The sequence below is a fragment of the Nostoc sp. DedQUE12b genome (assembly GCF_034530835.1).
GTDB lineage: Bacteria > Cyanobacteriota > Cyanobacteriia > Cyanobacteriales > Nostocaceae > Nostoc.
This window is the reverse complement of the sequence record NZ_JAVRCI010000048.1, coordinates 1-54,976: the sequence shown is the minus strand read 5'-3', so window position 1 is coordinate 54,976 and position 54,976 is coordinate 1. Positions and strand designations below refer to the sequence as shown.

At 41.0% G+C, this 54,976-nt stretch carries 46 protein-coding genes, 2 tRNA genes, 4 pseudogenes and 1 riboswitch; of the genes and pseudogenes, 21 read left to right on the top strand and 31 right to left on the bottom strand.

Annotated features, from left to right (window positions below):
* The 8 genes and pseudogenes from RMY16_RS21855 to dndC form a co-directional block, all read right to left on the bottom strand.
* The coding region (locus tag RMY16_RS21855) for an AmpG family muropeptide MFS transporter (RefSeq protein ID WP_322738137.1) at positions 1 to 1,034 on the bottom strand (1,034 nt) is incomplete at its 3' end.
* A gap of 245 nt (positions 1,035 to 1,279) precedes the next feature.
* Positions 1,280 to 2,737 carry a DNA phosphorothioation-associated putative methyltransferase gene (locus tag RMY16_RS21850; RefSeq protein WP_322738136.1) on the bottom strand — a complete coding sequence of 486 codons (1,458 nt, stop codon included), beginning with the start codon at positions 2,735 to 2,737 and terminating at the stop codon, positions 1,280 to 1,282.
* A gap of 51 nt (positions 2,738 to 2,788) precedes the next feature.
* Positions 2,789 to 3,175, bottom strand: coding sequence for a DNA sulfur modification protein DndE (gene dndE / locus RMY16_RS21845; RefSeq protein WP_322738135.1), 387 nt, complete (start codon positions 3,173 to 3,175; stop codon positions 2,789 to 2,791).
* A 30-nt stretch (positions 3,176 to 3,205) separates the two neighbouring features.
* Positions 3,206 to 3,484 (bottom strand): annotated as a pseudogene (locus RMY16_RS21840) (type II toxin-antitoxin system PemK/MazF family toxin); the annotation flags it as partial.
* Between the two features lie 65 nt (positions 3,485 to 3,549).
* Positions 3,550 to 3,816, bottom strand: coding sequence for a hypothetical protein (locus tag RMY16_RS21835; RefSeq protein WP_322738134.1), 267 nt, complete (start codon positions 3,814 to 3,816; stop codon positions 3,550 to 3,552).
* An 88-nt stretch (positions 3,817 to 3,904) separates the two neighbouring features.
* The gene (gene dndD, locus RMY16_RS21830) at positions 3,905 to 5,890 is read right to left on the bottom strand and encodes a DNA sulfur modification protein DndD (RefSeq protein ID WP_322738133.1); all 1,986 of its coding nucleotides are present in this window, start codon (positions 5,888 to 5,890) and stop codon (positions 3,905 to 3,907) included.
* A gap of 193 nt (positions 5,891 to 6,083) precedes the next feature.
* Positions 6,084 to 6,704: a Uma2 family endonuclease gene (locus tag RMY16_RS21825; protein ID WP_322738132.1), complete on the bottom strand. Its 621-nt coding sequence runs from the start codon at positions 6,702 to 6,704 to the stop codon at positions 6,084 to 6,086.
* Positions 6,705 to 6,749: 45 nt separating this feature from the next.
* The gene (gene dndC, locus RMY16_RS21820; RefSeq protein ID WP_322738131.1) at positions 6,750 to 8,402 is read right to left on the bottom strand and encodes a DNA phosphorothioation system sulfurtransferase DndC; all 1,653 of its coding nucleotides are present in this window, start codon (positions 8,400 to 8,402) and stop codon (positions 6,750 to 6,752) included.
* 172 nt (positions 8,403 to 8,574) lie between these two features.
* Between dndC and RMY16_RS21815 the strand changes: the two genes are divergently transcribed.
* From RMY16_RS21815 to RMY16_RS21805, 3 genes and pseudogenes are all read left to right on the top strand, one after another.
* On the top strand, positions 8,575 to 10,176 hold the full coding sequence (locus RMY16_RS21815) for a DGQHR domain-containing protein (RefSeq protein ID WP_322738130.1): 1,602 nt from the start codon (positions 8,575 to 8,577) through the stop codon (positions 10,174 to 10,176).
* 66 nt (positions 10,177 to 10,242) lie between these two features.
* The gene (locus RMY16_RS21810) at positions 10,243 to 10,413 is read left to right on the top strand and encodes a hypothetical protein (protein WP_322738129.1); all 171 of its coding nucleotides are present in this window, start codon (positions 10,243 to 10,245) and stop codon (positions 10,411 to 10,413) included.
* Positions 10,414 to 10,425: 12 nt separating this feature from the next.
* Positions 10,426 to 11,470, top strand: a pseudogene (locus tag RMY16_RS21805) (DNA sulfur modification protein DndB).
* Between the two features lie 29 nt (positions 11,471 to 11,499).
* Here the strand turns inward: RMY16_RS21805 and RMY16_RS21795 are convergent.
* The 7 genes and pseudogenes from RMY16_RS21795 to argF all read right to left on the bottom strand — a co-directional run bounded on the left by RMY16_RS21795 (position 11,500) and on the right by argF (position 20,198).
* Positions 11,500 to 11,961: a DNA phosphorothioation-associated protein 4 gene (locus tag RMY16_RS21795; protein ID WP_322710162.1), complete on the bottom strand. Its 462-nt coding sequence runs from the start codon at positions 11,959 to 11,961 to the stop codon at positions 11,500 to 11,502.
* A 174-nt stretch (positions 11,962 to 12,135) separates the two neighbouring features.
* Positions 12,136 to 14,031: pseudogene (locus tag RMY16_RS21790) on the bottom strand (DUF3370 family protein).
* 325 nt (positions 14,032 to 14,356) lie between these two features.
* On the bottom strand, positions 14,357 to 16,429 hold the full coding sequence (locus RMY16_RS21785; protein ID WP_322738127.1) for an AAA family ATPase: 2,073 nt from the start codon (positions 16,427 to 16,429) through the stop codon (positions 14,357 to 14,359).
* Complete coding sequence (locus tag RMY16_RS21780; RefSeq protein ID WP_322738126.1) at positions 16,426 to 16,599, bottom strand: hypothetical protein; 174 nt, start codon at positions 16,597 to 16,599, stop codon at positions 16,426 to 16,428. The genes RMY16_RS21785 and RMY16_RS21780 overlap by 4 nt, the downstream gene beginning before the upstream one ends.
* Before the next feature lie 327 nt (positions 16,600 to 16,926).
* Complete coding sequence (locus RMY16_RS21775; RefSeq protein WP_322738125.1) at positions 16,927 to 18,405, bottom strand: DNA phosphorothioation system restriction enzyme; 1,479 nt, start codon at positions 18,403 to 18,405, stop codon at positions 16,927 to 16,929.
* A gap of 57 nt (positions 18,406 to 18,462) precedes the next feature.
* A complete protein-coding gene (gene lexA, locus RMY16_RS21770; RefSeq protein WP_322665315.1) occupies positions 18,463 to 19,068 on the bottom strand; it encodes a transcriptional repressor LexA in 606 nt (201 codons plus the stop codon).
* 209 nt (positions 19,069 to 19,277) lie between these two features.
* Complete coding sequence (argF, locus tag RMY16_RS21765; RefSeq protein ID WP_322738124.1) at positions 19,278 to 20,198, bottom strand: ornithine carbamoyltransferase; 921 nt, start codon at positions 20,196 to 20,198, stop codon at positions 19,278 to 19,280.
* 366 nt (positions 20,199 to 20,564) lie between these two features.
* Here argF and RMY16_RS21760 point away from each other — a divergent pair.
* Positions 20,565 to 20,636 (top strand) — tRNA-Thr (locus RMY16_RS21760).
* A gap of 361 nt (positions 20,637 to 20,997) precedes the next feature.
* Here the strand turns inward: RMY16_RS21760 and RMY16_RS21755 are convergent.
* On the bottom strand, positions 20,998 to 23,196 hold the full coding sequence (locus RMY16_RS21755; RefSeq protein WP_322738123.1) for an Ig-like domain-containing protein: 2,199 nt from the start codon (positions 23,194 to 23,196) through the stop codon (positions 20,998 to 21,000).
* Positions 23,197 to 24,765: 1,569 nt separating this feature from the next.
* Positions 24,766 to 24,838, bottom strand: a tRNA-His gene (locus RMY16_RS21750).
* Between the two features lie 123 nt (positions 24,839 to 24,961).
* Between RMY16_RS21750 and RMY16_RS21745 the strand changes: the two genes are divergently transcribed.
* The 10 genes from RMY16_RS21745 to RMY16_RS21700 all read left to right on the top strand — a co-directional run bounded on the left by RMY16_RS21745 (position 24,962) and on the right by RMY16_RS21700 (position 34,738).
* Positions 24,962 to 25,345 carry a DUF4359 domain-containing protein gene (locus tag RMY16_RS21745; protein ID WP_322665322.1) on the top strand — a complete coding sequence of 128 codons (384 nt, stop codon included), beginning with the start codon at positions 24,962 to 24,964 and terminating at the stop codon, positions 25,343 to 25,345.
* A gap of 327 nt (positions 25,346 to 25,672) precedes the next feature.
* Positions 25,673 to 26,398, top strand: coding sequence for a sirohydrochlorin chelatase (locus RMY16_RS21740; protein ID WP_322738122.1), 726 nt, complete (start codon positions 25,673 to 25,675; stop codon positions 26,396 to 26,398).
* Positions 26,395 to 27,174: a uroporphyrinogen-III C-methyltransferase gene (gene cobA / locus RMY16_RS21735; protein WP_322738121.1), complete on the top strand. Its 780-nt coding sequence runs from the start codon at positions 26,395 to 26,397 to the stop codon at positions 27,172 to 27,174. The genes RMY16_RS21740 and cobA overlap by 4 nt, the downstream gene beginning before the upstream one ends.
* A 49-nt stretch (positions 27,175 to 27,223) precedes the next feature.
* Positions 27,224 to 27,397: riboswitch (cobalamin riboswitch) on the top strand.
* 21 nt (positions 27,398 to 27,418) lie between these two features.
* Positions 27,419 to 27,838, top strand: a complete 420-nt coding sequence (locus RMY16_RS21730; RefSeq protein WP_322665327.1) for a DUF1636 family protein — start codon at positions 27,419 to 27,421, stop codon at positions 27,836 to 27,838.
* A gap of 3 nt (positions 27,839 to 27,841) precedes the next feature.
* A complete protein-coding gene (locus RMY16_RS21725) occupies positions 27,842 to 28,600 on the top strand; it encodes a cobalt-precorrin-6A reductase (protein WP_322738138.1) in 759 nt (252 codons plus the stop codon).
* A gap of 77 nt (positions 28,601 to 28,677) precedes the next feature.
* Positions 28,678 to 29,283 carry a PEP-CTERM sorting domain-containing protein gene (locus RMY16_RS21720; protein WP_322738120.1) on the top strand — a complete coding sequence of 202 codons (606 nt, stop codon included), beginning with the start codon at positions 28,678 to 28,680 and terminating at the stop codon, positions 29,281 to 29,283.
* Positions 29,284 to 29,897: 614 nt separating this feature from the next.
* Positions 29,898 to 30,773: an inositol monophosphatase family protein gene (locus tag RMY16_RS21715; protein ID WP_322738119.1), complete on the top strand. Its 876-nt coding sequence runs from the start codon at positions 29,898 to 29,900 to the stop codon at positions 30,771 to 30,773.
* Between the two features lie 133 nt (positions 30,774 to 30,906).
* Positions 30,907 to 31,887, top strand: coding sequence for a 2-dehydropantoate 2-reductase (locus tag RMY16_RS21710; protein WP_322738118.1), 981 nt, complete (start codon positions 30,907 to 30,909; stop codon positions 31,885 to 31,887).
* Positions 31,888 to 32,520: 633 nt separating this feature from the next.
* Positions 32,521 to 34,011, top strand: a complete 1,491-nt coding sequence (locus RMY16_RS21705; protein ID WP_322738117.1) for an ABC transporter permease subunit — start codon at positions 32,521 to 32,523, stop codon at positions 34,009 to 34,011.
* Positions 34,004 to 34,738 (top strand): amino acid ABC transporter ATP-binding protein, encoded by a 735-nt coding sequence (locus RMY16_RS21700; RefSeq protein WP_322738116.1) that lies wholly within the window; start codon positions 34,004 to 34,006, stop codon positions 34,736 to 34,738. Before RMY16_RS21705 ends, RMY16_RS21700 begins: the two co-directional genes overlap by 8 nt.
* 90 nt (positions 34,739 to 34,828) lie before the next feature.
* Here the strand turns inward: RMY16_RS21700 and RMY16_RS21695 are convergent, their stop codons facing one another.
* Positions 34,829 to 35,311 (bottom strand): NUDIX domain-containing protein, encoded by a 483-nt coding sequence (locus RMY16_RS21695; protein ID WP_322738115.1) that lies wholly within the window; start codon positions 35,309 to 35,311, stop codon positions 34,829 to 34,831.
* Between the two features lie 13 nt (positions 35,312 to 35,324).
* Here RMY16_RS21695 and RMY16_RS21690 point away from each other — a divergent pair, with 13 nt between their 5' ends.
* Positions 35,325 to 35,903, top strand: a complete 579-nt coding sequence (locus tag RMY16_RS21690) for an NAD(P)H-dependent oxidoreductase (protein ID WP_322738114.1) — start codon at positions 35,325 to 35,327, stop codon at positions 35,901 to 35,903.
* Positions 35,904 to 36,409: 506 nt separating this feature from the next.
* Here RMY16_RS21690 and cas2 read toward each other — a convergent pair.
* The 8 genes and pseudogenes from cas2 to RMY16_RS21650 all read right to left on the bottom strand — a co-directional run bounded on the left by cas2 (position 36,410) and on the right by RMY16_RS21650 (position 41,142).
* The gene (cas2, locus tag RMY16_RS21685) at positions 36,410 to 36,697 is read right to left on the bottom strand and encodes a CRISPR-associated endonuclease Cas2 (protein WP_322738113.1); all 288 of its coding nucleotides are present in this window, start codon (positions 36,695 to 36,697) and stop codon (positions 36,410 to 36,412) included.
* A 7-nt stretch (positions 36,698 to 36,704) separates the two neighbouring features.
* A pseudogene (locus tag RMY16_RS21680) lies at positions 36,705 to 36,944 on the bottom strand (type I-D CRISPR-associated endonuclease Cas1); the annotation flags it as partial.
* Complete coding sequence (locus RMY16_RS21675; protein WP_322738112.1) at positions 36,922 to 37,680, bottom strand: GAF domain-containing protein; 759 nt, start codon at positions 37,678 to 37,680, stop codon at positions 36,922 to 36,924. The pseudogene RMY16_RS21680 and the gene RMY16_RS21675, both read right to left, overlap by 23 nt.
* Positions 37,681 to 37,955: 275 nt before the next feature.
* Entirely contained in the window at positions 37,956 to 38,183 is a 228-nt protein-coding gene (gene xseB, locus RMY16_RS21670) for an exodeoxyribonuclease VII small subunit (RefSeq protein ID WP_099102361.1), read from the bottom strand.
* The gene (gene xseA / locus RMY16_RS21665; RefSeq protein WP_322738111.1) at positions 38,176 to 39,444 is read right to left on the bottom strand and encodes an exodeoxyribonuclease VII large subunit; all 1,269 of its coding nucleotides are present in this window, start codon (positions 39,442 to 39,444) and stop codon (positions 38,176 to 38,178) included. The genes xseB and xseA overlap by 8 nt, the downstream gene beginning before the upstream one ends.
* A 250-nt stretch (positions 39,445 to 39,694) precedes the next feature.
* On the bottom strand, positions 39,695 to 40,147 hold the full coding sequence (locus RMY16_RS21660; RefSeq protein ID WP_322738110.1) for an HNH endonuclease signature motif containing protein: 453 nt from the start codon (positions 40,145 to 40,147) through the stop codon (positions 39,695 to 39,697).
* Between the two features lie 8 nt (positions 40,148 to 40,155).
* On the bottom strand, positions 40,156 to 40,596 hold the full coding sequence (locus RMY16_RS21655) for a hypothetical protein (RefSeq protein ID WP_322738108.1): 441 nt from the start codon (positions 40,594 to 40,596) through the stop codon (positions 40,156 to 40,158).
* Positions 40,597 to 40,608: 12 nt separating this feature from the next.
* On the bottom strand, positions 40,609 to 41,142 hold the full coding sequence (locus RMY16_RS21650; protein WP_322738107.1) for a hypothetical protein: 534 nt from the start codon (positions 41,140 to 41,142) through the stop codon (positions 40,609 to 40,611).
* A gap of 504 nt (positions 41,143 to 41,646) precedes the next feature.
* Between RMY16_RS21650 and recA the strand changes: the two genes are divergently transcribed.
* Complete coding sequence (gene recA, locus RMY16_RS21645) at positions 41,647 to 42,726, top strand: recombinase RecA (protein WP_322666551.1); 1,080 nt, start codon at positions 41,647 to 41,649, stop codon at positions 42,724 to 42,726.
* A gap of 387 nt (positions 42,727 to 43,113) precedes the next feature.
* Positions 43,114 to 43,437, top strand: coding sequence for a thioredoxin family protein (locus RMY16_RS21640; protein ID WP_094327275.1), 324 nt, complete (start codon positions 43,114 to 43,116; stop codon positions 43,435 to 43,437).
* Here RMY16_RS21640 and RMY16_RS21635 read toward each other — a convergent pair.
* Both RMY16_RS21635 and RMY16_RS21630 read right to left on the bottom strand, forming a co-directional pair.
* A complete protein-coding gene (locus tag RMY16_RS21635) occupies positions 43,424 to 43,657 on the bottom strand; it encodes a hypothetical protein (RefSeq protein WP_289796246.1) in 234 nt (77 codons plus the stop codon). The genes RMY16_RS21640 and RMY16_RS21635 overlap by 14 nt on opposite strands.
* A gap of 136 nt (positions 43,658 to 43,793) precedes the next feature.
* The gene (locus tag RMY16_RS21630) at positions 43,794 to 45,644 is read right to left on the bottom strand and encodes a S8 family peptidase (RefSeq protein WP_322666547.1); all 1,851 of its coding nucleotides are present in this window, start codon (positions 45,642 to 45,644) and stop codon (positions 43,794 to 43,796) included.
* Between the two features lie 119 nt (positions 45,645 to 45,763).
* Between RMY16_RS21630 and RMY16_RS21625 the strand changes: the two genes are divergently transcribed.
* A complete protein-coding gene (locus tag RMY16_RS21625) occupies positions 45,764 to 46,198 on the top strand; it encodes a hypothetical protein (RefSeq protein WP_322738106.1) in 435 nt (144 codons plus the stop codon).
* A gap of 307 nt (positions 46,199 to 46,505) precedes the next feature.
* Here RMY16_RS21625 and RMY16_RS21620 read toward each other — a convergent pair whose 3' ends face one another.
* Positions 46,506 to 49,391 (bottom strand): choice-of-anchor D domain-containing protein, encoded by a 2,886-nt coding sequence (locus RMY16_RS21620; RefSeq protein ID WP_322738105.1) that lies wholly within the window; start codon positions 49,389 to 49,391, stop codon positions 46,506 to 46,508.
* 905 nt (positions 49,392 to 50,296) lie between these two features.
* Between RMY16_RS21620 and thiD the strand changes: the two genes are divergently transcribed.
* From thiD to RMY16_RS21605, 3 genes are all read left to right on the top strand, one after another.
* A complete protein-coding gene (gene thiD / locus RMY16_RS21615) occupies positions 50,297 to 51,130 on the top strand; it encodes a bifunctional hydroxymethylpyrimidine kinase/phosphomethylpyrimidine kinase (protein WP_322673716.1) in 834 nt (277 codons plus the stop codon).
* 199 nt (positions 51,131 to 51,329) lie between these two features.
* Positions 51,330 to 51,938 (top strand): hypothetical protein, encoded by a 609-nt coding sequence (locus tag RMY16_RS21610; RefSeq protein WP_322738104.1) that lies wholly within the window; start codon positions 51,330 to 51,332, stop codon positions 51,936 to 51,938.
* A 359-nt stretch (positions 51,939 to 52,297) separates the two neighbouring features.
* The gene (locus RMY16_RS21605) at positions 52,298 to 52,636 is read left to right on the top strand and encodes a P-II family nitrogen regulator (RefSeq protein WP_012410794.1); all 339 of its coding nucleotides are present in this window, start codon (positions 52,298 to 52,300) and stop codon (positions 52,634 to 52,636) included.
* A gap of 109 nt (positions 52,637 to 52,745) precedes the next feature.
* On the opposite strand, the gene rdgB is transcribed toward RMY16_RS21605, so the two are convergent.
* Together rdgB and RMY16_RS21595 are read right to left on the bottom strand one after the other, a co-directional pair.
* Positions 52,746 to 53,324, bottom strand: coding sequence for an RdgB/HAM1 family non-canonical purine NTP pyrophosphatase (rdgB, locus tag RMY16_RS21600; protein ID WP_322738103.1), 579 nt, complete (start codon positions 53,322 to 53,324; stop codon positions 52,746 to 52,748).
* A gap of 93 nt (positions 53,325 to 53,417) precedes the next feature.
* Complete coding sequence (locus tag RMY16_RS21595; RefSeq protein ID WP_322738102.1) at positions 53,418 to 54,854, bottom strand: phosphoglucomutase/phosphomannomutase family protein; 1,437 nt, start codon at positions 54,852 to 54,854, stop codon at positions 53,418 to 53,420.
* Positions 54,855 to 54,976 lie beyond the last annotated feature (122 nt).

Sequence of the window (54,976 nt, the reverse complement as noted above, 5' to 3'; positions counted from 1 at the left end):
CTCATCAAAAAGGCAACAAAGGCTGCTGTCCCCAATCCACCACAAAATTGTTCTACGTTGATGGCAAGTACCATAGCTTGGTAGTTTTGACCGATGTATGCTAGAAAAAAGTAAGCTAAATTACTTACTGCTTGTAGAATACCAAAAACCCACAACGATCTATTGATGCCAATAGTACTCAAAATTGAACCACCGGCTAAAGCGCCGACAATCGTCGCAATTAACCCCATCCCCACTTGAATTGCCCCAATGTCGGTTTTGGTAAAACCAGTTTGCAGCAAAAAAGGCGTGGTCATATTGCTCAACAAAGCATCACCTAGCTTGTATAGGGTAATGAATGCAAGCGTGAGAATAGCTTTAATAATACCTTGACGCTGAAAAAATTCCTGAAAGGGCAAGATGACAGCATCAGCAAGAGAACCTGGAGGGCTAATTTCCTTCGGTTCTAGTGCGAATAAGGTGGCAAGAATACCAATTACCATCGTCCCTGCCATAAACAAGTAAACCGATGACCAAGGCAGTTTGTCAGCAAGCATCAAGGCTAAAGCACCTGCTACTAACATGCCAATTCGATAACCTAAGATAGAAACGGCTGCACCAGCGCCCATTTCTAATTTTTCTAAAACGTCGGTACGGTAGGCATCAGCAGCGATATCTTGAGTTGCACTGATAAAAGCAATGACTATGGCGTTGATGGCTAGTAGCTGTAATGCTTGTTTGGGTTGTTGAAAACCCATAACTGCGATCGCTACAATCAAAGCAATCTGCGTCAAAATTAACCAACCCCGTCGCCGTCCCAAAACTGGTAGGGTGAACCTGTCCAAAAATGGTGCCCACAAAAATTTCAAGGAATAAGGCAAACTAGCGAGGCTAAACCAACCAATAGCGGCTAAATCTACCTTCTCATCGGTCATCCAAGCCTTTAAGGTACTACCGATTAAAAATAACGGTAAACCTGATGAAAAACCTAAAAATAATAAAGCCGCCATCTTGCGACTACCGAAAACTCCCAGTAGCGATTTAATTTTCCTCATAGTTTCAAATTTTTGCCTCTTTTGAGGAAATATCAATAAAATACAACGAGGAAATTGAAAAGTATATCATTTAACTAGTACCTATAAGGGTTTGAATGATCGCAGCACCAGCAGTCTCTATTAATCCCGATCAGGAATTGAAACTTACCATAGCTGCTGTGTGATTTTCCGCAAACATGACAAACTACCAAGATTTACTTGGCTTAAATACAAATTCAGGATAACCTTATAGCGTCAGCGTTTTCTTAACTTTCCTGAATTGGATAAACCTGATGCCCCCTGATTTCTACTCTGTGTGCAGCAAGGCATTTTTCCCATCCTTCACGTGTACCGATGTCACTTTTACTATTGAGTAATCCTAATTGCTGTTCTTGTTGGGTGAGTTTAGCAAATTCTTCGTAGCCTGGGTAGTCGCTGGTGACAAATGTTTCCTTACGGTGCAAAATCGGCGGATTTGCCCTAGTTTCGTAGTCTCGGTGAGTGACGAATAGAGTTTTTAAATCAATACCTATGCTGGCTTTTAACGTCGGGTGGGGATTAGTGTCGAATTCAGGATAAGACAGATAGGATATTTGCGGCTTGTCAGTGTGATATTTGATTAATGTAGCTTCATCGACACGCCCAATGGTACGACTAGCGCAACCTTCACAAATTCGCAGCAATGGAGCAAGGGCTGCTAATGCCGAAACATGGACGTAAAGCGCACCGCGCGTGTGCTTACCAATTTTGCTTTTTTCACAAGCAGTTTGAATCACCCCAGGTTTACCCAAGCTGAAAAGCTTTTGATCGGCTACTTGACAAGCTTCCTCATAGCTGCTGAAAAAGGCTTTGATATCGTGGCGCATTTCTGGGGCTAACTTTTGCCATGCAGGGCGTTGATCAAAGTGGGTGAGAGCAAGATAAACTTGGATATCTAGAGAACGGCGGTAAGCGATCGCATCCCATTCTGCTTCATCAGTAGCTTGCAAAACTACACCGAAGGCGCGGCGAAAGTTACCAAATTCGCTCAGTAATTCCTGTTCATTTTCCAATTCGCCTTTTACAGGTAGTCTACCGCGCTTGGTAAAAAAAGCCATGAGTGGTTGCAGCTGTTCTTGATAGTCTTCAAACCGCTTAGTGGGGATACGGACTCGCGGTGTAGAAGTCGCAGAAAAAAAGCGGATAGCTTTGTAGCTTTCTTTTTCAGCTTCGTCTCGAAAAACGAAGTAAACGCCTAGTGCGATCGGTACTGCATCGACATTTAAGACTTCATCAATATAAGTTTTGAGTTCTTGTTGTTCGTAATATTTCTGAAAAGTATTGCGGCGCGTCACAATGCCATCATTGTAAGCAAGTTGGGTTTTGCTGGGTGCGTTAATTAGTATTTGAGCCGCGACAATTAAAACTTTCCCGGTGAGTTCCCAAGCTTGGCGAAGGCTTTGACGACGTTCTTCTGAGTCTTCAATAACATTAAGGACATAGCCCAAGTTGACCACATCGGCGGGAGTGCGTGGGACATCGGGATAGTAGTAAGGATCCCAGCCTGCGCTGGTGTAACCTAAGTTTTTGACTCGTTGGACATCACCACCATAGCCGCAACCGTAGTCAAAAAAAGTAGTGTCTGGATTCAGGATTGCCCATTCTATAGCCAATCGCACAGGGCGAGATAAATCAGTGCGAGCGATCGCAGCTCTATGACGCTCAATTTCTAGCGCTTCAGGCATAATATTAGTTGTCAGTTAACAGTGAAGAGTTAACAGTCAACTAATATCCTTTCAATTTTTAACCGCCAGTTCAATTAAATCTTCAATTTTCTTGATATTTGGATCGCCTGCTAAGTAACCAATACCGCGATGCAAATGTAAGCGGAATTGGGTGGCAAGGGTTTCTTTGTCGGTGGGATAACCGTCGTTGTAACAGCGTTGCTTGAGGGCGAGGAGGAGTATATCAGACATTTCGCCGCCAAAGACGCGCCAACTCATTTCGACGTTGCTATCCTGGGGAATTGAGACGGGGGAGGGTGCGGTTGCTTCTGCGAGGGAACGACAAAACGCCCAACGGCATAGGATATTCCATTGGTCAATTTTAGTGCTGCGCTTAAGTTTGGTAAGTTGGTCTTTGGCTGTTTGGGAAAGTTTTATTCTTTCGATTGGTGATTCCATAATCTTCCTAAAAATTAAAGTAGTTTTCGGTCATAAACCCAAACAGTAACGAACCGCAGTTTCAACTTCAAGCATCTTGGAGTCAGAAATTTTGCCAACTGGATCAGCAGGAAAGCGATTTGGATCTAAAGAGCGAATTTGAAAACATAAAAATACTGTTTCTAGTCGCAATCCACTGTCACTAGGAGATACTCGTATATTGTTTGGATAATCGTGCCTAATATTTGTTCCTTTCGTACCTACAACTACAGTTACAACCAAAGGTAATTGGTTGATAGCGTCTATAGATAACACTAAAACTGGTCGTGTTCCTGCTTGTTCTCGTCACCGCACTGGATTAAGATTTATAAAATAAATTTGTCCTCTCTCAATGCTCACCACTTTGTTAAACCCTTTTTTAACCCATCCATTTCTGTAACACTAAATTCATTATTGATAGAGGCAATTTCTGCCTGTATATCTAAATCACTAGCCATTGCTGCTAGTTGTTCATTCATATATTTAACATCAGTAAAGCTATCTGATATTTGCTTCTTTTCTTGCACTTGTCTTGTGATAAGTTCTAAAACCCATTCTAGTTCTTCTAATGACAAAGCACGTAGGTCACGCTCAATTTTTAGTAAATGTGGTGAGTTCGTCATTGCTTATCTACTTTCCAAAGGTCGTTATATATATTGTAAATATCTAGAGTTGGAAAAATCGCACTCTGCCAATTTTTAACAATATCTACTACCAAAAATATCCTGGTTTTATGGTTGTTTGGCGGGTAGTGGAGTCGTATTTGAGCAGGTATTCACGAGCGATCGCTTCATTTTCTCGCAGTGTTTCTACTTCTTTTTTGCCAATCTCAGTATCCGTAGAAAGCAAAATTACTTGATGGCTAGCAGATGGAAAGTAACGTTCAACTAAGTTATTGCGATGAGAGGAGTCGAGTCTACCTAGCGGCGTATCGATTGCTACTGGTAAGCGGTGTCCAGAGACTTTGGCTAAACCCCAGAGAAATGCGATCGCAAGTAGTTGTTTTTCACCTGCTGATAAACGATGTTTAGGCACAGGTTTACCATTTAAATCATAAAGCAAAAGGCTGAAAGTCTTAGTATCAATGGTGATGCGATGCACTAAGTCTGATTTGTGGAGGAGATAAAGGAAGCAATTTTTAACTTCTTCTTCTAACTTATTGAGCTTTCTCAATGTTAATTTTTCACGAAAAATCTTGAGTGTGTTTTGAACTTTAGCCGCAGAAGTAATAATATGTTCGCTATTTTTATGTTTAATATTTTCTACAGTATAATCATTTAGTTCTTTTTTAGACTTAGCAATAACAGTTTCTAATTCAGCTAAACGGCGGCGGATTGTTTCGTAATTTGCTTTAGCTTCAATAACTTGATTTTGTGCCGTTTCTAGTGCTTGACGCAGCTTTGTATAATCTTCTGGTGCTGCTGCTGTTTGCACTTGTCTTTCTAGAGTATGAATTTCTTCTTCTTTATTTTTGAGAATAGCTAATTTCTCTTTTGCAGAAAGTTTAGAATTTTGTAAATGATATATAAAATTATCTAGCTGACTTAAACTTTCATCATCAGCTAATAACCAAGGTGCTTCTATTTGGATAGTCTTAGCATATAAATTATCGACATCTTGGACTAGAAATGATTGAATTTTTTCAACTTGAATCGGAGAAATCTCCACTTGATTGAGCCAAGCAAGTAAGCGCTGATCTCGCTCAATTAACAAATCTTTAGAAATTTGTACCTGTTGATGGCGAAATTCCTTTTCTCCCTGTGCTTGCACCTGATTAAGCAAATTGGGAATTAATGCCAGAGGTAAAATATCAGCCGCGAATTCACACATCGACTGACGTACTTGTTCAATTTCCGCAGTTTTTGTATCCTGTTGTAATTCTAGTTGAGTGCGTTCTGCTGCAATCTTCCCACCTTCAGAAATAAATTTATCAAAAGCTTCTTGCTGCTTTTGTTCTAACTCTTCTACCTGATTTTTGAGAGTTTCTAACTTTTCTCCTGTTGTTTGATAATCTTCTTGTTGTTGGGTTAACCTAGTTTCAATTTCCTCTAGATTTGCTAAATCTTTACTATTACCAACTTCTTTAAGTTTACGGTTAACTAAGATATCTAAATCAACTGCTAAACGATCTGCTAACTCTAAACCTAAAAGTCCACGAATTGCATCTACTACAACAGGTGGTGGTGTTTCTTGTTCTGCGAGTTCTTTAACCTGTTCACCATCAAAGAGAAATAAGTTAGAAATCCCTAATGGCAGGAGATTTTCAATATATTCATCCCAGATATTAACTAAAGCATCGGGCCATGTATCACTGTCACCTAAAATACCTAATGTATCTTTACCGTCTTTAGGATTTTTTGTCCAACTACGCACAACACGGTATTTTATTGGTTTATCGTTTTCAATATGTTCAAAAAGTAATTCAATCCGCGTGTCTCCAATTGGATCTATTTTGTTGTTGACACATTGATTGAGAAAATCACTATAACTTAAATTACCACGGGTAGAACATTGGGCACGGGGGCCATAAAGGGCGAGACGAATAGCATCCATAAGCGTGGTTTTTCCGCCGCCATTCATCCCACCTAAAAGAATAATTGGGTGTGAGCTTTTCTCATCAATTTTTGGGTTAAGATTGATTACCTGTTTTCCACTGTAGGGGCCAAAGTTTTGTAGAACGAGTTCAAGAAATATCATTAATTTTTAAGATTAGCATGAGTTCGACAGCGATCGCAGAAGCAAAAACTTTGTGATGAAAGGAATCAGATACAATTAATTAGATGATTTTGTCTGACACATTGAGAAAAAATATTGTCTATGAAATATAGATAATACCATCATTAACTGTTAAGAAATGCGATCGCATCTGTCTGGGTGTTGGTAAGCGTGGCTAGATTTGCACACCTCCAGCTTGAAAAATCTGTTCGGCGGTTAAATTCAATTCTGGGAAAGTAGGCGAGACAATATGGGTATCGCCTTTAAATTGAGTAACTTGGTACTCACCATCAACTAGCTCATAAATGGATATAGTAGGCAGTTTAGGATTACCAATAAACTTTCTAGCGCCATAAGCCGCGTAATCTATAATCCAATATTCGGGAATACCTATAGCTTCATAATCAGCTAATTTTTTGTAGTAATCATCTCGCCAATTGGTACTGACAACTTCAATAACCAATGGAATAGATATAGCTTGAGATACAGTTGATTCTTTTTTCCATAAAGGCTCATTCACTAAATTTGTCCGATTGATTATTAAGATGTCTGGTGAATAAGCTGATTCACCTTCAAATGGCTTGACTAATACAGTTTTTGGAATGAAGTAAGGAAGTTTTTGTCGCCCAATTTCGATAGATATATTTAGCGCCAAAAAACCAACAACATCCTCATGATCTCCTACTGGTTGAGCCATTTCAACAATCACGCCATCATGTAATTCGTATCTCCCACCCTCAGGCCGCCAAGCTGCAAAATTTTCAAAAGTTACTAATTTGTGTATGGCTTGAATCATAGAACCTCGCTTGTTTTAAGATAATCAAACTTTGTCAAGCGTTCTTTAAGTAGTTTGTTGACTCCTATCTTCTATTATTCTATTTTTTTCCTTTTTAAATTTCATACTTGCCCAAGTTACCTGTTCATCACTTTCCCTTTCACTTTGATCGACTTCATTGATTGCTGCAACATCGCCCAAAGTCATCTGCTTGACTTTTGCAACATCACCTTGACTAACTGCTTCGCTTAATTCTCGTTTCAAACGAGCATTTTTAATCGCATCTTCTGGAGAACGGGAACTTGTATTAAAACATTTTTCTAAGGTTTCGTATATTCCCACGCGACGAGTCTTTTTGCGATACTGGCGTTCTGTATCTAACAATTTCGCCATGAGTTCCAAGTGCATCGCGTCACCTTCACAGATTTCTTCTAATACTATCCATTCATCACGACCTAGTAAGCTATAGTCAGCGCCAGGACGGGGGTCTTGAAATTCTTCACCAGTCACTTCTTGATAAATCCGGGGTAAGCTATCATCAAATTCGTGTTTTTCTTCTAGCCAAATGCGGCGAATTTCACTCATTTCTTCTAGAGTAATTAGGGTGATGTCGCGCATATTTTCTGGCGCTGTCCGACGGGTTTTTGTTTGCGCTTCTAATAATCGTCTGAGCCAATGTTCCCGCCAATATTTAGTATAGGGGCCAGGGATTGGTTCAATGGAGGTTTCCCCGTTTTTATTGCGTTCAAATAGTTGGACATCTCCCCAAATTCTTCTAAAATCTCTTTTTTCTCGGTCATCTTTGATATCTAGTTCATTACGGATATCTAATAATGGCTGCATCCATTCTTTTTCTTCATCATTTTGGATCATTGCCTCCATTGATTTATCCTTATTCACTAGTGTGCAAACCCAGCAGCCAAATCGGGAATCACCACAACTAGGAGTAGAAGTATCAACAACTAGTGGACATTCATTATCGGCTGTTGCACCTCGATACATAGCAAATAATTCTTTATTACTTTGTCCCCAAGGATTATCCCACTGATTCAGGTATATCCAGACATCGTTATTACTCCAATCTTCAATAGGGGTATAAATTAAGGAGTTGGGTAGGCTGGCATTAGGACTCAGGCGATCGCGTACTCTATCAACTTGATGCTTTTTCATTGTGGCAGCACGTTTGGCGCTTTCTGCTTTGCGAGTACCCAATACAAGAATTGTTTCACCGTTAGCTCTAACTATTTCACGGATGAATTGATTAGCAGGATTAATTTTTAAGCGTGGTGTACACCACCGAAACTGGTTACGAGGGGCTGGATATCCTTTACCAATAAGATTTACCCAAAATGTGTCTTCAATTACTGGTTGTAGTAAATGTGGATCAATTGGCATCCCTTGTTTTTTAGCAGCTACTTTTAGATTCTGCAAGGATTTGCGAACCCAAGCAGATACTACAGGATTTTCTACCTGAGTATCGGTTGTAATGACATATATAGTTTTAGTTCTTTTTTCTGGAGGAAGAGCTGCGATCGCATTCCATACAAGCTGCAATACTGTGCTAGAATCTTTTCCCCAAGACACACCCAAAACCCAAGGTATCTCATCTAAACAATACAATTCTTGAATTTCAGTGTTGAGAGCTTGGATATAGTCCACTAACTCTGCTACAGTACGTGTTTGCTGAACTGTCTTTTCTGGTTGTTGTGCTGTAGTCATTTCTCCTTCTCTCTGGAAACACTGGCGTAATATCCGGGCGAATAGAATTCGCGGCAATACAGACAAAACCCACCTCGGTGGGTTGAAGAAAAGTTTTTAAAAACTTTACTACTAATATCCAAATTTTTGGATAATTAAACCACATAATCCTATTCTGTTTTTAAAATCTAACATGAAAGATAGTGCATCTGACCCAACTGCTGACATCGCTAGAGAATACCTGGAACGGGAAAACAAGGAAAAACAGGTACTAGCTTTACTCCTAGAGAAGTTTTTAGGGAGAAAAGATCAGATTCTCGTTCAAAAAACCGAGATGGGTGGTACTGAGGCTTATGTTAGCTCTGTTACACTGGAATGGTTTGCAGGTCGGGTTCACTTCGCCTCTGGCTTACCTCTGTTTCAGAAAAAGTACAATCCTGAAACTGATAATGTCGAGATTGACGCAGATAGTATTGATGAAATTCAGCAACGTCCCCTTGATTGGTCACGTCAAGCACCGCTAGTCCAGTATTTAGCGGCTAGAGACAATCATAAGTTTCCGCCGGTGCTGGTGGTGATAAATCAACCGTGGGTGGATAATCCCAAAGCTGCTGAGTGGGATAGCGAAGGACGCGCCACAAAGTCTACGACTGATTTTATACCCCTAGATAAAGACGGTAAGGTAGGTTTGCTAAATATTTCTGAGGATGATGTAACCATTTATGCACTAGATGGACAACATCGACTAATGGGGGTTCAAGGATTGATGGAGTTAATCAAAACTCGTAAACTCCAACGCTATAAAAAAGATAAAGGTGCTGATGACAGTTTTATTACAGTTAATGATTTGATAGAAAAGTACCAAGTAGACCTTGCTTACTTGCAAAATTTACCCAAGGAAAAAATTGGTATTGAGTTCATCTGTGCGGTAGCGGCTGGGGAAACTCGCACCCAGGCGAGGCGCAGGGTAAGATCGATTTTTGTTCATGTCAACCTGATGGCTGCACCGTTGACTAAAGGGCAACTAACACAGTTGAATGAGGATGATGGTTTTGCGATCGTTGCTAGAAAAATTGCAGTTACACATCCACTATTAGAACAACGACAAGAACGCAATCCCCGGGTCAATTGGAATAGTGCAACGGTAGCTTCCAATTCTACAGTTTTGACGACATTGCAAGCTCTACAAGATATGTCTGAGCGATATTTGGCTCAAAAGTTCCCCCACTGGAAACCCTTGGAGAAAGGTCTAATTCCCATGCGTCCAGAGGATGAAGAACTTGAGCAGGGGATTGAGGAATTTAGCAAGCTATTTGATAATTTAGCTAGTCTTTCCAGTTATAAAATTTTAGAACACGAGGATACACCAGCTTTGCGGCGCTTCAGCTTTGAGAAGGATGGAGGTGAAGGAAATATGCTTTTCCGTCCGGTTGCTCAAGTTGCATTAGCGCAAGCTTTGGGAATTATGGTTTTTAAAAAAGGTTTTTCTCTAGCAGATATTTTTAAGAAACTGCGGAAGTTTGACCAGCAAGGCGGCTTTAGTGGTATGGAATATCCCCAATCTCTTTGGTATGGGGTTTTATATGACCCAAATAAAAAGCGGGTGCAGGTTGCTGGACGAGATTTGGCAGCGAAGTTATTGATTTACATCCTGGGTGGAATTCAGGAACAGATGGAACGTGCTGAACTTCGTAAGGCTTTGGCGGATGCTAGGACTGTTGAAAATAAAACTATAGGTTTTGATGGGGAGTTTGTTGAACCGAAAGCTGTAGGACTTCCACATATTCTCAACTAGCAAAATTAAGTAGGGATTTTGTAGTGTGGTTTTTACCGATGCTACAGTCCATAAGGGTTGCATATCATGTTTGCTAACATCTACTATTTTATATTAGGTATTTATATGGGTCAACCGATTGAGGACGACAATAATAGCATTTCTCCTCAGATAAAAGCTCAGTTTAGCTCCTTTATTGAGCCATTCTTCTCACAATATCATCGCGATCGCTGCTATCCAGGGCTGATTTTTCAGTAGGGAAAGCGGACAATGCTGCAAATTAATGTACCTGCGAGTGACTTTTCTGGTCTTCTCCAAGCTAAACCATCCACTGGGAATGATCCTGATTCTGGTAAAAATCGCCCAGAGGTTAAAGGTCATGCTGATGAAATTAAAAAATATATTGTTGACCGTTCCCGAAAAGAAAAACCCTGGATTGTAGGAACTTTGACTGCTAATGTCGCTCCAAAGGACATAACAATTCTTGAACTTGGTAGGGGTATTTGTTTGGTTGTTATTCGTCGTGGAGTCAAATTAGATATAACTGATGGGCAACATCGTAAACGTGCCATTCACGAATTGATAGAAAGTACTGAAAGCCACTTAATTAGTGATGATGATTTTGCAATTACTCTAGTTTTAGAGGGTGACTTTCACCAGTGTCAGGCAGATTTCAGAGACATGGCTCAAACCAAACAACTAGATAAATCATTGTTATTATCATTTGGTGAGTTCTCTGGTCGAGTTGGCATTACTAAAGAATTAATAAAACGAGTACCAATGTTTCAGGGTAAGACAGAGAAGATTAAATCAAGTCCTGCAACTAAACAAAAACTGATTTACACAACTAATTTTATAGCTAGGTTTGTAAGTTGCGTTTTTACTAACGATCCAAGTAATCAGCTTCGAGATTATGATGTTTATCAAGCATCTGATGCTTTGGTTATTTGTCTTAATAAGTTTTTCTCAGAATGCAGTAACACTGAGTATATCGCTGATACAACTGTTGAAGAAATAACAGAAGATGAAGTCGCTGCATTTAAAGAAGACTGTATTCTAGGTATAAGCGTTGGGCTGGAAGTTTTAGGGCGTTTATTGCACTATATATGATCCAGAAAACAATTATTTTAATGAAGAAAAAGTTTCACAACTAGCACAGCTAGATTGGTCAAGAGAAAATCAACTTTGGAAGGATAATGTAGTTAGAATAAATGCCCAACCTAAAAATCCAGACAAGCCTTATAAAATATCTGCTACTGTTAGTGCAGTAACAAATGCAGTCAAAACAATAAAAATTACACTGGGGTGGATGTAACGCTTTTGATTTTAAGCATTACTTTAAGACTAAGATAGGAATTTGGTTAGATCAAATTCCTCATCTTTTTGTTCTGTATTAGTTCTCTCATAACTGAGAAATAAGAAAAGTCGCTCTGAATAGTCTACTGCGCCATGCAGTTCATTTTGTATAATTTCTAAACCACCATTAGCATACTCTTCAAAAATGTGAATACGTTGCTCATCAGCAACATTATCATCGTCTAGAATCTTAATATTTTCTGTTTCGGTAATAGCTAACAAATTAATCAACAGAGTGAAGCTGCTAGTAAAATAATCTTGTCGCAGTGGGGATAAATCTTTAGAAATTACGTCTAAAGGAACGCGCTTTTTATATTTAACGCCTAAAGCTGCTGCAAACACCATTACTTCTACATAAGTCTGAAAAGGCCCAGTTGTGTCTTTTGATGCTACTAGAGATTTCACTAACTCAGCCTTATCTTTAGCAACCCTGATTCTATTTGCAGCCATGATATTAATAGTTACATTGTTGCCATCTTAACCGACAGCGAAAAGCGATCGCTAGGTTTACGCAATTGCCAAGGTATGATTTTATGATAGTATGTGGGCGATCGCTAAACAAACAAATTATCCACTAACATAGTCCATCTTGGTACTGCGGGTTCAACTTCACCTACCTCATCATCACCCGTCCGTTCTCACCGTCAAAACCTGCGGCGGCGTAGAATCTGGAGGATACAAAAAGTCTACTTGTACTTCTCGCTTCCCACCCGCTAACATTTTCAGCGTCACCAACGGTTCACCCCTTTGTCCCCGACGCTGTACCAAATGGACATAGCGCGTCTTTTCCACACCACTATCATCGATGTAACGCACCCGCACTGTTCCCCGAAAGAATACCTGTTCTACACCTGGCTTTAAAAACAGCAGTCTATCTGTTCCCCCTTCATCCTTTACAGGAGTCTGGATTGATACAGTTACCGTCTGAGTTTGATTAGTAATATTCCTGAGAGGTAAAGTCAGATTGTATTCAACACCATAGTTACTGTGAGCAAAGTACGCCGTATCAGGATAGCGTTTTAACATGGCTGCGCTTTGAATTTGTCCAGTGCTGAGAGTAATTAAATGTACAGTTCCCAAAGGATAAGAAAACGCTTTTCCTGGTTAGGGTATCGTTAACTCAGACACATTGGGATTATCCGTCAGCTGTGTTTGCCATTGCGTTCCTTGGGAGACACCAGCGACGCGACTAAATACTGTTGGTTCTCTGGGAGGGTCAAGAGGTGTGGGAATGGGGTCACGTTTTCCTGCTAAACTGCCAGTATCCAGAAGCTTTTGCCATTCGGCTAAGGTGGGGGGAAGATTGCTATTCTTTGCTAAATTCGCCAGATAAACTGGGCTACTACTTGCCAAGCGCATCATTGTAGTGCGACCGTTAGAAGCAGGAGCCTGTACGGGAATGGCTAAATTCGCTAAGATTTGAGTTCCTTTTGGTTCTATCACCAGCTTTTCAGGGAAAATCCCTTGCCGAACTCCCCGCAACACATCATTCATTGTGCGATCGCCTGGCCCAGAGTAAACTGTACCTTGAGGATTTTCTACCATATCAGGTAAAGCGATAAATGGTGCTTCTCTGGTAAGGTAACTAGCTGCTTGTAAAACTTGCAGTGTGACAGGTTCATTCCCTGGATTATGTACAATTATCCCTTGGTAAACAGTGCGACTTTGGGCTGATGTTTCCGCCCTGACAATATGATGAGCAAATATATCAAATCTGCCTTGAAAGGGATAATTTAAATGTGCTTCTTGTACTTGTTTCCCATCTGGGGGGAAAGTTGATAGTAAAATTCCATCAGTTGTTACCAGTTCAGGACTATTGCTGTTAAAGGTGGGAATAATATCGAGTTTTCCTGGTAAAGGGCGGACTTCTTGCGGATGTACTTCGATTCCGGCAATATATTGTGGGGGAACCGTATAGATATTTAACGCCCGACATATCAAAGCTGCAACTTCGCCTCTAGTAGCGCTTTGCAGTGGTTTTAGCTGTTTGACATTGGGATAATTGACAACAATACTATTAATAGTCGCAGATGCAATGGAACTCTGGGCATAGTTAGGAATTTGTCCCGCGTCGTTAAAATATTGTTGTAATATCTGCGTTGGGTTGGATAAAGGGCTGTAATTTTTTCCACCAGCTACAACACCAATGATTTGGGCACGAGGAATTGGCTGGTTGGGTTGGAAAATTCCACCGGGATAACCAGAAAAAAATCCTTTTTGGTAAGCGGTAGAAATTGCTTTATTCGCCCAATAATTACTGGGTACATCTTTAAATGACGTAGCAGTGCGTTTCACTGGTGAATCAGGAAAAGCATTTAGCATCAACACTGCTGCTTCCGCGCGTGTCACTGTTGCTTCTGGGCGGAAACTACCATCAGGGTAGCCTGTAATAAGTTTACGCTCTCCTAGTTGCTGGACACAATTTTTTGCCCAATAGCTTTGGGTGTCAGAAAAGGCTAAGGCGTTGGGAGTTGATAGAGTTAAGAGGGAGACGACTACTGAAGTTTTTCTGAGTAGCATTAATAGGCTTTAGTATAAACTAAAACTATTAAAGCATTTTGTGAATGCTTGAGAAGAATCAACTTAAGCTTAAAAAGGTACTTAGAAACCTCCTCTGCACAAGACTTTACCCGCCTGCGTGGATTAAAATAATTTGCTTGAGCCTGTTGTTATTTTCTCTTACTCTTAACCCACCTCCGTAGGCTACCCTGCGGGTGACGCTCCTTCTCTGCGAGACGCTACGCGAACGTCGCTAACGCTGAAAGCGTTCTTGTACGTTCTTGTAAGAGTAGCTGCTTTAGGTTTACGTTTTGTATAGCCGCAAACTCCATTCGCTGGGGCGTAATTATCTATCCCGTTCAACTTCCATAATTTCCGTATACTCAAACTCGTTCGGACTTTGTTTAACCAAAGGATATTTTTCTCCACCCAACTTAATATCATCTTGTTCGCAATCTGGCTTAGAAGAATAATACGTAAGCACATATTCTCTACCAATTCTGTCTGTCATTTCCGTTTCAACTTCACCCCGCCACTGAGTCTTAGTAACTAAAACTATCAACTGATTGGCTAATTGGGGAATTGTCTTCGCAATGTGTCGCCGTGAATTCTCATCTAAACTACCAAAGGGTGAATCCATCACTATTGGGAAAGTACTACTATCGGGAATCATCATCATTTTCCGCTTCTCACTCCATTCCCGTACTTTGTCAATGATGCTTGCAATAAAGGATAAACTGAGAATTTGATTCTCTCCCGTAGATGCTGCAACGGGTGCTTCTATGCCTGTAGTATTTTCTACTAATGTCAGTTCATATTTTTCGCTAATTTTAGGAATATATGGAGTCACAGAAATCTCCATAAATATCTCTTGCACTCGCTTTTCTAGTTGCAGGCGGAATTGTTGTTCTTGACGATTCCTAACTTCTGTTAATCGTTCGATTGCATCTTGAGTGGCGTTAATTCGTCGCTGTGCTAGAGTTTGCTTGTCTTCATTCAGCTTTTGTTTGGCAATTTGTTTATTTAAACCTTCAATCTCAGTTGTGAGTTGAGCAATTTGCTGCTGATTTGCACCCTGTTCTCGATTTAACTCATCAATTTTACTTTCAATTTCATCTAAGCGTTTTTGCAAACTGCTAATTTCTTCATTAGCATCTTTTCGCAACCGTTCTTGAATATTATCTAAATCGCCTTCAATTTGAGATATGCTTTGCCTTAATTGATTAATTCTGGCTTGTTCTCTATCAACTTCTTCCCAAAAACCTATAGCTTGCTTATCAATTTCATCTACTTGAGCTATCATCCGAATTGCAGTTTCTTCTACCGCCGAGGAACCAGCTTTATTTAACCAAGTACTCACATGAGTATGAGAATGATTACCCTCGTGTAATTCTGCGCCACATATACAGCGTTGAGAGTTGAGTAAATCATTGACAAATTCCCGCGAAATTCCTGATGTTAATTCGCCTCTCTGCTTCAAATCATGGATAATTCCTCGAAACTGGGATGTAGTTTCTGAGAGTAAAACTGTGTAACCCCGTGCAGAGATAACTTTTTTCAGGGCTTCCTTAGTTTTTTTATATTCTTCTTGATTTGTTGCTTTTTGCAATTCTAAATCCTGCCATCTTTCCTGCAATTCCTTAGCAGCACTCAATTCTCGCAAACGGTTACTTGTCTCTTTTTTAAAAGTTTGTTGATATTCTAACTCTTCTTTAATTTCAGTTTGCCGTTTGGTAATGCGTTCACGCTCTCGTTCTATTTTTTCTTGCTGTCGTAACAGTTGTTTAATTTCAGAATCACCAATAGCTTTCAACTCATTTTCTAGAGTTTTTTTAGCATCTCCCAAATGTCTGATGGAACGGTTAATTACTTCCACACCCAAGAAAATTTTTGTAGCTTCAGCAATTTCAGCTTTTTTGTCAGAACGGACTATTTCTTCAATTCGTTCGCCGTCAAAGAAAAAATATTGATGTAAAGTAGCGGGTAAAATTTGATTAATTATATCGTCTGGTTGCTGAGTTGGGATATTCCATTTGCCATCATCCGCACCAACCCACATGGTTAATTGAGTTTTACCCGCGTCAAAATCATCTTCGTTTTTGTAACCCCGACAGGCGCGTTTAACTCGATATCGTTTACCTTCATGTTCCCAGCCAATCTCTACCCAACATTCTACAGCTTGACCTTTTTGAGCTTCTGCGATCGCACGCTTATTAACTAACTGTTCTATTGATGCAAACGCCGCACTAAATTTATCATATAATACCCACGTAAAGGCATTCAATAAACTGGTTTTACCAGAGCCATTATTGCCATGAATAATCGTCGTATTCTGAATATCTCCACCAGCCAGAAGCATCTCTGGTGTCGTACCATAAAAGGAGCGAAAGTTGCATAGCTTGATTGAAGTCAGCTTCATCGCACCTCTTCCTTAATAATTTTCAAAATATCTTCATTAATAGGGCCATTACTTTTCTTGTCTAGCCTGCCTTTTTCTAGCTTCCATACCCGCTCAATAATTTGCCGTATTTCCGGCGGAGCGCTGGTTATTGGCTCTTGTACATCATCGATATTCGCACCTTGTGACATCTTCGGTTTGGAAATATAGTTTTTCTATATTTTAACTTTCTCTAGTACTGCATTTACCTCCGTAAAGCCACTGTTAGCGTTATCTTTAATTTTGTAAAAACTATTTTTTTAAATTTATACTTTTTTTTGAAAAAAGACTTTATTATTGAATTGTCTTCTGTTATTATTAATATTAACAATTTATATTATAATGGGATGTAAGTATAATTTTTAAAGCTACTTACATCCCATTATGATCTAATTCATAATTTTATTATTTCATACTTAATACTTGTTTTTTAAAAACTCGAAAAATTTTACAAAAAAATACAACTATATAGTTCACCATCAAATATCTAATAAACCATATCGTTTTTGTAAATCAAGTAACTTCATTCTTGCTTCACCAGCGTTATCAGCTAAATCAGCAAATTCCACAAAGCGACGCAATTCCTTTTTCAATAGATTACGTTCAACTTCTATAGTTTCTCTATCTAAATCTGGTGGTAAAACAATCATGTCAAATATAGTGGCGCGTTCTTTAGCTGGATGAGGGCGCAAAACTCGCCCCCGTCGCTGGATAAACTGGCGAGGATTACCAGAACTTGATAAAATCACCGCAGTTTGAATTGCCGGAATATCAACACCTTCATCTAAACAACGAATTGCAACTAAACCCTGCAACTCACCACTTTTAAATTGATGTCGTAAAATTTCTCGTTCTTGTAAAGTTGTTTGAGCCGTATAAGTGCTTACCTTGTAACCTAAATCCACTCCGAGAATTTTAGCAACAGCTTTAAGTTGGCGTAGTGATGAACGTTGTCCCGCATCTTGAGAACCATCACTACAATAAAAAAGAGTGTGAGTAGTTTCGCGGCGAGTTGCCATTAAATTCCGTAAAGCATTTAATTTATTTTCCGCCGCACCAATTAATCTTGCTCTTTGCATCAATAACGGCTTTAAATCTTCATTGTCTTCAAATCCCGCTTGTCCATTTTCTTTATCTCGATAAAGTAGCGATCGCCCAATTCTTTTAGTTAACTTTAAATAGGCAATGCTTTCGGCTTCAGTTAACTCTACCAACACTGGATAATAGAGATAATGTACTAAAGCACCTTGAGCGATCGCATCTCTCAAAGTAAATTCTGGCTGGAGAACTGGGCCAAAATAATCAAATAAAGATTGTGTACCAAAATCATCAAAGTATCTTTCCGGTGTGGCAGATAAAGCCAGTCTCAACCCAACACTGCGCGGTAAACTTTCTTCTAACTTGGGTGCGCCTAAATTATGCGCCTCATCCCCAATAATTAAAGTTTTGGCGGGAAAATATTTGAGTTGAGACTGAAAACCATCTCCAATTAATGTCGAGTTCGTAGTAATCACAGTAACAAACCGTTGAGAACCAGAACGCAGATTATAAATTTGGGTAGAAAGTTGACTTTGCCAAGTGCGTAAATTCTCAAAAGCTAAAATAGGTTGCAAATTAAATTTTTCACATTCTCGCGCCCATTGGGTAACAAGATGGCGGTAGGGACATACCACCACCAGAACTTGTAAATTAATCTGCTGATATAATTCACAAGCGATCGCTAATGCGGTAATAGTTTTACCACTACCAGTAGCCATTTTCAGCGTCCCTCTGCCATTGTTGGTAAACCAGCTAGCGATCGCTTGACGCTGATATTGCCGCAATTGCAGAGACACAGGCATTCTTGGGCATCCTGGTAATGGTTGCGGAGTATAATAACTGCCCTTACTTTCCCTTGCAAACGGTAATTTTAACCGGAAAGTGGGCAGTTGCTGCACCGAATTTTTCGTCAGGTACATATTTATTTAGTTATTGGTCATTGGTCATTGGTACTTATCTTTCCCATTCCCCATTCCTCAGTTGTAACCACGCCAAACACCAATGAGAGAACCTTGCACCTGCACTTGTTGAGCCATGACTTCAATGGGATTGTACTTAGAATTTGCTGGTTTGAGAGTAACGCGATCGCCTTGGCGATAAAAACGTTTTAATGTGGTACCGAATCCATCTACTCTGGCGGCGACGATAGTACCATTTTTTAAATGATTTGGTTCTGCTACTGGACGCAGAAATACCACATCGCCATCAGTAATTAAATCTTCAATCATGCTATCGCCAGCTACCCGCAAAGCGTAGGTTTGGGGAGGTAAATCGAAATTAGAAAAGTCTAAATGATCTACAGCATCAGTAAACGGTTCTATTAAACCACCAGCAGCGATCGTGCCCAAAATCGGTACACCTTGCTTTACAGGATGCAAAATCCGAATCGTTCGCGCTTGTCCTTCAGTCCATTCAATATATCCTTTAGTGCGTAAATGCTCTAAACGGCTTTGAATTGGTGCTGGTGACTTCAAGTTCATCGCTTGCATCATTTGCCTAATTGAAGGCGAATGCTGGTGCGTTTTGATGTATTCTGCTAACCATTCGTAAAGTTCTTGTTGAGCTTCTGTTAGACGTTCCATAAATTTGCGGGAAGTAATGATAAATGTCTCTAGAACATTAGTACTACAAAAAACTCCCCATAACAAGAGAAAAGTAAAAATATGAAAGGCAAAAGCAAAATTATTTTCTTCTCTTTTGCCTTTTGACAAATAAGAATATTACAGGTTACAGGTTAGAGGGTACAGGTTACAACCAAGAAAACTATACCCTATACCCTGTGCCCTATTCCCTACTCTGCTCCTAAAATACTAGCAAGTAAGGCTTTTTGGGCGTGCAGGCGATTTTCTGCCTGTTCCCAAACTCGTGATTGAGAACCTTCAATAACAGCTTCGGTAATTTCTTCACCACGATGGGCTGGTAAGCAGTGTAAAACAATTGCCTCTGGGTCAGCAAGGCTTAATAGCTGCTCGGAAATTTGGTATGGTTGAAAAATTGGCATCCGATTGTCTGCTTCGGCTTCTTGCCCCATACTCGCCCAAACATCAGTGTAAAGTACATTAGAACCCTTGGCTGCTAATTCTGGATCGTGAGTGACGAGGACTTCCGTTTTGTTATTAGCGATCGCTCTTGCTTGTTCTACAATCTGAGAATCTGGCTCGTATCCGCTAGGAGTAGCAATTCTAACATTCATCCCTACCAAAGCACAGCCCAACATCAGAGAATTAGCCATATTATTCCCATCACCTACGTAGGTTAAAGTTAACCCAGCCAGGGTGTTAAAGGTTTCCTGAATCGTCAATAAATCCGCTAATACCTGACAAGGATGTTCTGTATCAGTAAGTGCGTTAATCACTGGAATTTTGGCATATTCAGCAAAAGTTTCTAAATCTTGCTGGGCAAAAGTACGAATTGCCAAAATATCCAGATATCGATCTAACACCCGCGCCGTATCCTGCAAAGGTTCCCCGCGACTAACTTGAGTGACATTAGGATTGAGATCGATTACCTGCCCACCAAGTTGATACATCGCCACAGTAAAACTTACCCGTGTGCGAGTTGAAGCTTTGGAGAACAACAACCCCAAAACTTTATTACACTGCAACTTCAACTGCTGTGATTTAAGTTGAGTTGCCAATTGCAAGAGTTCTTGAAGTTCAGTAGAAGTGATGTCCGCTAGACTTAATAAATCTCGTCCGAGCAATGCTGCCATGCTTGTAATCTGTAAAAAATAATTATATATTTCTGTTCCTTTATTCAACCGTGTCAAGAAAATACAGTTTTAGAACTGGCCAGGTATTTTTGGGTTCAGCCCAGGATTTGAGTTAGCTTTTGCTATAAATATTAATTTATCAACTTTATCAGTGATTCAGAATGCCTGATTGTTTCTGGTTCACCACAATAGCAACGCCAGAACAATCATTTAAGCCGACAAAAGCATCAATATTGCTAAAATTTCTGGTCTTTTAGCCTAATTTATGATCGAGCAGATATTTTTTAGAATTTATAGCTAGACAAATAAATGGATTATGGTACAATAATAAATCGTGGTTGCTAATTAAGAGTAATCGTCAGACTTGCCAGCATAGCACAGTGGTAGTGCATCCGACTTGTAATCGGAAGGTCGCGAGTTCAAATCCCGCTGCTGGCTTTTGTACATTCGCAAACTAATATTTTGGGGCTGTTTTTTGCACTCAATTGAATTATGCGAAGTTTTCCTAGAAAATTAGTGTAGCCGAATTGTTTTGAATATTAAGTATTAACATAATAAACCAAGTTGCGGGTTATAAAATTTTGGATGCTGCGTAACCGATGATTTGGATAAATGTACATAAAAAGTTTACGGTTGCATTAGAATGCAACCGTAATTGGGAGTGAACTATAAAAGTAGAAAAATTAACTGATGAGATAAATTCTTGTTGGAGACTAAGTGCAAAAATGAATACTTGCGTTTCAGTAAAAACCCTTCCCAAGTACAAGCATGAATTGATTGCGATCGCTCGATACTGATATTAATTAAGTGGACGCAGAAGTGTAATTTTGCCCATGCCTGTCTCTTGACTGAGTTGCGCCACGTAGAGATTTCCATTCGTGGGATTCTCAACCAAATCCAATGGACTTGGGTTAAAACCAGTGAAACCAGTAATACCCATTTGGGAATTTATAATATTCAACTTTGCGCCACCTGGTGTTAGCACAATGATGTCTTTCCCTGAACTGAAGCGTATCACAAGCAGCTTGCCTTGCAGCTGACCATCTAAAACATGACTACGATATTCAATAATGCCATTAGGTGAAAAATGCTCTCCAAAATCGAAGGCAATACCCTTCCAATTTCGGTCAGGTAGAGTACCAACGGGATATTCACTTATCTGAACTGGATCTGTACCGACTGTAGGATTTCCTCCACTCAACACCCACTCACAACGTTTCGGATTGGGATGGCCATAATAACCATTTCTAACAACGCGAAACAGAAAGTCTCGCTGCGTGCCTAGACTTCTAAGAGCAGGCACAGATGGACTAGTATATGCTCCATTAGTAGCTTTATCAATCCGGTTTTGACAGGCAAGAGGTAGGGGAATAGGTGTATTTGGCGTATTGCCACCAGCCGCTGAACCATTCGTTGGCACATACAACTGACCATTGGTATGCCAAACCAGATCGTAGGCATTACGTATACCACTAGCAAAGATAGTTATAGGTGCGCCCGCTTTAAAGGGGTTATAAGTACCTCCATCCTCCGTCCTAACGCTTAAAGGAGGTGAGGTGATTTTGGACAGGTCTACTCGTAATACAGCAGCAGTTAACAACCGCTCAGGACGATTACTCCAGGCAGTGTTTGGTGCGCCGGTACTACTATTACTACCCTGCAACACATAGAGCACATTTGGCTCATTGGGCTTAAACTCAATGCTATTGGTTAGATGATCCCGACTCGATCGCGGTAAATCAACCACATAGTCTTTTACCGTCTCTAGATTAGTACCGCGTAAACGAGTAATTTTACCACTCCACTCTGGCGCATCAACAGTTCCATTCCAGTAGTAGTTATTTGTTACCCAGAGAATTAGGTTGCTGGCATTTGTTGATGAGGGATCGAAGTGCATACCAATGATCGTTCGATTACCACCATTTGCAGTCTGCAATGAGGAAATCGTTTGTGGCATACCCAGAGTACCATCAGCATTGATCGGGAAACGCAAAATCTCACCTAATAAGGTAGCAGCATAGAGTTTATTGTCAGGCCCAATCAATACTGTGGTGTAAGGTTTGATAGGTACATTAGCTAGTGAGATTTGCTCGAAAGTAATATTGCTTACTGGTTTCACAAAGGAGCCTGTTGTGAAACTGATCCTATAGGGTAAGAATGCAGCACCATTGCTATCTTTAACCCCATCGGTGATTTGTAACAAATATTTGGTATTGTTCTTGAGACGATTTATCGGAGACACTACAATCACATCTCCACCACCGGAAGTGTTGTAATTGGCATTGACTTGTATATTAGTAGTGCTATCGATCAGCTTGATGGTTGAGGCAGAAATAGTATTAACCGCAATACCACTATTGGGGAGATTTAGGTCTGCTGTAATCGAGATATCTGGCGATACATTTGTCTGACCATCATTGGGATTGGTCGTTCTGATCGAGGGACGATTACCTGGTGCGATCGCAATATAGTTGAGCTTGGTATTCTTACCACCTTTAGCATCAATTGTGAGCTTGCCGTCGGCAACATTAACAATTCGAGTAACTGCGGCAAACTTTTTAGTTGCAGTTGGTAAAAAGCCAGAAATAGCAACCGTCCCTTCTATATTAATCTGGTGCTTACTATTTACAGTATTAGTAGCATCACCGACACTAACAGTCACATTGTAGGAACCATTAGATAGGGCATATTCCCAAGCAGCAGGTATCGTGACTCCTGTTCCCGAACTGCTAAGAGGATATTGCAGATGAATCAGTCTATTTAGTCGCCGATCGATGTTACTTTGGTTGCGATCGCGTGTATTGAGTTGGATATCAAGGGGAGTGTGTGTAGCATTGCCTAAGCTATCTTCGCGCACCCAACCAAAACCTCTACTATCATTGTAGGCTTGCCCGATATCTTTAATATACCCAGATGGTACAGGCGCGTCATTTGGTTGAAAAGCAATCCCTTGAACAATTGCTAATACCAGTATTTTGGGTCTGATCTTGTAAATCATAGTATGCCTTGCCGTTGTGTTCGTAGTTGATACGTGAGTAGTCCATTAACATTGGCGAAGTATCTGCAATGATTATTCCTGGCAATCCTTCACTGGCTAGAAACGAACGTAATGACTGCAAGTCTCAGGGAACCCATTTCTCTAAACTGTATAAAAATTATTTAGTAAATACTTGAAATTACTTAAGTACTGAACTTCTTTTTAAGAGAATTACAAGAGAACTTTCTAATGCCTCAACTTGCCACAGTATGATTACGTAAAAAGCAATAAATCAGTAATAAATCTTCAAAATTGCTACCATAAACCAACCTTGAATAGGTGCTGGCAGAGTTCATTTTTATCTGCGCTGTTAATATACAACTAATATCAGGTTAATTGAATGTTTATAATATCTGTACTTTGGGGAGCTAGCAAGGGCGATAGTGCAGGGTAAAACCTTCTCTTCTCCCAAAGGGAGACGCTACACGTAGCTTGCTTCCCTGTAAGGGTACACCAATGGCACAGCAACTCTTAAGGAATGCTACCGCGAACATCTGGGGGTTTCCCGACAAGCAAGCAACTTTTGAAAAACAAAACCCAATATTTTATCCATATTTATGTTGTGTTTAACAATAGTGAAACCCAACATGAACATAGAGATATTTTATTCTTAAGTAATCAGTCGAACATGATATAAGTTTGACAGCAAATCATGAAAAATTTTTCAATATTTATGCCTTATCTTTGTAATAAAATGATATTCTAATTCACTCATCTATCTGAGGGTGGATTATGCAGAGATTAACTCAATTACCAAGTAAATCAACTTTATTTATAAGTGCGCAACTGGATGGGGTAAGTAAGTAGGTGCTAAAAAACACAACTAAATTAAGAAGGGTAAAAGGGAAAAACCTTTACCCTTTACCCATACAAAACTTTGTATAGTTCGGTTTAATTGTGCCAACCTACTTAGCACGGCAAACGCATCTAAATATTGACGAGCCAGGATTTGAGCCGAATTCAGCGATAACCTGATCAGAGATACCTTTGAGTAAAGTAAATATTGCTTTTCTTCAGTAATGATAATCATTATGATGAGGGAGTTAGACGCAGGCGATGGCTGCGGTCAAAGAAAGTCAGTGGACGTAAAAATGTTCTCTGTTCCTTACCATAGGTTCATTTGAGCCAGAGAATACAATTCCTGAGAATCAAGAGTCTACCTGTTACCATCAAACACTACTACTGCTACGCCAAAACCCATTGTAGAAGCTACAGGGTGGCTGATAAATGCCAAAGGTGAGTTGGAACTCACAGCGAATGCACCGAGCAAACTTCATAGTTCATCGCAGAATCCTGGATCTTGCCGTGTTGTTTCTTAGATGTTAATGTCCATCTGAGAATACAGAGACTATCAAGGATGAACTTGGTCACGGCTTTAGGATTGCGATCGCCACTCTGTAAGTCTATAAAGCTACAGATCGTATATCTTTATCCTTGTTAAAATTATGATTACAAGGATTTACACCATTTGACCTACCTTCTACAGGAGTGTAGATATTAATATGAAATTATGAATATGAAATTATGTAGGGCGAACGATGGGAATCGAACCCACGAATGGTGGTACCACAAACCACTGCCTTAACCACTTGGCTACGCTCGCCATTCAACAATTTGAATTATAGCAATAATTTAGCAATCGATCAAGAGTTTTGTTCTAGGAACGGACTTAGTTGATTTAGAGTCTCTGGAATCTAACAATTACAATGAATTTTACTTGGCAAATATGAAACCATTGACCATCATCGCGTATACTGGAGCAGCAGTAGGCCTCGCCGCCTTGGGTGTGACAATGGCGAAAACCAATCCCGGTCAAGCTGAATATGAAGAATATGCAGTTCAACGCCTGACAAAATACTTAAAAACCGATGTATGTAAAAAAACTACTAACATTATAGAAAATTTAATCCGTTTTAATTGCGATAAATTGGTTGACTCGGCTAGCCCGCAAATCCAAGAAATCATTGCCAAAACTACAGAAAGACAAAATTACGTTATTTTTAGTGTTTACCATACGGATTTGAAAATAAACTCCTGGATACCTTCATACAAGTTTGAAACGGTAGGAGCTTTTAATCAATTTTATACTTACACTGCTGAAGAACAATAAGGTAAGCAGCAAGAGAAGAATATCAGCAGAATTCAAGAGCGATGCCCTGAGCCTGTCGTACCCCTCCGGGGAAGCAAGCTACGCGGAGCGTCTCGTGGAGAAGGGTCAGAATGGGCTACGCCTCGCTACGCTAACAGAAGAAAAATAGGCTTTCTACTTAGTTTTGAAACGAGTAGTTGTGTACTTTACAACTTGAATTTCGCTGTAAAAATGATTAAGAATACTTCTGTTTAGTAATTGATAATAGTTTCAATAATTACCAGAGTAGTTATCAACCCCGGCTAAATCTTAAGTAAGATATAGTAACTGAAAGTTCAAGCTTTGCCGATGTCATCTGCCTATCTGCTATTATCTCACGGAAGTCGCGATCGCCGCCCAGAAATTGCTATGCAGCAACTAGCTAGGCTGGTATGTCAGAAATTGTCAAGCGAACATTTGGTTGGCATCGCTGCTTTAGAAATGAGTCCTCAGCCTTTACACGAGCAGATTCAACAATTTGCTAAAAGCGCTTTTGGCGATTACTTACTGTCTCCAAATGAAAATTGCCTGAAAATTGTACCGCTATTTCTACTGCCGGGAGTGCATGTGATGACAGATATTCCTGCCGAAGTAGCACTTGCACAACAGGCTGTTGGTCAAGATATCATCATTGAGTTGCAACCATATTTAGGCTCTCACCCCAATTTAGAGAAATTGCTGGCAAAGCAAATAGCTGCTATCAAAGCAGAAGCATGGATTCTCTTAGCTCATGGTAGCCGTCGCCCAGGTTCGCAAAAAACTGTGGAAGCAATGGCGGCGAGTTTGGGAGCAGTAGCTGCTTATTGGGCTGGGCCTCCTAGTTTAGAATCACGGGTGAAAGAGTTGGTAACTGCTGGTTATCGGGAAATTGCAATCTTGCCATACTTTTTATTCGCTGGTGGAATAACCGATGCGATCGCCACCTCAATAGAGGAGCTAAAATTACAATTTTCTGCGGTGAATTTCCAACTGGCCAAGCCACTGGGAGCAAGTGCAGAATTAGCCGAGCTAATTTGGGATTTAACACAGAGATGAACCGCACAGAAAAACAGGAGAACAAGTATTTGGGAAAGGTTTATTTAGTAGGTGCGGGGCCAGGAGATCCAGGATTAATTACCCTGAAAGCGAAAGGTTTGTTGGAATGTGCAGATGTAGTCATCTATGATGCTTTGGTGAGTCCGGCAATTCTGGCAATGATTAATCCCCAAGCCGAGCAAATTAATGCTGGTAAACGTGCGGGGAGACATTCGTTGTTGCAGTCAGAAACAACTCAATTGTTGATTGAAAAAGCACAGGATCATGCAATTGTAGTGCGGCTCAAGGGCGGCGATCCCTTTATTTTTGGTCGCGGTGGCGAAGAGATGGAAGAATTAGTTCAAGTGGGAATATCAACGGAAGTTGTGCCGGGTATCACTTCGGGAATTGCAGCAGCAGCATACTCAGGTATTCCTTTGACGCATCGGCTATATAGTTCGTCAGTGACATTTGTAACTGGCCATGAAGCAGCGGGTAAGTATAGACCGCAAGTGAATTGGAGTGCGATCGCTCACGGTTCCGAAACCATTGTAATTTATATGGGAATTCACAATCTGTCTTATATTGTGGAAGAATTAAGTACTGCTGGGTTTAATTTAGAAACGCCGATTGCTTTGGTGCGCTGGGGTACGCGCCCAGAACAAGAAGAATTAATTGGAACATTGGAAACAATTGTCAAACAGGTAGAGGAAAGTGGATTTAGTGCGCCTGCGATCGCAGTTATTGGACAAGTAGTGAATATGCACAGTATTTTATCTGGTTGTCGTCCAGTTTGATAGTTGGCGCAAAGCTTGTTGTTTCGTATTCTCCGATAACCCTAGTGTATGATCGATAAGGTTATTCGGTTCTGGTGGGAGTCAGCCACCAGAGGTAACGGGGAAAGTTCGGTGCAAATCCGGCGCTGTCCCGCAACTGTGAACCCAATTTGAGATTAAAGAACTAAATCGAAAATCTCAAATTGAGTGAGTCAGGATGCCCGCCGAAATCGATTTATTAGTTTCACATATCTGCGAGGTACAGATGACTACGACTGCAAATATTTCCCCAACTAGTCCATTGGGTGTTGCTGAACATACTTTATTTGTTTGCAAAACCTGTGCCAGTGTTTGGCAAAATGGAAAACGCTTAGGTGAAAGTGGTGGTGAAAAACTTTTACACCAACTTCAGCAGCTGGCACAAGATTGGGATTTACGAGAACAATTCCCAATTCAGGAAGTTGAATGCATGAGTGCTTGTAATCGTTCTTGTGTAATCGCCTTTAGTGCCAAAGGCAAATTAACATATTTATTTGGTGATTTAGCCGTTGATGGTAGTGCCTCTGCGGTACTGGAATGTGCTAGCCAATACTATGCTAAAGCAGATGGTTTACTGCCTTGGTCAGAGCGTCCAGAAGCAATGAAAAAGGGGATTTTAGCAAAGATTCCACCGTTATCTATCTAAATGATGCGCGTTTTGATTTTGGGTGGGACGAGTGATGCAGCAGAACTAGCTGCCAAAGTTACGGCTATCCAAGGATTAGAAGTAATCACCTCTCTAGCTGGACGCACCCGTGAACCGTCAGTACCGTTGGGCGATTTGCGGGTTGGAGGCTTCGGTGGTGTGGCTGGATTGGCTAGCTATCTGCGAGTCATGCAAATCGACTTATTAATTGATGCAACCCATCCTTTTGCGACTCAAATTTCTTTCAATGCGGCAGATGCGGCAACAGAAGTTGGAGTACCCCGCCTGATGTTAATCCGTCCGCCTTGGGAAAAAGAAAGTGGCGATCGCTGGATTGAAGTTGATAGTGTTGCAGCCGCAGCAACAACCCTGCAAAATCAGGCACAGCGAGTATTTTTGACAGTTGGTAGGCAAGAACTGGCCGCTTTTGCTCATTTGGAGAAAATTTGGTTTTTGATGCGGATGATTGACCCTCCTAGCGAAGATGCTTTAGTACCGCCGGGGATGGTATTGTGCGATCGCGGGCCTTTTACCCTCAATAATGAGAGACAAATTCTGATTGAGAATAACATTGATACCATCGTCAGTAAAAATAGCGGTGGCGATGCCACAAAGCCCAAGATTATTGCCGCGCGAGAACTAGGCGTGAAGGTTGTGATGGTAAATCGTCCAGCGATACCGCCAGGGGAGCAGGTTAGTAATGTTGATGCTGCTTTGGTATGGTTATGCGTAGGCGTAGCCCGCCGTAGGCATCGCTGCTAAGTAAATAGCCAAGATTGATAATACGATCTTTCCTAATTTCCGTATAATACACGGGAACGATCGCAGTAACGACTTTCATGAAAAATCTAGCTCTATCTGCCATAGCCCTCGCCACCACATCTGGATTAGTTTTTGGGACAATGCCAGCAGCTTCTGCTTTAAGTTGGAATTGGAATTATTCTGGTACTGGCATTGTGGCAAATGGTACTTTCACTACTAATGACACCCCTAACGATTTGGGTTCTTACTTGATTACTGGAATTACTGGTACGCGAAATGGTGAAACAATTACTGGTTTGCAACCCGCCGGGACTCCAATCCCAGGAAACGAACCTTTTAATGTTGATAATTTAATTAGTCTTAATACTCAGCAGTTAACAGGTGATGGTTTTGGATATTCCACTTCGGGAGGAAACTATTCTAGTCCATTTTTTGCGAGTTTTTTGCCGACACCAGGTTATTTAGAGGTATTTTCTGCGCCGCCAATCATACCAGGTTTTGAAAATTTAGGATTGGAAGATAGTGAGTTACCTATTAGTTTTTCTGCAACTATAGTCACTGTTTCTGAACCCACTTCTATCCTTAGCCTGCTCTTTCTTGGTACTTTTGTTGGCGCACCTTCATTACTCAAACGCCACAATTTATCCAAATTTACTCAGAAGAAGCTCGAAAAAGTTTCCTAAAACCATCAACAGTTATCAGTTATCAGTTATCAGTTATCAGTTAATTTTTCCGTTGGGAGTTAGAGTCCCCCATTTCTAAAAATGGCGTGTTTCAGTCGGGGTCAAATCTCCGACTGAAACTATGATAACTGTTCACTGTTCACTGTTCACTGTTCACTGTTCACTGTTCACTGTTCACTGATTTAATAATAATTCAAAATTATACCCTTACAAAGAAGCAAGCTACGCGTAGCATCTTGTAGAAAAGAGAGTTGCAGATGGGAATTTAAAGCCCGATTGTAGCTTGCTTTTTGTAGGGTAACTTTAACTAAGTATAGTTTTGCGTAAAAGCGTAGCGTTTTTAATGCAAGCCGACGCATTAACATTGTAGGGTATTGCCAAATTTAATTCGCTATGAATTAATGAAATGCTCTACTAAGTGTTGACGTTCGGTTTTAAACCCTTAAATTCATGAGAAAACTTGCGATCTCTCTATAGGCTCTTGGAGACATACAGATTAAACTAATATAGCAACGGTGGTATCATTGCATCCAAATGATACCGTAATTTTGTCTAGATATAGAATTCTATCGCTCAACTGACGGTAGATTATTTCTAAAAGGAGTTTGCTGCCAATGTCCACAAAACCAACTACTCGACTAATTTTAGAGACTTTACTCCCCCATCTCAAAGTAGCAGCAGCCTATGCCCATTTTCTTCAACCAAAAATTGCTGCACTTCCCGCCAAAGAACAAGGAAACAACTTTTTTAGTGCCGCCCTTACTGACGCAGATGTGGCTATTCAAAATTTAGTAGAAGTAGTATTACTAGGAACTTTTCCAGATATTCGCTTTTATGGTGAAGAATATGAAAGTTCTAATAATACCAAATATTTTCGCGCTATCGAACTCGGTTCAGAAGGTGATTACTTAGTAACACTTGATCCGATTGATGGTACGAAGTTTTATATGGATGGACATTCTAATTACCAAATTATTCTCAGTATTCTAAATGCGGATGACTTTGAAGCAGTAATTGCCATTTCTCCTGCCCAAAACATTTATTTTTACGCCCTTAGAGGTGAAGGTGCTTTTAAAGGCACGCTGGAGATGAAATTAGAAGCCTGTGCCCCATTAGATATAACATCCGCTAAACCTTCTATTTTATTGGGATGGGGAATGAATGCGAGCGCACATTTACTAAAAGATAAATATAAAGTAATCGATATAGCAAATGATTACTCTAGTGATATTCAAATTCCCAATCTTAATGGTATTCTCAGTGGCGACTTGAGTGGAGCAGTCATCAAGTCGGGCAAGTTTCTTGATAGTGCTGCACTTGCTTTTATTGCAAAAGAGGCTGGCTGGATCGTAACTACTCTGGACGGTTCGACTTTACCGCCACTGCATACTTGTCAAAACTATAGTATGCCTGGATTGATCGTAGCTGCTTCAAAATCTGTTTATCAAGACTTATTAGAAGCGATGCAAAGCTTTAGGAGTAATGAGTAATGAGTTATGAGTTATGAGTTATGAGTTATGAGTTATGAGTAGTAGTTGTGAATCTTCCCACTCTCAGCTGGAGAATTCACTATTGGGAACTTAATTGGATACCGTCTTCTACGACTCATGTTATTTTGACAAAATGAAAATCTGTATTGTTGGCGCAGGTGCGATTGGTGGATATTTAGGGGCAAAACTGGCACTTGCAGGTGAAGAGGTGACGTTGATTGCGCGTGGTTTTCATTTGGAGGCAATTCAAAAAAAGGGGCTGAAGTTACTCATGGCAAACGGTTCCAGCCAAATTGCTACTCCGGCTTTGGCAACTAGCGATATTCAAGAAGCGGGGTCACAAGATATAGTAATTTTAACTGTGAAAGCTCATAGTGTGCCCGCGATCGCACCTTTTCTCCCTGCACTCTACCATCCTCATACAATGGTGGTAACAGCCCAAAATGGCGTTCCTTGGTGGTACTTTTGCAAGTATGGCGGTGAGTATGAAGGTACGCGAATTCAATCTGTTGATCCAGATGGGATTATTGAAGCTAGTATCGGTGCTGAACGTGCAATTGGTTGTGTGGTTTACCCAGCAACTGAGATAGTTGAACCGGGTGTAATTAAACATATTGAAGGCGATCGCTTTACTCTGGGTGAAATCGACGGCACTAAAACCGAACGCATCCAATTATTAGCACAAACTTTAAAACAAGCAGGATTCAAAGCCCCAATCCGCAATCAAATTCGCACAGAAATTTGGATCAAGTTGTGGGGAAATGTGGCATTTAATCCGATCAGTGCCTTAACTGGCGCGACTTTAGAGGATATTTGCCGCTATCCCCTCACCCGCGAACTAGCGCGACAAATGATGAGTGAAACTCAAGCGATCGCCGAAAACTTGGGTATAAAGTTTGGTATCACTTTAGAACAGCGAATTAATGGCGCAGAAAACGTTGGTGCCCATAAAACCTCAATGCTACAAGATATCGAAGCCGGACGCGCTACGGAGATAGATGCGATCATTGGCGCAGTTGCAGAATTGGGAAAACTTACTCAAATTCCTACACCTTATATTGATGCGATTTATGCCAGCGTTAAGTTGCTGGAGGCGACTAAAGTCAGAATTTGACAGTCCCAAAGTTTTCATGGGATTAAGGGACTTCCAAGTAATAAAATATCACAATATTTCTTGTGGGATGGGCATCTTGCCTGTCCTGTGAATTGGGCGCTCATGTTGCCCACCCCACAAGATTGAATAATTTATTTATTAGAGTTCCCTAAGCAGAGACTTTACTATGCATTAATTAAGGCTTGCAAGTCGATGCATTGGCATAACAAGCCGATGCATTGGCATAACAAGCCGATGCATTGGCATAACAAGTCGATGCAATGGCATAACAAACCGATGCAATGGCATAACAAGCCGATGCAATGGCATAACAAGCCGATGCATTGGCATAACAAGCCGATGCATTGGCATAATATCATGTCCGCCAAATTACCCATAATAAAAGAACCCCACCCCCAACCCCTCCCGAAAAGCGGGGAGGGGAGACAAAGCACAGCTTTGGCGGGGTGGGGTTCTTCGGGTTTAATAAGCAATCAAGCGGACATGATATAACAAGTCGATGCAATGGCATTGCAGAGCAAGAAGTGGGGAAATATTTAGAAAATTTGTGTGTACACCATAGCCATTCAGCGGACATGATATCACAGGTATTATTTGCTCGATTGATGTAGCAGTTTAAGTGCAGAATATTTTATGAAGAAAAAAAAAGGATGGCTATTAACAATACTGGTTGTAGCAGCAGTAGGAATCAGCATCATCACAGGACATAGTAATTCTCTAAAAGCTGCTTCACCTTTAGGGAAAGACACGCTAACGATGATTACTTCCCCAGATTATCCTCCTTATGAGTTTTATGATACGAAAGGAGGCAATCGCCAAATTGTTGGCTTTGATATAGATATTGCCAAAACCCTGGCTGAAAAACTAGGGTTTAAACTTCAAATAATGGAATCTGATTTTAATGGGTTAATTCCTGCACTCCAAGCAAATCGCGCTGATTTTGTCATGGCTGGGATGACTCCGACTCCAGAACGTCAGAAAAATATTGACTTTTCAATTATTTATTACGAAGCTAAAGATACAATTGTCGCTCCTAAAGGTAGCAATCTGAAGCAACCCCAAGACTTATCACAGAAAAAAGTTGGGGTGCAACTAGGAACGATACAAGAACAAAATGCCCAAAAAATTGCGAAAAAAGTTGCGGGTATTCAGCTAAAGCAACTCAATAAAGTGCCGGAAGTAGTTCAGGAAATCAAATCTGGGCGAATTGATGCTGCTATTGTTGAAGATACCGTCGCTAAAGGATTTGCCCAAGCTAACCCAGATTTAGAATTTAATACAATTCCCTCAGAAGAGGCAAGTGGATCGGCGATCGCTTTTCCTAAAGGTTCTTCTTTTGTAGAACCGTTTAACAAAGTCCTTCAACAAATGAAGGATGATGGCACATTGGCTAAACTAGTAACCAAGTGGTTTTCACAGAATACCGCCGCCAACTCTGCATCTTCAACTCCTACCAAAGGCGGATTGAATCTCGACTTCACCAGAATTCTTCCTGACATTCCCTTTATTCTGCGGGGAATCCCGTTAACTTTGTTGTTTACCCTATTATCTGTAACTTTGGGGTTAATCTGGGGAACAATCTTGTCTCTGTTAAAAATTCTCGGCATCAAGCCGCTTACCTGGGTTGCGAATGCCTACACCTCTGTTTTTCGAGGTACACCTTTGTTATTACAGTTGGCATTAGTTTACTACGCAACACCCCAGCTTACAGGCTATGACATTTCCGCATTGGAGGCTGGGGTGCTAACTTTTACCTTGAATTCTGGCGCTTATATGTCGGAAACTATCAGAGGTGGGATTCAAGCGGTAGATAAAGGGCAAAGTGAAGCGGCGATGTCTATGGGTGTTCCCTATTGGTTGATGATGTGGGATGTGATTTTGCCGCAAGCATTGAAGAACATTCTCCCAGCATTAGTAAATGAAACTATCGGATTGCTTAAAGATTCCGCGCTGGTGTCAACCATTGGGGTGGTGGAAATATTACGCAGCGCCCAAATTGTTGGTGCAAACAAATATATTTATTTTGAACCACTGCTATTTGCAGGATTAATCTACTATGTTTTGGTAATGGGTATGACCTTGGGTGCATCCGCTTTAGAGAGGAGGTTACGGGAAAGTGAGTAATGTAGTCATTCGCACGGAATTCTTATGTAAATCCTTTGGCAAACTCGACGTACTCAAAGATATTTCCACTGAGTTTTACCAAGGGGAAGTGGTTGCCATATTAGGCCCTTCTGGTTCAGGTAAGTCTACCTTTCTGCGATGCATAAACTTGTTAGAACAACCCACCAGAGGCAGAATCTACTTTCACGATCAAGAAATCACTAAGCCTAAAACAAACATTGCTAAAGTACGTCAGCATTTGGTAATGGTATTTCAACATTTTAATTTGTTTCCCCACATGAATGTGCTGGAAAATGTCACCTACGCGCCCATCAAGGTAAAAGGAGTAAACAAGCAAAAAGCAGCAGAACATGGTTTAGAATTGCTGAAGAAGGTAGGTTTAGAGTCAAAAGTGTCTGTGTATCCATCCAAATTATCTGGGGGACAGAAACAGCGAGTAGCGATCGCCCGTGCATTAGCAATGGAACCAGAGATGATTTTATTTGATGAACCCACCTCTGCATTAGATCCCGAAATGGTCAAAGATGTGCTGGAAGTGATGAAAGGTTTAGCGCTATCTGGAATGACAATGGCGATTGTTACTCATGAAATGGGCTTTGCCAAAGAAGTTGCCAATCGAATTATGTTCCTCGATCGGGGAATTTTAGCAGAAGATACTACTCCTAGCGAGTTTTTCCAAAATCCTCAATGCGATCGCGCCAAGCAATTCTTAGAAAAAATGCTTTAGAACATCAGGAATTTGCCGCTTTCTTTATATTCTTGAAACTTTTCTAAAACAGGGCGATCGTTTGGCATTAACGTAGGTAAGTCAGCTAAATCAAAAAATTCCAGCGCCAGCGATTCTCCATCTAAAAGCGAGACTGCCTGACCATTCAACGGCTCGCAAAATTAAAATGAAATTTTGGACGCGATCGCCGTTGGGATAAGTTACAGTTTCAAAGGCTGGATTAGAAGAAAACCCCACAGCTTCAAAACGCTTAACTGTTAAACCAGTTTCTTCAAAAACTTCTCGTGCTGAACATTCTTCGGCAGAGTCACCTACTTCTGGACAGCCACCAGGTAGCCCCCAAAGTTTGAAATCACTCCGCTTTTGCAACAAAACGCGCCCCAAATTATCCTCTATAATCACACGTGCGCCAAATAATAGAAGTAAGCGATCGCCTACAATTTGTCGTAACTTACCGAGATAAGAGTCTGACCAATTCGCCATAAGAGAAAGTTTGTAAAGAAAATCTAAGGGTAGCAAACAGCGATCGCCTGAAAACAGGATAATGCAGCTGAACAGGTTAATTCTTCCCATTCAACCTATAATTATGGCATCTACACCGAAAATCCTCGCCTTTGCCGGCAGCACCCGGATAGATTCTTACAACAAAAAATTGGTAAAAATTGCGGCGGCTGGCGCTAAGGCAGCAGGCGCAGAAGTGACTTATATAGACCTCCGCGATTTGCCTTTACCTCTGTATGATGAAGACTTGGAAGCTCAAGAAGGACTCCCAGTCAACGCCCGCACTTTTAAGGATTTGCTAATTTCTCATCAAGGATTGCTGATTGCTTCGCCGGAATATAACAGTTCACTTACAGCAGTTTTAAAGAACGCCATTGACTGGGCATCCCGTCCAGCCCCAAATGAAGCACCGTTGGCTGCTTTTGCAGGTAAGGTTGCTACTATTATGAGTGCTTCCCCAGGCGCTCTTGGTGGTTTGCGGGGTTTGGTTCACCTGCGGTCTATTTTGGGAAACATCAAAGTTTTGGTACTACCCGATCAAATAGCAGTAACCAAAGCTTATGAAGCCTTTAATGCTGATGGCACGTTAAAAGATCCGAAACAGCAAGAATCTATTGAAAAGTTAGGCGATGGTTTAACAAAGATATTGCTGAAGCTTAACTAAATTCTTCAGGTGTTCAGTAAATAAGGAACACCTATAAGTAAATGTTTAATCCCTAATAGGGATTTTGATAAATTGCATTTAATAAATTGCAATCTCATTTGATTTAGCTCTATCACAGAAGCAATATGTTTCAATCCCTAATAGGGATTTTGATAAATTGCAATGGATAGAAGAAAAGTTACCTGGGTTCATCGGGTTGATGTTTCAATCCCTAATAGGGATTTTGATAAATTGCAATAGCGGGAGCCTGAAAGTCAAGCTGTATTTAGTTTTCAAGGTGCGGTTGCGCGATTCCAGAGCAATCATAGCATTAGAGAATTCGTTTGGAAAGAGTGCCAGGAAAATTTAAAGGCTGGAATCTTACTTTGATAAGCATTTCAGAGATTGCGCGGATGAGGATTAGGCAAAGAATGGCTTGAAAGCCTTACTGGATTTGGGATAGAAGTACTTTTTTATGGCTGTGAAATTTCTACACCTACCCTTTTGCGCATTTGAGATGCAGGAACCTAGCTAGAAGGAGACTCAGCAAAAAAAATTGTTTCGTCTCGTGGCTGTTCTTTGCCAATGCGTTCGACTTTTCGCTGACAACAGCCACAGAGAAAATAAAAGCGAACGCTGTCTGTGTCGGGTTTAATCAATTTAGCTAAACGCGATCGCACTTTAGCATACTGAGTCAGAGTGATATCGCACTCAAACACACTCAGTTGCATCCATTGTCCGTAGGATTTGAGAACAGAATGGATTTTAGTACGACGTTTATCTTCTGGAATGTCGTAGCTGACAACAATATACATGGGGAAGTTATTTGAGAATTAAAGGAGGATATTTATCGATTTCGTTCATCAGGTATTTACTTAATAACCTCGCTTGAATTTCAAAGGATTCTTGGTAGGTGCATTTGTTTCCCATGACTGGATGTTTGAAATTCAATAGTTTCTTTTGTTGGTAGGCGCGAAGAAATGTATGCAGTCCTTCTTTGGTTAAAGACACAGCACCACTGAGCGGTTCGGTGGTAAAGTCAGTTAGGGTTAGCGATCGCTTTAAAGAAGGAGGCGGCAGGGTAATTTTTCGTGAGCGGTCGCGTCTCAAACAAGTTATGATGCAGTTGAGGTTTAATCCAATCAAGTAAGGCGTAAACTTCCTTCTCAGACGGCGTTTTACCGACTCGAATATACTGGTTATCACTGCATATCACCGCACCAGTAGCGCTAACCAGATTGAGTAATTGAGATTTTAGTTGCACCATACCATCTAGGAAATACTCAGCCTGAGACAACTCTTCAACAAATTGAGTTTGCAATGACTTCAATTGACTTTTGTAATCAATGTCTTCACTCACTTCTTTATTTGCCAGTTCCACAGACATCACCTGTCCAATGAACTCGCAGATGGTGCGGATATTGTAAGCAATATATTTGGGTGACGAATGGTGACAGGCAATCAATCCCCAAAGCTTTTGATCTTGCATCAGAGAAATAGACATAGAGGCGGTCACGCCCATATTTTGTAGGTACTCTAGATGAATCGGAGAAACACTCCGCAACACCGAGAGACTGAGATCCAACGGTTGATTTGTTAAAGGATTGTTCGCTGGAATTAAGGTTACAGGCTGGTAGCTAGCATCTGGAATCAGCCGCAGCCAGTTGAGAGTATATAGCTGTCGGGCTTGTTTGGGAATGTCAGAGGGTGGATAGTGTAAATCCAGATAGGGCGTTTCCTGATTCGTGTCTTCAGCAATGACCCTGCCTGCCCCTTCCCAATCGAATCGATAGACCATGACGCGATCAAAGCCAGTAATTCGCCGGACTTAAAATCCCGTGAGGTTGGATCAAACTGGGAATATGGATTAGTTCGCGATCGCAGTTTGTCAAATCAATGATTTCATCAGTCATTCTCTGTTTATCCAACTCCTCATTAGAATTCTGGCTTCAAGGAGGGAGGAGGCAGAAGCTCTTTATATCTCAGATTTTGAGTCCTGCATTTTGTATCTCACTTAAAGCAAACTTCTATATTCACACTACTAGCCTAGACTCAAACTAGAGTCTCCGGCATCTACTCTTGACTTAATGTTTCAATCAACAAATCTACCTGCTGTTGTCGCTGCTGCAAAAAACCTTCGCACTGACGCAAATACTCCACAGCAGTTGCAAATTGGTCAAACACAGCTTCCAATTCCAATTCACCCGCCTCAATGCGAGTAATAATTCCCTCTATCTCAGCAACCTTCGCCTCATAATTCCAACCTTCCTCAGAACTAGAAGCACCCTTACGTTTAACCATTAATCTCTCTGCGTCCTCTGCGCCTCTGCGGTTCGTTCACTTCCATAACCTTCACTTTAACCTCACCTTGCCCCAATTGAATCATTAACTCTTGCCCCACAGCCAACTCTGCTGCCGAACGAGCGATCGCTCCATCTTCTTGCCTCACCACCGCATAACCACGCTGTAACACCGCTTTCGGGTCAAGACTAGCCAACTTTTGCCGTAATAATTCTAGATGCTGCGTTGCTTGCTGCGATCGCCCCGTGGTGATTTGCACCAAATGCTGACGCTTCCAAGCAAGCTTTTCCACTTCCTGCTGCACTTGCCGATCTAAGCGCAAACGTCGCAAACGATTCCGCAATACTTGCAGTTTATTCTCAGCATTTTCTTTAAAGTCATGCACTGCCTCATGTAAAGCGACAACTCGCTGCCGATGCTCAGTATACAACTCTGAAAGTGCTGGTACAACCATTTCTGCTGCCGCAGTGGGTGTATGCACACATACATCTGCGACTAAATCTGCTAAAGATTCATCTCGTTGATGCCCGATACCAGTAATTACAGGAATGGAACAACTCGCCAGCGATCGCACCACTCGTTCATCATTAAAGCAAGCTAATTCTTCCACCGCACCACCACCCCGCGATAAAATTAGCACTTCGGCGCGACCATCTCTTTCCACCCGCTCAATAGCCTTAACGATAGATTCCGGCGCTTGCTCACCTTGTACTGTTGCGGGAGAAAATAAAACCTGTAAACCTGGATATCTTTGTTTGAGAGTTTTTTGAATATCACCCCAAGCAGCAGCCGTTGGTGAAGTGACAACAGCGATCGTTTGGGGGTGAGTGGGGAGCGATCGCTTTCTTTGCGCGTCGAATAATCCCTCAGCCAGCAAGCGATTTTTGAGTTGTTGATAGCGTAACGCCTGTAAACCAACACCAGCAGGTAGAGTTTGCCAAACTGATAACTGATACTCTCCCCGTTGCGGATACACGCGAATACTGCCCAAAATAATTATCTGTTCACCAGGAACAGGCACTTGGGCGAGTTTTGGCAATTGGCTATTCCATACTACACACTTAATTCCGGCGGTGCGATCGGTATCTTGCAGCGTGAAAAACAACCCACTGCGATGGTTGTTAGCGCTAGAAACTTCGCCAGTTACCCAAACTTGCCGCAATTGTTCATCTTGCTCTAACAGCAAGCGGATGTAGTCAGTTAATCCAGAAACTGAAAGTGCTGTATCAAGAATCAGAGAGTCGGGAAGGTCGAAAGTCATCAAAGATGTATGAGAGCAAAAACCTAATCAAATCTTAGCAAATAACGTTAATTGATTTTTTGTTGTGTTGAATGATCAAATTGGAAATACTCCAAAATTAAATTAGAAATAAATTAAGCAGTAATAGTGCAAGAAATTGTTTAAATTGTATAGGTGGATAATAAACTTATTCACCAATTTAGTCATTACAAGCAAACAACTCTGCATTTCTAACAAATATTTTGCTCCCCTGCACGCCATTAAATTTAGTTTAATCCTTCAAAGACTGGAGTAACTGGCTAGGACGTGCCATCTTCACAGTAAGATAAATATCGGGGTAGCGAACAAATATATAGTGTTCATACTTATACCAATGCATTTCACCCTTTTCTTTATTACAAACCTGGCAAATAACCCATAAATTCTTGAATTCCATTGATAACCAAGGATACTGTGACCGAGGTAGCTTGTGATCTATCGTCTTACCACCTTTGTCAGAGTAGTGAGATCCACAAATTGGACAGTACCAATTGGAATTTTCTCTCACCCAATCTTTACTATCTTGGGTTGTACCGCACTCATAATCACCATTAATATAGCGCCAATAATTGAATTTCCTATAGGTTTCAAAATCTTCATAAGTTAGCCTGTGATATCGCTTGTTGCCAATTGTATCCGCAAGCTCAAATAATTTTTTAAGTTCTTTATTTTCAATATTAATCATATTTTTTGCTAAATTTTTACTGTTCTATATGTCTTTTGATTAGGCTTACTTTTGTATTTAATATTAGTATTTTGACTAAAATCAATAAATTCTATTTCTGTCTCAGGAAACTGCTTATCTATTTCTTCTGCTACCTCGTTAACTTCTTTAGATAAGCTTTGGTTATAGTCATTTATTTCTTGATTTGTGAGATATTTATTGCCAATCTTATCAGCCTCAATAAATAATTCTTCAAGCGTCAACTCTTCCAAATAATAATTACCTATAAACTCCTCTATTTTTTGATAAATGTTAATAACATTATCCCAACCAACGTTTTTGTAAAAGTTTTCTTTTAGCCAAATTTGGTCTTTTTTATGAAGCTTGCTCCGGTTCTTTGAGTTAGCGAGTTGAACAACCCGATAACTCATCCCTCTAAAATTTCTTTTTTTACCTTTTTGCTCAGTCATATATTCAGTGCTTTATCCTAAAGTCCATTTGAAAAAAGTAATTACTGCTTTCCGAATTTCACTATCTTCATATTTGAGAATTTCTTTAGTATTCATGGCTAGTTTAAGTTTAATTTGATCAACTAAAATTTTTAGAGATTTATTATCTTTTTTGAGTTGTTCATTAACTTCGGTTAAATTTTTGTTTTGAGAATATATTGTTTTGAGTTCAACTTCTAAAATATTATTTTTCTGAGACAAGCTTTTAATTTCAGCTTCGTATTTTTCTCTTTCCTGTTTTGGATACTTTTTAACTTGGTCAATTTTGGCAGCATATTCCTGCTCTTTCAACTCAATCTCTCTAGTTTTCTTCGTTACCAGGCCTTTCTGGGCAGCTTGAAGACGCTGACGTTTGATTAGTTCAGAACCAGCAAAAAGCGAAATAGCTCTGCGAATGGTAATCTCATCAGGATTGGTACTAAAGTCAATTACTTCCAAAGCACGCATAGCATCTGCTTTTGTCCATCCCTCACTTTCAAGTAGCTTAATAGATTGTGATTTATTCACGTTTGCTGAAGATAATTTATGTAACTTATGTTACTATGATATCAATAGATTATCTCCATGCCAACAAGCTGGATTCAAGGATAGCAGTAACTTTAATAGATTTATCGATGCTGGAGACTACTTAGTTTTTTGTTGTGGCTAGATTGGGATTTAACGAGCGATGTCTACAACGGGCTACGCCTACGCACCATGATAGAGGTTTTTTCTCTCTCCAAAACAAAGCAGTCTCATTATGTACAGTGCATAAGGCTCAGTTGTTTAGATAATTTTTTGTTGAAAACCCTTGCTTACCCAGCCAAAACAAGCTATCTCTGAATGCAAGTTGGTATCATTGTGCAAGACTACCCTAATCTGGTAGCGATCGAGTTACGATCTTGTTACACCCTTTTTTGATTTGAGAAGTCCTATTCCAGAATTTTCTGGTTAAAATAGTATATCTGTTCTACTCAATTTCCCAGAGCAACACTCCTTAAAACCATATATTTAGAGGCATTAGAGGCAAGAATGGCTATCAACACCGATACTTCAGGCAAGCAAAAAGCGCTGACTATGGTGCTCAACCAGATTGAGCGCAGCTTTGGTAAAGGAGCAATCATGCGCCTGGGCGATGCTACCCGGATGCGGGTGGAGACCATTTCCAGTGGAGCGCTCACCCTAGATTTAGCATTGGGTGGTGGTTTACCAAAAGGGCGGGTAATTGAAATTTATGGCCCGGAAAGTTCCGGGAAGACTACAGTAGCGCTACATGCACTCGCCGAAGTGCAAAGAAATGGCGGTGTTGCAGCCTTTGTTGATGCAGAACACGCCCTCGATCCTACTTATGCTGCGGCATTGGGTGTAGATATTGACAATTTGCTGATTTCCCAACCTGACACTGGCGAATCAGCTTTAGAAATTGTCGATCAGCTTGTTCGCTCTGCTGCGGTTGATATTGTAGTTATTGACTCAGTAGCAGCACTGGTTCCCCGTGCTGAAATTGAAGGCGATATGGGTGATGCCCACGTTGGTCTGCAAGCACGGTTAATGAGCCAAGCCCTACGTAAAATTACGGGCAATATTGGTAAATCTGGTTGTACAGTCATTTTCATCAACCAGTTGCGGCAAAAAATCGGTGTTACCTACGGTAGCCCAGAAACTACTACTGGCGGTAACGCATTGAAATTTTACGCTTCGGTGCGCTTGGATATTCGCCGAATTCAAACCTTGAAAAAAGGTACTGATGAATTTGGTAATCGCGTTAAAGTCAAAGTTGCTAAAAATAAAGTAGCGCCGCCTTTCAGAATCGCTGAATTCGACATTATTTTTGGTAAAGGTATTTCTACCTTGGGTTGTCTTGTTGACCTAGCAGAAGAAACTGGCATTATTGTCCGCAAAGGAGCTTGGTATAGTTACAACGGCGATAATATCTCCCAAGGACGAGACAACGCCATTAAATATCTAGAAGAAAAGCCCGAATTCGCTGAAGAAATTAAAAAACTGGTGCGTGAAAAGTTAGATAAAGGTGCTGTTGTTTCTGCTAACTCCGTTGCTAAAGCCAGTGAGGAAGATGAAGAGGAAGAAGTTGATTTAGAGCCAGAAGAATAAGGAATGTGGATTTATTAATCTACAATTACTAATAGATGGTGCGTTACAAAGACAGCTAACGCACCTTATTTTTTTGAATATAGATTTTGACATTGTTACATGCAAGCCTAAAGCCAAATATTGAATAGCTTTGGGTTGATCTTCATATCCTACTTAATATTTTGGCGTAGGCGTAGCCCGCACTTCAACTTGGCTTAGTGACCTTCGTAGACATCGCACTGATGTGTCACCGATGAACCCATCAATTTCAACTTGACAGACTACTATTATGGAAAAAATACTGGATCGAGGTTTCAGCCTGAGATTGACACTAATGACCAGCTATATGGTAATATTTCATGGCATTATGCTAAAAAACTTTGTTTATAATCAAAGAGTAGCCAACCCATGAGTTTAGCTGTAATTAAGTTCTCTTCAGAAGAGTGCGGCATCTGCCACAAAATGTCTTTTTATGACAAAAAGGTGGCTGAAGAACTGGGTTTAGAGTTTATCGATGTAAAAATGCAAGATACCACTGCTTACCGCAAGTATCGCAAGATTTTATTGACTCAATATCCCGATAAATCAGAAATGGGATGGCCTACTTACATCATCTGCAATTCTCCAGAGGGGGAATTTCAGATTGTTGGTGAAGTAAAAGGAGGCCATCCCAAAGGTGAGTTTAGAAGCCGTCTGCAAGAAGTTCTGAATTCCACAGCTAATCAGAACTAATTACCTCAAAAGATTTGACCTCTAAGGCAGGGCCAATCATGGCAGTTGTCATGATATCTTCACGCACCTGCCCTTTAACTTTTGCTTTTTGTCCGGCTTTGAGTAAGTCTTTGTCAGCCCCTCTGAGGATTTCGTAAGTAACACCTTCTTCTGTAACTAACGCCCATGCGCCTGTACCAATATCACGACGTTCGACTGTACCTGTAAGTGTAATGCTCATAACAGTTCTGAGTGCTGAGTGCTGTTAGCGGTAGTGGGGCGTTTAGCCCGTGCTGAGTGAGGGGAGTAGGGAATTAGGAGTTAGGAGTTATAAAAATTAATTCCCCATGCGCTATGCCCCATTCCCTATTCCCTATTTATGCTATTTTTTCTTCGTTTTTCAATGCTAAACGAACAAGTCCATAACAGATTAGGGCATTGGCAATGAGGAAGAGGCGTGCTAAGTGACCACTTCCCAACCCCCAAACTGCGGGATCAAAAAACGCACTTGTAGTTAAGCACGCTGCGACACCTAAGGTTGAACCAATGGCAAACCATTTCCAACTAGGATGTCCTAGCAGCAATGCCATCAACACAATGGGAATCAGTACACTGGCAAATAGGGGATTTAATGCATCAGTTCCCTGGAGAGTATTGCCCAATTCGGGAATTGAACTGCCCAAAACCCGGAAAGGCCATTGGGGAAGATCAAAAATATAGATTCCCTTGAGGAAGAATAACCCAGAACTACCGGCAATTAGTCCACTGGATAAAGACCAACTCCAAGCGAAGGGGAAGTAAACGCGTAAAAACCAAGCCAGCAGATAGGAACCAACTACCATTAAAATCTTGGGTAACAGTGCTACCGCACCACCATCAATCCAAAAGCCGGGGTTAAGATAGCCGTTATCCCGTAACCACCGGAAGAAATCTGGGAAACTAATTTGCCCCCCAAAGGCTAATTTGACTGCTGCTTCTGCATTGAGTTGTCCAGCGCCATAATAGTTCAAACCATCATCCTGAATAACTCGTGCGGACTGTTTGAGGACTTTTAAGACTTCATCTGGTTCTTTGATGCCAGCAGCTTTGATTAATGCCGCAACACCAGCAACGTGGGGAGAAGCCATACTTGTACCCTGAAAACCGAGAAATACGCCTTCGCCTTTTTCATCGATGGTTTCTTGGAGAATCTTGCCAGCTTCACTACCACCAGGAGCAGAGATATCTACCCCTGCACCAAAGTTAGAATAGGGCGCTCTTTCGCCATCTGGGCCAATTGCCGAAACGCCGATGACGTAGGGATAGCGAGCTGGATAGCTTGCTCCATTGGCGTTTTCATTGCCGGCTGCGGCAATAATAACAACACCTTTTCTATGGGCATACTCGATCGCTTGTTTCATCAACTGGCTTTCACCGCCACCACCCAAGCTCATATTAATCACATCTGCGCCTTTATCAGCAGCAAATTTAATCGCTTCGGCAATATCGGCAACGGTACCACCGCCATAAGAACTGAGTACCTTCAGGGGCATCAGACTGGCTTCGTAGGCAATTCCAGCGACGCCATATTTGTTATTTGTGGCTTGAGCAATAGTTCCGGCAACATGGGTACCATGACCATTATCGTCTGTGGCTTCTTCTCGGTCGTTAACAAAATCATAGCCCTTGACGAATTTTGTCTCATACAAGTCGCGAACTTTGGTAATTCCGGTGTCAATAACTGCGACTGTGATGCCACTGCCTTTGGTTTGACTCCATGCACCTTCAACACCGATTTTGTGCAAGTTCCACTGCTTGCTGTAATATTGGTCATTAGGGCCAGTTAATGAAGGACTTGCTTCTTCATCTTCTTGGGGTCGCAAAAATTCACCTAGCCAAGCGGCTTCACCTGGTTGTGGAATCTTGTTGTAGATATAGTTTGGTTCAATGAATTCTGTCGCTTGGGCAAACTGAGATTTTTTCAGTTCTTGGAGCCGTTGGCGATCGCCCTTGATAATATACACATTATCTTTTTTGGAAAACTTGTTGTCTAATTGGGGTGTAACGTTGTATTGTTTGGCGATCGCTTGCAAATGTTGTTCCACCACAGATGATGGAATATCTTCCCGAAAATCAAGCAAAATCGTCTCAAACTCTCCTTTAGCTGCCAATCCCTGAAAATTTAGGAAACCAAATATGGCAGCTCCCAGCCCAATGACAAACAAGCACAATAATATAAGTTTTCTCATATTAACTCATCACCGCTTTTTGCCAGTTTGCTCATACCATAACTTATCTGCACCCCTTGTTGGTAGATTTTGCACTTTTAGTTACAAGTTTCACTCAGGACTGAGGATTTTTTTTAACGATGGAACGTGGTCTTTTATGGTTGCCGCTGTTAGTAATGTTTTTCTGGTTGGCTTGGCAAGGCTCGAGGGAGTATCAAAAAGTCGAAGCCTATCGCACTTGGGCAGAGCAATTTGAACGGGCTAAGTATGATATTTATGCTGTATTAGGTCAAAAAGAAAACAATATCACTTGGGGAAAACCCACGCCTCAAGGGCCTATTAAACTAGAAACATTCTCTTTGCTTGATATCAAACAAATCCAGGTTTTAGTAAATGAAAAACCAGTAGATGTAAACAATCCACCGGAGAAAGGTCGTTCTATAGAATTAGAATTTCTATTTTCCGAATCTCCTAACTCAGTGCGGGTTCCGTTTACAGAAATCCCTTTGGCAGCAGAATGGGGGAAGTTTTTACAGGGGCTATTACAAGACTTGCGATCGCAACTACAGCAGTAGTGATATTAAAACTATAAGTTCCAAATAATACGGCTATTTTTGGTCAAAAAGTTAGATCGCTAGTGGTGATATGATTCATGGGCAACGATGTTTTTATCGGAAAGATGTTTTTTAGAATGGCTTTTACTTGACTACCATTTATTAAATATCTCCATAAATTCAATATACGTTATCCAAAACTCTTGTAGAGACGTAGCACTGATACGTCTCTACATTCTTCACTATGGGTGTGGTCTATCTAATTGAAAGCCGCCTTAAAACTCGATTCATGTTTGGATTACACTTCCACTCAGTTGACCCGACCTAGCTATGCTTGAATGATGAAGTCAGAGGCAGTAACATAGGGCGCACCAGTAAGTTGTGCAAATTGACCACCACTGCCGAAACCAGCAGCGCTACCATTTTGATTGTAAAATAACTGCCCAGTCATACGGTCGTAGACAATTACAGCATTGCTAAGTGCCCCTAAACTGGTGATTTGAAAATCACTAGCGTTACTAAAACCCGTTCCCACAACAGAAGTAATAGCACTAAAGGTAGTCTTATCGAGGACAATCTTATCACCTTGAGAGCGATTGAAGTCAGCGATAGTATCAATACCCACAACCGCACTATTAAAGATGGAATTGGTGTCGTATAGGAAAGAGTCAACACCGATACCACCCACAAGAGTATCATTGCCTTGTCCACCAATCAGAAGATCGTTGCCAGTACCACCCCGCAGTAGGTCGTCACCACCACTGCCATTGATGGTATCGTTACCCCCTTGACCATTAATCACATCATTGGAAGTGTAAAAACCGCTGATGTTATTGTTCAAGTCATTGAGGAATGTGACAGTGTTTGCTGTAGAAATATACGTTGCAGTGGAGTTGGCATTAATCACATCAAAGCTTTTGGTAATACTGTTTTCTCCGTCAAATATGATATTGCCGATGGCAGGTCTTGTTGTCGATGCAGCTAAGTTGTCTAGGTTTTCTAACTTAAAGTTTTGCAGAGTGACTTTGGTATTAGCTACATTTCCAAAGGTCACTTCTAAATTGCTGCCATTTTGAGTTAATTGCAGATTTCTCGCAGTTAATTCAGTCCCAATAAATTGCAAGGTGTCTATCTTGGCAACCACCGCAGCCGGAGGGTTTGAGCCAATACCTACACCGCCAAAGTTGGTGATGCTGTAATTGCCATCACCTCGTTGGATAATAAAGGTGTCATTGGAGTTAGTACCATTGAGAACTTGAATTTCCGGGGCAGGAGCGGGTCTAACTGTACCACTAATGGCAAAATCAAAGGGGCTTTCATTAATATCGTTGTTGTTTAAACTGAAGCTGCCACTATAGCTGCCGGATGTAGTGGGGTTGAGTGCCACCGATATGGTAGTAGAAGCATTGGCAGCCACACTTGTTGGAAGAGTTCCAACCAAACTAAATCCGTTTGGAAGTTTAAGATTACTCAGCTTGAGTGCACCTGTACCGGTGTTCTTGATGGTAAAGCTTTTGGTTAAGGTATCCCCAACAGTCGTTTCACCAAAGTTAATGGCGGTGGTGTTGCCATCTGTAATGTCAACAGTGCCATTGAGAACTTGAATTTCCGGGGTAGTAACTGTGCCACTAATGGCAAAGTCAAAGGTGCTTTCATTAATATCGTTGTTGTTTAAACTGAGGCTGCCACTATAGATGCCGGGTGTAGTGGGGTTGAGTGCCACTGATATGGTAGTGGAAGCATTGGCAGCCACACTCGTTGGAAGAGTTCCGACCAAACTAAATCCGTCAGGAAGTTTAAGATTACTCAGGTTGAGTACAGCTATACCGGTGTTCTTGATGGTAAAGGTTTTGGTCAAGGCTTCACCAACAAGAGTCTCACCAAAGTTAATAGCGGTGTTGCCATCAATAATATTAACTGTGCCATTGAGAACTTGAATTTCTGGGGTTTTGTTAGAACTGCGGGGAGCTTCATATGCACCAATATCAACCACTGTACTGCCATTCCCATCACCATCTTGAGGAGTCTTTTTAGTGACGCTATTGAAGGCATTAGAACCACCATCGATCGCAACACTTTCAGGTTTGAGTGTAAAATTCTTTTTGTCTGCATCAACAAATAAAGGATCTTGACCCAAAAGATTCTGTAACCCTGTAGCGTTTAAATTATCTGAAGCTTGGAATAGGTTCGAGTTATAAACAAGATTGCGATCGAAGGTGACATTTGTGGCATACTTGATTCTGTTAGCATATTGATTGTCGCTTGCATACAAAATGTTGTTGTAGACACGTACATTTTCCGAGTAAGTAACACCAATCTCTCCAGCATCTGTAATAACTCGGGCATTCTTGTAAGCCGTGTTGTTAATAACATCAACATTGGTAGCTTGAAAAACACTAATGCCTGCGCCTCCATTGTTGTAAGTGATGTTATTTGTAATTAATGCCTTACCTGTATAGGGCACATTATCTTTGCCTATATTGGTAGTATCAAGCATAATCCCATGTCCCTCAGTGATTTTGTCAGTGCCTCCTGCTTTCCACGGAACTAAACTTTGGTTATCGTAGACAATATTGTCTCGAAAAATTATTCTGTAGTCAGTGGTATTGTTATCAAAATTAAAACCGTAAAGAGAGGTTATTCCCTGATTGCCGTGAGCCGAATACCAAGCGTTTCCAGACACAATGTTTTTCTCAACAGTTATATAGTCTGAATTACTGAATGCTATGCCTCCACCTGGAAAGTTGCGGATTGTGTTACCAGTGATGACAATATGATGGGGATTAGTACCACCTACACCATTAGCGTTTTTCCATGAATTAACAGCAATCCCATTACTATTGGTCAAGGGGTTATTAAGGTTATCCTTCTCTTGTAAGGCATATTCAAGAGTGATGTTTTCCCGATTGCCTTTTATATCAAGTCCTTCAATCCGCACGTAAGATGAACTCAATATATTAATGCCACTTCCCGTTGTTGTGATCGTAGGTTTAGCCCCTGGATAAGCTTTTATTGTTGTCCAGTTATCTGGTGAGCCATTCAAGTTAAAAAGCGTAACCCCTTTCATTTGATAATTTCCATTCATCACCAAGAGCGTGTCGCCTGCTTTCATCTCATACACGGCTCTACCCAAGCTGAGAAATGCAGATTCTTCGTTTAAGCCATTATTTTTATCACTACCTGTTGCAGAAACGTAGTATGTTGTGCCAGCCATTTATTTACTCCAAAGATGTGTAGGAAAAATTGGTAGTACAATCTCAGCAACTTTCTTCAGTTGCTAAGTAGTTATTTGAATGAATCATTTATCTGCCCTGTTAAAGACAGTCAAAGTTATCCGAGCGCAACTTAAAATTGCGTCGATTATAGAAACGCTGTTGTCAAACTGAAAATTTTTTCCTGTCAACCGTTAATGGTTAAATCAGGAATATCAATACCGTCAATCGTCAGAGTTTTGTTGAGATTAATTGGACGATTAGGGCGTAGATGCTTCTACTCTAAACTTCATTTTTAGCAGCTGCGTAGGCGTAGCCCCTCATAGACATTGCTGCTTTTTGTCAATCAGCTTTAGCATCTGTTTTTTCAATAAAATGATCGTATTTGGCATAGTAGTTCCTCTGAACTTTATACGTTGTTTTAGGTCAGGAGGTTGCCAAATCTGCATGGTAAAATTCACCCTTAGCTGATAACTGCGGATTTAAAGTTAAAGCAATCGAAGTAAAATTGGTTGAAACTTTAGTTAGGTTGACCCTTTAACTTAAGGGGACTAATGTAACAACTTAGTTGAACCTGTTTTAAGCGGTGTAACTGAGCGTTGTGAACTTAGTTAAAACTAACCTTTACAAATAGCACTTGGTATCAGTAAAACTCCTGAATGTGGTAAGTTTTTTTACAACAAAATCTAAAAAACTATGGGTATGTCTGGTGGAGTTATATTAATTTCCAGAGTGATATGAGAATAAAAAGCGCTTTGTGCAAGGATTTGATGAAGTTTCTCTAAATAATTCAGAACTCTCAAGTCAGGTTGTGGTTGCGATCGCACAGGAAGAAAGAGGACTTTAGCTTAGTTCATCAATCTTTGAGATAGTTTGTGATGACACCAACTTACTTAATCTTCATAATATGAACGCTGAAATAAACTCCAGAATACCTGTTGCTTTAACCATTGCTGGTTCAGATAGCGGTGGCGGTGCAGGAATTCAAGCTGATTTACGTACCTTTGCTTTTCACTGTGTCCACGGTACTAGTGCTATAACCTGCGTCACGGCACAAAACACTCTAGGAGTGAAAAGGGTTGATGCTATGCCAACAGAGGCTGTTGTGGCGCAAATTCAGGCAGTAGTTGAGGATATTGGCGTACAAGCTGCCAAAACTGGAATGTTGCTCAATCAGGAAATTATTTTTGCTGTTGCCCAGCAAGTGGAAGCTTTACAAATCAATAATCTAGTAGTCGATCCAGTAATGGTGTCACGCACGGGAGCACAATTAATTGATGATGATGCTGTAAAGACTTTATGCCATGCCTTGATTCCGAAAGCGGTCATGATCACGCCCAATCGCTATGAAGCCCAGATTTTGAGCGGTTTACAAATTAATTCTTTAGAGGATATGCAAGCTGCTGCTGAAATTATTTACAAGACTTTAAAGACAAAGGTTGTTTTAGTCAAAGGCGGAGGTATGCAGGGAGATTTACGTGGCGTTGATATCTGGTTTGATGGGGACAAGTTGGAAGTTTTAACTTGCCAGCAAGTAGAGACAAAAAATACCCACGGTACTGGTTGTACACTATCGGCTGCGATCGCTGCTAATCTAGCTAAAGGAAAAGATTTGTGGCAGGCAGTGCAACAGGCAAAGGAATATGTAACTACCGCACTCACTTATGCCCTAGATATTGGCGAAGGACAAGGCCCTGTGGGACACTTCTTCCCATTGTGGGGACTAGGGACTAGAGATTAGGGATTAGAGATTGGAGACTGGGTATTGGGGATAGGGACTAGAGAAAAGTTTTCTCAGTATCTCATTCCCAATGCCCAAATAAAAAATCTTTGCCCTTTCGGTATTTTTCTATTATTCTTGGGCATAGTTTCAGGGGTGACTATCTCTGTTAGCATCTCTGTACGATCTAATTACTTTGATTTTTAATACCAAGCCCCCGATGCGAACAACCATAGGTTCTGTTCACAGAAATTCGCCAACACCGAGTACTCAAGCCTACCCTCCCTCTGTACCACTATCTGTATACAGGGAATTGTCAACAGAGTTGCAAGCAGCACAGGCGAGGCTAAATGCACTCACCACCCAAAATCAGCAACTAGTACAAGAAAATCAACTATTACGCCAAGAAATTACCAAAGTCGTTGAGTCTTTTTCTCGTTTGCAAAATTTTGTGGATTCCCATGCTACAGCTAATTATCCCCAAACTAACCAAGCTTCTGGTGACGTTAAAAGTGCCGCCAAACAGCCAGTAACACAAGCGCATTCACCTCAGCAGGTTTCTCGTTCGCGTCCATCTGTTGTGTCCAAACAACCAGCTAAAAAAAGCCGCCGCCAAGACTTTTCTGCACCTGTAATGGAAATGAACTTTCCGATATCAGAACCAGTTTTTATAGAAGAGCAGCAAGTCAGTTATTATTCCACTACTGAGCCAGATGTCAAGGGACTCAATGGCTGGTGGTTAATTATTACCATCTTGTTAATCATGCTGACTGCCTTTAGTGCTGGATATTTTGTTGTGCGTCCCTTGTTTGAACATCAGAAACGTTAGTTGACATTCCCACAGTCATCAGCAGTAGCAGGCTTGCGGGCTACCGTATAATTTGGCTGCAATTACTCCTAAATATCCGAACAAATCTGCTAAATGGTGGAAACGATCTATTTTTAGGTTATAAAAGCTACATAAAATGCTAAATTGACAGCAACTTCTTTATGTTAGAACCTCAAAGATTATCCAATTAATAAATCCTTGCCGCTTTTCATGTCATAAACCCTCAAGTAAAGCACTTACACTTTAAAAAAGTTGTAATTATTACATATTTTTTAGGAAAAGCACCGCTAGTTACAGCTTCAGACAGCGGATCTGGTTAGATATATAAACGAAGCTAGTAGAAGTCAGGAGTAAAGAAGATGAAAAAAGTAGAAGCTATTATCCGCCCATTTAAGCTAGATGAGGTGAAAATTGCTTTAGTTAACGCTGGTATTGTTGGCATGACTGTTTCTGAAGTCCGGGGGTTCGGACGCCAGAAAGGTCAAACTGAACGGTATCGTGGTTCTGAGTACACCGTTGAGTTTCTGCAAAAACTCAAAGTGGAAATCGTAGTTGACGACAATCAGGTTGATATGGTGGTAGACAAAATTATTGCTGCTGCCCGCACTGGTGAAATCGGCGATGGTAAAATTTTCATCTCGCCTGTTGAGCAAGTGATTAGGATTCGCACTGGCGAAAAGAACACAGAAGCAGTTTAAAAAAGTTATGAGTTAAGAGTTAAAAGTTATGAGTTAGAACTAATGAATGAAGATTTAGCAGAATTCATAACTCCTAACTCTTGCACAGACGCGATTAATCGCGTCTTTCCTAACTCTTAACTCTCTCTAATTGCGGAAGTAAAGCTGTAAAAGCCTTGCCTCGATGGCTAATTGACCTCTTCAGTTCCCGTGTCATTTCAGCAAAGGTCAATTGCAACTCTTGCACATAAAAAATTGGATCGTAGCCGAAACCACTATCACCACGAGGTGCGTGAAGAATTTCACCACGACAAACACCTTCAGATTGTAATACGATCGCACCATCAGGACGAGCGATCGCTACTGCACAAACAAATTGAGCTTGCCGATTTACCTCGTTGCCTAATTCTTTGAGTACCCTAGCAATGCGTTCTGAGTCGGTTTTGGCGTAACGTGCAGAATACACCCCTGGTGCGCCATTTAGGGCATCTACTTGCAAGCCTGAATCATCAGCAATTGCCCAGTTTCCCGTAGCTTTAGCAATTTGTGACGCTTTTAGACAAGCGTTAGCGGCAAAAGTTTCGCCCGTCTCTTCAATTTCCAATTCTTCAGGTTTAAGGGTTAATTCCCAACCAGAATTTTCAAGATAAGCTTGCATTTCACGCAATTTACCTGGATTTCCTGTGGCTACTACGAGTAATTTGGTCATTAGTCATTAGTCATTGGTCATTGGTCATTAGTCATTGGTCATCGGTCATTTACCAAGGACAAAGGACAAAGGACTAATGACTAATAATTAATTTTACTCCGCCCAGTGTTTCGCCCAAGCAAGAGTTTGATGCACTTGCTCAATTGTTGAGGCTTCGCAGTAAAGGCGTAAAACTGGTTCAGTCCCGCTAAAGCGAATCATTAACCAGCTTTTATCAGCTAAACGATACTTGTAGCCGTCAATTGTTTGGCAATCAATCACTGCTTTCCCTGCAATTTCTGTCAAGGGTTGGGTTTGCAGTTGTTGCAAAAGACGCGATCGCACTTCCATACTTGCTAAGGGTAAATCAATGCGATCGTATGCTGAGGTAAACCCTGTTTGTTTCTGCAAGTGGCGATAATATTCACCTAAATCCAAACCAGATTCTACAATCGCTTCTACTACGTACAAGGCTGACAATAGGGCATCACGTTCGGGAATATGGCTACCATAGCCAATTCCCCCCGACTCTTCGCCACCCAGTAAAACTTTTGCTGCTAACATTCTGTCAGCAATATATTTATAACCAACTGCTGTTTCAAAGACTGAGAGGTTATGTAGTGCCGCTACAAGGGGCATTAAGTCGGAACCACTAACAGTTTTGACTATTTCTCCAGTAAAACCGCGCCGCAGGGTTAAATGGTCGATTAATATCGGGATTAAGACTTGGGAACTTAGGAAGTTAGCTTCTCCATCCACTGCTGCAATGCGATCGCAGTCTCCATCAAATACCAACCCCACCATTAAACCTGATTTATCGGTTTCTCGGTGAGTCTTGATGACTTCAAATAGCTTTGAAAGGTATTTAGGCAAGGGTTCCGGCGCGCCGCCACCAAAGAGGGGATCGCGATCGCTGTTGATTTCTTTGACTTGATTACCTAGTAGTCTCGCCAATCCACCAGCCGCAGCACCATGCATGACATCGGCAAATAACGTCAATTTACCAGATGCGATCGCTTCTCTAAGTTTGGCAATATCAACTTTACCTTCTAACGCTTCTGTATAACTAGGCCAGGGATCGAACTTCTCTTGCTTGCCTGGAGTAGCTGCTAGTGGTACTCCCACCGACAGCTGCGCTTCTATCTCTTTTGTGACTTCTGGCGGCACCGATCCACCAAAACAACCCTTGACTTTTAGCCCCAAATATGCACCGGGATTATGGCTAGCTGTAATTACCAGCGCCCCTAAAGCATTGAGTTGTTTTGCTGCCCAACTATAAGCTGGAGTTGGGGCATAAGTTTCGCTCAACAGCACATCAAAGCCGACAGCGGTGACAGTATCGGCGACAGCACGAGCAAAGTCTTCAGCCATGAATCGGCGATCGTAACCGACAATTATTGTCCGGCTACCCACTGTAGAAAAATACGTATCATATAATACTTTTGCGGCAACTGGCGCGACCAGGGCTAGACGTTCAAAGGTGAACTCGTCACCAATAACGCCCCGCCAGCCGTCTGTACCAAACTTGATTGAGTTAGCTACAACTGGCATCTAGGTATCCTAACTGTCTACTTGAGGATTCTAGCATTTATACAGTGTGCAGAGTAAAAAAAGAATCTAGTAACCCAAGTTGCTAGTTATGCTTGCAGCTGTTCAAAAGGCGTTGCATAAAT

What these genes read in the sequence shown, in the direction of transcription:
- RMY16_RS21850 (WP_322738136.1), bottom strand. Translation starts at nt 2,737, where the DNA reads ATGCCTGAAGCGCTAGAAATTGAGCGTCATAGAGCTGCGATCGCTCGC.
- dndE (WP_322738135.1), bottom strand. Translation starts at nt 3,175, where the DNA reads ATGGAATCACCAATCGAAAGAATAAAACTTTCCCAAACAGCCAAAGAC.
- RMY16_RS21835 (WP_322738134.1), bottom strand. Translation starts at nt 3,816, where the DNA reads ATGACGAACTCACCACATTTACTAAAAATTGAGCGTGACCTACGTGCT.
- dndD (WP_322738133.1), bottom strand. Translation starts at nt 5,890, where the DNA reads ATGATATTTCTTGAACTCGTTCTACAAAACTTTGGCCCCTACAGTGGA.
- RMY16_RS21825 (WP_322738132.1), bottom strand. Translation starts at nt 6,704, where the DNA reads ATGATTCAAGCCATACACAAATTAGTAACTTTTGAAAATTTTGCAGCT.
- dndC (WP_322738131.1), bottom strand. Translation starts at nt 8,402, where the DNA reads ATGACTACAGCACAACAACCAGAAAAGACAGTTCAGCAAACACGTACT.
- RMY16_RS21815 (WP_322738130.1), top strand. Translation starts at nt 8,575, where the DNA reads ATGAAAGATAGTGCATCTGACCCAACTGCTGACATCGCTAGAGAATAC.
- RMY16_RS21810 (WP_322738129.1), top strand. Translation starts at nt 10,243, where the DNA reads ATGTTTGCTAACATCTACTATTTTATATTAGGTATTTATATGGGTCAA.
- RMY16_RS21795 (WP_322710162.1), bottom strand. Translation starts at nt 11,961, where the DNA reads ATGGCTGCAAATAGAATCAGGGTTGCTAAAGATAAGGCTGAGTTAGTG.
- RMY16_RS21785 (WP_322738127.1), bottom strand. Translation starts at nt 16,429, where the DNA reads ATGAAGCTGACTTCAATCAAGCTATGCAACTTTCGCTCCTTTTATGGT.
- RMY16_RS21780 (WP_322738126.1), bottom strand. Translation starts at nt 16,599, where the DNA reads ATGTCACAAGGTGCGAATATCGATGATGTACAAGAGCCAATAACCAGC.
- RMY16_RS21775 (WP_322738125.1), bottom strand. Translation starts at nt 18,405, where the DNA reads ATGTACCTGACGAAAAATTCGGTGCAGCAACTGCCCACTTTCCGGTTA.
- lexA (WP_322665315.1), bottom strand. Translation starts at nt 19,068, where the DNA reads ATGGAACGTCTAACAGAAGCTCAACAAGAACTTTACGAATGGTTAGCA.
- argF (WP_322738124.1), bottom strand. Translation starts at nt 20,198, where the DNA reads ATGGCAGCATTGCTCGGACGAGATTTATTAAGTCTAGCGGACATCACT.
- RMY16_RS21755 (WP_322738123.1), bottom strand. Translation starts at nt 23,196, where the DNA reads ATGATTTACAAGATCAGACCCAAAATACTGGTATTAGCAATTGTTCAA.
- RMY16_RS21745 (WP_322665322.1), top strand. Translation starts at nt 24,962, where the DNA reads ATGAAACCATTGACCATCATCGCGTATACTGGAGCAGCAGTAGGCCTC.
- RMY16_RS21740 (WP_322738122.1), top strand. Translation starts at nt 25,673, where the DNA reads ATGTCATCTGCCTATCTGCTATTATCTCACGGAAGTCGCGATCGCCGC.
- cobA (WP_322738121.1), top strand. Translation starts at nt 26,395, where the DNA reads ATGAACCGCACAGAAAAACAGGAGAACAAGTATTTGGGAAAGGTTTAT.
- RMY16_RS21730 (WP_322665327.1), top strand. Translation starts at nt 27,419, where the DNA reads ATGACTACGACTGCAAATATTTCCCCAACTAGTCCATTGGGTGTTGCT.
- RMY16_RS21725 (WP_322738138.1), top strand. Translation starts at nt 27,842, where the DNA reads ATGCGCGTTTTGATTTTGGGTGGGACGAGTGATGCAGCAGAACTAGCT.
- RMY16_RS21720 (WP_322738120.1), top strand. Translation starts at nt 28,678, where the DNA reads ATGAAAAATCTAGCTCTATCTGCCATAGCCCTCGCCACCACATCTGGA.
- RMY16_RS21715 (WP_322738119.1), top strand. Translation starts at nt 29,898, where the DNA reads ATGTCCACAAAACCAACTACTCGACTAATTTTAGAGACTTTACTCCCC.
- RMY16_RS21710 (WP_322738118.1), top strand. Translation starts at nt 30,907, where the DNA reads ATGAAAATCTGTATTGTTGGCGCAGGTGCGATTGGTGGATATTTAGGG.
- RMY16_RS21705 (WP_322738117.1), top strand. Translation starts at nt 32,521, where the DNA reads ATGAAGAAAAAAAAAGGATGGCTATTAACAATACTGGTTGTAGCAGCA.
- RMY16_RS21695 (WP_322738115.1), bottom strand. Translation starts at nt 35,311, where the DNA reads ATGGGAAGAATTAACCTGTTCAGCTGCATTATCCTGTTTTCAGGCGAT.
- RMY16_RS21690 (WP_322738114.1), top strand. Translation starts at nt 35,325, where the DNA reads ATGGCATCTACACCGAAAATCCTCGCCTTTGCCGGCAGCACCCGGATA.
- cas2 (WP_322738113.1), bottom strand. Translation starts at nt 36,697, where the DNA reads ATGTATATTGTTGTCAGCTACGACATTCCAGAAGATAAACGTCGTACT.
- RMY16_RS21675 (WP_322738112.1), bottom strand. Translation starts at nt 37,680, where the DNA reads ATGGTCTATCGATTCGATTGGGAAGGGGCAGGCAGGGTCATTGCTGAA.
- xseB (WP_099102361.1), bottom strand. Translation starts at nt 38,183, where the DNA reads ATGGTTAAACGTAAGGGTGCTTCTAGTTCTGAGGAAGGTTGGAATTAT.
- xseA (WP_322738111.1), bottom strand. Translation starts at nt 39,444, where the DNA reads ATGACTTTCGACCTTCCCGACTCTCTGATTCTTGATACAGCACTTTCA.
- RMY16_RS21660 (WP_322738110.1), bottom strand. Translation starts at nt 40,147, where the DNA reads ATGATTAATATTGAAAATAAAGAACTTAAAAAATTATTTGAGCTTGCG.
- RMY16_RS21655 (WP_322738108.1), bottom strand. Translation starts at nt 40,596, where the DNA reads ATGACTGAGCAAAAAGGTAAAAAAAGAAATTTTAGAGGGATGAGTTAT.
- recA (WP_322666551.1), top strand. Translation starts at nt 41,647, where the DNA reads ATGGCTATCAACACCGATACTTCAGGCAAGCAAAAAGCGCTGACTATG.
- RMY16_RS21640 (WP_094327275.1), top strand. Translation starts at nt 43,114, where the DNA reads ATGAGTTTAGCTGTAATTAAGTTCTCTTCAGAAGAGTGCGGCATCTGC.
- RMY16_RS21635 (WP_289796246.1), bottom strand. Translation starts at nt 43,657, where the DNA reads ATGAGCATTACACTTACAGGTACAGTCGAACGTCGTGATATTGGTACA.
- RMY16_RS21630 (WP_322666547.1), bottom strand. Translation starts at nt 45,644, where the DNA reads ATGAGAAAACTTATATTATTGTGCTTGTTTGTCATTGGGCTGGGAGCT.
- RMY16_RS21625 (WP_322738106.1), top strand. Translation starts at nt 45,764, where the DNA reads ATGGAACGTGGTCTTTTATGGTTGCCGCTGTTAGTAATGTTTTTCTGG.
- RMY16_RS21620 (WP_322738105.1), bottom strand. Translation starts at nt 49,391, where the DNA reads ATGGCTGGCACAACATACTACGTTTCTGCAACAGGTAGTGATAAAAAT.
- thiD (WP_322673716.1), top strand. Translation starts at nt 50,297, where the DNA reads ATGAACGCTGAAATAAACTCCAGAATACCTGTTGCTTTAACCATTGCT.
- RMY16_RS21610 (WP_322738104.1), top strand. Translation starts at nt 51,330, where the DNA reads ATGCGAACAACCATAGGTTCTGTTCACAGAAATTCGCCAACACCGAGT.
- RMY16_RS21605 (WP_012410794.1), top strand. Translation starts at nt 52,298, where the DNA reads ATGAAAAAAGTAGAAGCTATTATCCGCCCATTTAAGCTAGATGAGGTG.
- rdgB (WP_322738103.1), bottom strand. Translation starts at nt 53,324, where the DNA reads ATGACCAAATTACTCGTAGTAGCCACAGGAAATCCAGGTAAATTGCGT.
- RMY16_RS21595 (WP_322738102.1), bottom strand. Translation starts at nt 54,854, where the DNA reads ATGCCAGTTGTAGCTAACTCAATCAAGTTTGGTACAGACGGCTGGCGG.